The organism is Mucilaginibacter rigui, from assembly GCF_014773275.1.
GTDB classification, from domain to species: domain Bacteria; phylum Bacteroidota; class Bacteroidia; order Sphingobacteriales; family Sphingobacteriaceae; genus Mucilaginibacter; species Mucilaginibacter rigui_A.
Genome location: NZ_JACWMW010000001.1, coordinates 518,437 through 576,107, shown reverse-complemented (window position 1 = coordinate 576,107; position 57,671 = coordinate 518,437). Strand labels below are relative to the sequence as shown.

The following is a 57,671-nucleotide window of genomic DNA, read 5'->3' as shown; positions in this document are numbered from 1 at the left end:
CATCCTGAAAACGAATAGCCTCGTAAGCAGCTAATGTTGTGTACCCATATATTCGGCTTGCTACAGGCGGGCTAAATACATCATAAATAATAACCTGTGTTAACTCATCTACATTATCATGTAGTACATCGGCATCGCTTTTTAATGCTATTTTTTGTTTTTGTTTACAGCTTATGGCTAATAAACAAAACGCAAAAGCTATCATTATTTTAAAGTTTCTCATTATAATCGGCTATATTAATTTAAAGGAATATTTCTGGTATTTCCGGTGTCATCTGTTATAACAACCGATGACATTGTAGCATCAATATTGAAAAACCTGCCCGACTGTGATAAGAAAGATCCGCCATTATAAAATTCCTGTTTTTCAATTTTCCCGTTTTTATACCGGATAGTGGCAAAAGCATCAAACGGTTTTATGGTAACCGTGCGTACGGTTTTTTTCAATTCAAATACCTTCATAGGATCTTTATATTGCGTAGCAGCTAATAAGTAGTTGCCTTTTGCACCGCGCAGTTTAACCAACGCCTTACCATTACCAGGTATATAAATACCGCTTTGCATAATAGTTAATGGTTTAAACCCACCTTTTCCATCGCCTTTTAAAACCAATCCGTTGAATGCATCATACCGGCCGGTAGTAACTTCGGTGCCATAATCGTTACCATTGAGTGCTACATCAAGGTTGCCGTCGCCATCAAAATCGTCAATAATTATACCTGCCAGTTGTGATATCTGTGCCTCTACAGGTAAGGGTATCAGGGTAAATTTACCATGCCCATCGTTACGCAAATAACAAGATTGCAATTCGTTAACTTTTAACCTTATGGCTCCTTTACGCATGGCTGGCGTTACCACACTATCCATCGTAGCAATTGCATACGATTTGTAGTTTTGAAACTTTACACGCATGCTGATAATTTGTTTAACCATATCGTCGCGCGTATGTGCCGGAAACTCTTTCATAACGCCATCCCTATCCTTTAAGAACAATGATGGGATTGCATCATAACTATCGTTATCGTCAAAATCTTTAGCAGTTATGTATACCGGGTACTGGTCGGTTGCTTTATAAAATGTATTTAGCCCGGTGTTCCCTACAATGTAGTCAATATCCCCATCTTTGTCAAAATCACCGCCCGCTATGGTGTTCCACCAGCCCAGCTTATTGGCTATGCCGCTATTTGCGGTTGTGTTTTTAAACACACCGTGATCATTCTTCATGAAGGTTAACGGCATCCACTCACCGGTTATTACCAGGTCGGGCCAGCCATCGTTATCATAATCTGTAAAAGATGCATCGCACACCAAACCTAAATTATTGAGGCCTTTAGCTACTGTTTGTGTTACATCTGTAAATTTAATAGCTCCCTTTTTACTATCGTTACGTAAAATCAAACTCGATACCGGTTTAGGGTAGTTCCACGGGTTAACCCTGCCTGATACAAACAGATCCAGCGACCCATCCTTATTATAATCTACCGCCTTTACACATAGTTTGCTGGTAAAATTGGCCGGTAATGCATTTGCTTGCAAGGTAAAGTTGCCTTTGCCATCGTTTGTATATATCCTGTCCTGGTATGATTTTGCACCAGGCTCGTCCTCATAACCACCACTGGCAGCGTATAGGTCAAGGTCGCCATCGCCATCGGCATCAAACAAAAGTAAACCCTCGTCTTTATATTTGTCAGTTAGGTTTGTTGCTGCAGGTAACAGGTTTCGCTGTATAAATTTACCATTAGCCTGCTGTAAGAGCAGCTGTGCCGGATATTTTGATGTACCGCCAACAACCATATCATCAAAACCGTTGCCATCAATATCGCCAACCGCAACGGCCGGCGAGTATTCTGATAATTTATGCGGTAATAATTTCTGCACGTTAAAGTCGGCAAAGTCAACATCGTTATGTTTATAATTGATGCCTACAGATTTTGTCACCTCGGTAAACAACGATTGGGTGTTTACCAACGGTTGGTTGAAATTATACCCGGTTTTGGCATTATTTATATCAACCTTTAGTACCTGGTCGGTTTTCACATTGCTTAACACCTGCTTTCTACCATTCTGCCATTTTATCACAACCGAATCTATACTGGTAATTTTACCAAGGCCAAAATGTGCAATATTTTGTATGGTTGACAGGTATCCGCGAAAGGGAGTATTTTCATATACCTGTTGCTTGCCATGATCATAGTAAATATTAGCCCAGGCACCTATACCATCCATATTTTGCGGATTACCTTTAAATTGTATTTGCAGATAATGGTTATTACTTTTGTCTTTTTGTCGTGAGGTATTTTTATATATAAAGGCTTCATCATCAATATTATTAATGACCATATCCATTGCACCATCATTATCAAGGTCGGCATAGGCAGCACCGTTAGAGAACGATGCTATATCCATCCCCCAATTTTTAGTTACATCCTCAAACTGTAGTTTGCCGTTATTCCTAAAGGCGTAATTTGATATTTTGACAATCGGTATTTGTTTAAGTACCTGGCTTTTTGTTGCAATAGCATACGATTCGTTCCTGAATGCAATAAAATCATGGTCGGTAACATCGCGGGGGTAACCATTGGTTACTACAATATCCCTAAAGCCATCGTTATCAAAATCTGTTATCATAGGCCCCCAGCTCCAGTCTGTTTGCGCTACGCCGCTTAAAAAAGCAATTTCGCTAAATGCCGGCGCACCTATTGAATCATTCTGGCCAAGGCGTGGGCCCTGGTTTAATTGTAATGTATTATGATTGTATTGGTATTGATACCCGTACTGGTCAAAATTTTGGTATAATTGGTACATTGTACCCGGCATAAACATTTTTTTACGGTAGTTATCTTCCGGATCCATATCCAGTTCAAAAACATCAGCAAGGCCGTCGTTATTAATATCCTGCACATCCTGGCCCATGGCGCTGGTAGCAGTATGTTTAAAGTATTCTCTTGAACGATCGGTAAATGTACCGTCGTGGTTGTTAATGTATAGTATATTGCTTGGTAAAAAATCGTTTGTTACGTAGATATCTTTCCAGCCATCCTGGTTAAAATCGGCAATACTTGCTGCGTGGCCGTATCCTTCAATTAGTATACCTGCCTCTTTTGATACATCTTTATAAACACCATGTTTTAAAATAGGATCATAATCGTTACGATATAACCTGCCTGTGTTACGGCTTGTGCCATCTGTAATAATTGGCCTGAAAGAGCTTGTATTATCTGTTGATTGTGCTTCGTTAACAGTAAGGTACATATCCAGGTCGCCATCGTTATCGTAATCAAAAAAAGATGCCATGGTTGAGTGTACGTTTATATTAAGCCCGTACTCTTTTGATGATTCTTTAAAAACAGGCACACCATCTTTGTCTGGCCCCGTATTTATATATAGCAGGTTCAACCTTTTAACCGGGTCATTTAAAAGCGTATTACATACATAAATATCTTTTAAGCCGTCGTTGTTAATATCTACCACTGCCACACCACGGCCCCAACCCCCTTTGCCGCCTACGCCGGCTTTTTCGGTAACGTCTTCAAATTTAAAATCGCCTTTATTGATATACAATCGGTTTGATACGGCATTGCCTATAAAATAAATATCCTGCAGCCCATCATTATTAAAATCTCCTATCCCAACACCGCCGCCATTATAGATATTTAATTTATCGAGCGGGTTAATACTATCATTCTCTACTATCTCATTATTAAACTTTATCCCTGAATGTGAGGAGGAGATTCTTTCAAACATCGCCGCTTTTTTACACGAGAATAAGGAACATAAAAGAATGATGATCAGCAGATATTTAAGGGGTTTCATACAACGATATTAAGAAAATATATTCAAAAAAAAAGAGGGAGAGATTATTATCTCCCCCTCTTTTTAAGTTACTGACTACTAATAACCTTTATTCTGTTTCAGTGTACCTTTAGAGATATCAATCTGGAACTGAGGGATTGGATAAAGTTCGTTTTTGTTAGAAGTGAACTTAGCAACCTTCATTACCGCAGAGGTGAATTTATCACCAAAGTCGCGGGTGTTTTTCAGGAATTTTTCAATTTCTGTTGACATAATAGTACCTCCAGGGCCACCATTCACAGCATCCCAACGAGACAAGTCAAAGAAACGATGACCTTCCATACCTAACTCAAGTTTGCGTTCAAAGTAAACTGCTTTGCGGGCATAAGCCTGGCCGTTTGTAGCAAACTGGCCGGTATATAAACCAACTTTGTAGTTAGCAGCAAATTGAGTATTATCAACTTCTGGTTTAGTAGCATCACCGCCTGTGTAGCCTGTTAATTTACCTTTAACCCAACCGCTTTGGTCAGCAGCACGGGCTCTAACCTGGTTAACATAACCTTCTGCAACAGAAAGTTCATTAGCCTCAACAGCGCATTCAGCAGCCCACAAAAGTACATCGGCAAACCTTATAGCATTGTAGCTATTTGAAGTTGACTGATTTGCTGCCCAACCACCGTAAGAATCTGAAGTTGTTGATTGTGCTGCTTTATAATAAACGTTTTTAATTGGCAGGTAAGGGCCACCATTGGGCTGGTCACGTGCCCATGCAGCGCCCGGGCAAATCCCCCAGTCAAGGTAAGGAATACCACGACGGCCTACTGACCAGTCTAACCTTGCATCAAGCAATTCGTCACCTGGTGTAAATACAGTACCGGCGGGCACGCCTTGGTCATTTTTAATGTAATCATTCTGGTAAGTATCAATCAATGGCAAACCATTGGCATCAACTTTAAATGAGTTTACAAAATCAAAAGTCGGCTGGAAGAAACCGCAACATCCTGCAGGGCCTGCAGAAGGGAAATTCAATACAGAACCAGCGTTACCGTTTAAGCCGTTTGCTCCATCGTGTACGGATGTTTGTACAACAAAAACACCTTCTGGGCCATTTTTGGTTGATGGGTTAAAGTTGTTAGCATAAAGGCCAAGCGCATATTTAGCTCCTGAGCTGGTTTTACCATTAGTAATTACATCCTTCAAAATGGTATACGCATCAGCATATTTGTGATCGTACATCAGGGTCTTGGCCTGGAAAGCTAAAGCTGCCCATTTGTTTGCACGCCCTATCTGCGGCTGAGTAGCAGGGAGATCTGCCGCTGCTGCTGCAAAATCTGCCTCTATTTTATCCCAAATTACTTTGTCATTTGGTACGTTATAGTTATTTGCAGTATAGGTTATTGATTCATCAATATACGGAACGAACTTCCAAAGTTTAGCAGCTTCCAGATGATAAAAGCCACGCAGGAAACGAGCTTCGGCAACGTATTGCTTTATTTGATCAGGAGTTATAGAACCGTCTTTAACCTGAGGTATCAGCCTTAGTACGTCGTTAGCACGTTGTACACCTGCATAGCATACGCGCCATTTATGATCTAAATAATCATTGGCACCAGTTGCGCTGAAAGCTTCAAGGTTTGCAGCGGCCGGTTGGTCACCAGGGTTTGAGCCTTTAAAGGCATCACCTGCAACCACACTACCATATACCCAGTTATCTGTACCGGTTTCCCAGGGGCTACCTGTTTGGCCGTCAAAAACACCGTCTACAACAGAGTAAGCGCCAATCAACACACCATCAACACCGGTACGTGTTGCAAGTACCTCAGGGATCAATGAGCCGATAGGCGCCTGATCAAGATACTTCTTACATGAATAAGATCCACCAAGCAAAACGAGTGCTGCCGGGATTAGGACTTTTAATTTAAAACTTTTTTTCATAACTATTCTCTTTATATATTATGGTTAGTTATTATTAGAAACTAAGGTTTACGCCGAATATGAATCTGCGTTCGTTATTAGGATAGTTACCTCTATCTATTCCCTGGCTGTTACGGTTGTCATATGCTTGTATTTCCGGATCAAGGCCACTGTATTTTGTAATAGTGAAGAGGTTAGTACCTTGTACGTAAGCACGTAATTTATCAATACCAATTGCTTTTAGCATGCTTGGTGCAAAAGTATAACCAACTTGTAACGACCTTAATTTTAGGAATGAGCCATTCTCTACATAGTATGAGTTGATAACATCAGAAGTACTAAAAGTAGTTGTTTTTTCAGCTATAGGTGCTTTTGCGTTGGCATTTTGAGCTGCCGTTTTTGCAGGGTCCCATGCATTGTTCAACAGATCTAAACTTTTATTACCGGTTTGAGTACCGTAGAAATTAGTCCAGTATTTAATAGTGTTGTACACATCATTACCTTGTGAACCGTATAATACTGCGCTAAAATCAAACCCTTTGTAACCTAAATTTAAGTTAACACCGTAGGTAAAATCGGGAGTTGGTTTACCAATTTGGGTACGGTCAGCATCGGTAATACGGCCATCACCGTTTACGTCAGCATAACGGAAACGACCCGGGGCTGCATCTGTTTGATAAACAGGTACTGAACCAAACAAATCTGGCTTTTGTTTTGCGTTAAGTGCATTAATCTCAGCCTGAGTATTCCAGTAACCTTCTACTTTGTAACCGTAGAAAGCACCAATAGGGCCACCTACCTGATTGTAAACTACGTTACCATTACGAACATCTGATGTGAAGAACGGAGCTCCAAGTTGTGTGATCTCGTTTTTCAAAGTAGTAATGTTAGCACCAATTGAGTATGTGAAACCACCAGAAGAACCGTGGTATGTAGCGCTGATATCTAAACCTTTGTTTACCACTGTACCATTGTTAACAGTAGGCCATGCACCTTCTAATCCACCGGCAGTTGCAGGTATAGGTACAATTACAAGCAGGTCTGATATTGTTTTTTTATAATACTCAAGAGTAACATCAAAGTGGTTAAACAATGACGCATCAAAACCTACGTTAAAGGTTTTATCTGTTTCCCAAGTTGCATTAGGGTTACCTAAAGAGTTTTGCAAATAACCAGGAATTACTGAGCTTGATGAACCATCAATAGGGTAAGATGATGAACCAGGGCCGCCACCGTAAGCTGCGTAAGCACTATTAACACCAACGTTACCGTTAAAACCTGATGTACCGTAACTACCGCGGATCTTTAAGTCGTTTAACCAGGTAGAACCTTTAGCAAATTCTTCCTGAGTTACGCGCCATGCAGCGGATACAGCAGGGAAAGTACCCCATTTATTACCGGGAGAAAAACGTGAGCTACCGTCACGACGTATGGTTGCGCCGATAATGTACCTGTCATTATAGGTATAATCTAAACGGGCAAAGAGTGACATGATAGTATTACGATCCCTGTATTTACTGTCTGCAGTTGTTTGACCAGCCTGGCCGTTTGCAATGTTAGCGAAGAATGGATCAAGCGAGAAAAGGTTTTTTGCACTCGCGTTAATTTCGCGACCGGTATACCCTCTTTGCTCAAAACCACCTAACAGGTTAATACTATGTTTGCCAAATACTTGTTTGTAGTTTAAAGTGTTGCTCCAGTTAAAGTTGCTGTCATATGAAGAGCCTTCGCTGTAACTATTATTACCACCGTGCGCCTCACCGCTATCATACTGGCGGTAGCCAATATTGTAATAGTAGCGGTTGTAAATATCAGCACTGTAAGCAGTACGTGCTACAAAGTGTTTTAAGAAGTCGGCTTCCGCAAACACAGTACCTTGCATACCGTACTCATTGGTATGATTAGTTGCCTGGCGTTCTTGCATACCAACAGGGTTGAGTGCATTACCTAAAGCTGCAGGGCCTGCATAAGTACCACCTAAATTGCCTCCAATATCGCGTACCGGGATGATAGGAAGCGTACGGTAAGTTTCAGAAATTGGGTTACCCTCATTTTGGTTACCACCGCCTGCTAAGCCACCACCACCATTTGGCGAGTTGATATAATAATAGCTAAAGTTTTCACCTAACCTGATGTGATCTTTCACACTAAAGGTTGTGTTAACGCGTGCCTGATATCTTTTAAAGTAAGTATTGATAAGCGTACCTTGTTGATTAGTGTAACCTAATGATAAAAAGTAATTGCTTTTATCACTTGCACCGCTTGCGCTTAAAGAGTGTTGTTGTATTGGGGCACTTTTGAAAATTTCGTGGAACCAATCTGTACCTGCGCCTTTAACAAATTTCTGGATCAGATAATCACGTGACGGATCATTGTCCAGGTGGTAATTTGGAAGAAAAGTGTTTGCCTGGTTTTCGTTGAATACACCTTTAGAACCAGAACCTGACTGGTAACCATAATCATAGAATTTCTTTCCGTTAGGGTTTCCTTTCATCAAATCGTTATCTGGGTCAACCTTGGCAACCAATTGCTCAAACTCATTAGCATTAAGCAAATTAAATACGTTACCACTTAGCGGCTGTGTAGTACCATAAAATGCATCGTATGAAATTGTTGCTTTACCTTGTTTACCTTTTTTAGTAGTAACAACGATAACACCGTTACCACCACTAACGCCGTAGATAGCCGCCGCACCCGCATCTTTCAATACTGAGATCGACTCGATATCGTTAGGGTTGATGTTTGAAATGCTGCTTGTTTGTAATCCATCAACAACATACAGTGGCGATGAATTATTAAAATTACTTAAACCACGGATGGTAACCTGCGCACCGGCACCTGGGGCACCTTGTGTTACAACGTTAACACCGGCTGCCTGGCCTTGTAGCATAGTTTCAGCACTTACAGATGGAACCGACTTTGCATTGTTCATATTTACTGTAGTAACCGAACCGGAAATGTCTTTTTTACGTTGCGTGGTGTAGCCGGTTACTACAACTTCGTTCAACGTGTTGCTGCCGGCCTGTAAAACAATGTTGATTGTTTCAGAGGCGCCTACAGTAACATCTTGCGATTGATATCCCAGGTATGAGATGGTCAATACGTCACCCGGATTCAGACTCAGACTGAATTGTCCGTTAACGTCTGTCTGTGTACCGATGGTAGTACCCTTAACGCGCACAGTGGCACCAACTACAGGCAGCTTGTCGTCGCTACCGGTAACTTTACCAGTGTGTTTTGTTTGAGCCGTAACTACCAATGAAGAAACCATGCAGCATAATAGCAGGCATAGCGCTCTTCCCTTAAGGAGTAAACTTTTAAACATGAGATTGAGATTTAGTTGATTAATATATTTGATTTAAGATTGTATGAAGAGAATGGACGGATGCAGGTGAGATACACACGCGACCACCTCAAAATATTTTTGACTATGGTGCCCCGCGGGCCGGGCTGGAAATATCGATAATAGAAAATTGTAAAAGTTTTATCATATAGTTACACTATCCTGTTTAAAATTTTTATTCCGTTTAGCACCCAACGAGCGATATATACAGCCCGTCGATATGTTTATCCGTTAAGTTTTGTTTCGTTTTCTTTAAAAAGAAAAGTTTATAATTGGTAATGCTCTAATATAAACAGAGTGTACAGGTTACACAAGTTAATTTATAAGAATTATTAATTATTTATTTTGCCACCTTATAACGATATAAATATTTCAATTTAATATCTATTTGTTAAACTCTTGTTAACAAATAGGCGCATTAAATAATAATATTACAATGTAATTTTCTTGTTATAAAGCAATTTTATCATAAAATTCCATATGGGGTATAATCAAAAGCCCCCAACCTTTAGGTTTTTATAAAAAATTAAAAAACTTCTATCATTTTTTTAAAAAGTATGACACATAAAATCAGCCAGGTGTTAAACTTATGTTAAAATTACATTATCAATAGCAAATACAATATCAATAAATACGCGGCAAATACACCAAGTATTTTATTTATGTATTATGGATATTTATATAAAAAAAATATGCCTTGCTGACATTAGCAAGGCATATTCATTAAATTTTGTATAAAAAATTCGAAGCGATTTCTTTAAATAAAACTACAACTTTAGCTATTTAACCCACTGCACTCTGGCTGTTTTGGTATCGGCCGAATTTGTACCTACCTGTATAATAAATTCACCTGGCTCCCAGTCGTATTTTAACTCGCTGTTGTAAAATTTGAGTTGTTTAGGGGTTATATTAAAGGTAACATCCATCTTCTCGCCTATCTGCAAGTTCACCTTTTTAAAATCTTTAAGTTCTTTAACTGGGCGGCTTATACTTGCTGCCGGGTCTCCTATATAAAGTTGCACAACCTCTTCGCCGGTATAAGGCCCGTTATTAGTTACGGTAACCGTAGCAGTCAAAGTTTCGTTACCCTTTAATTTGGTTTTGCTCAGCTTTAGGTTACTATAGCTAAAGCTGCTATAGCTTAAACCGTAACCAAACGGATATAGCGGGTCATTACTAATATCAAGATAATTTGATTTGAATTTAGTTGGGCCCGATGAATAAGGGCGGCCTGTATTCAAATGGTTATAATATAAAGGTATTTGGCCAACACTACGCGGGAATGTTGTAGTTAATTTACCTGATGGGTTATAGTTACCAAACAATACTTCGGCAATGGCATTACCGGCTTCGGTACCAGGGGCCCATACATCTAATATAGCGGCGGCGTTGTCATTTTCCCAGGTTAGGGTAAGCGGCCTTCCGTTAAATAATACAATTACAATAGGCTTGCCTAATTTAGCAAGGGCTTTTAGCATTAGCTGCTGGCTTTCAGGAATGCTGATATCAGACCGGCTTGACGATTCGCCGCTCATGCTTTGCGACTCGCCAACAACGGCAACAATAATATCCGATTTTTTAGCCGCTTTTACTGCATCTTCAATCATATCCGCCGGCGATTGTTTATCAAGCGATACCATGCCCGGGCCAAAGTTAAGGCGTTTCATAAAGGCTGTATCATCCGTAATATTACTTCCTTTTGCATAGTTGATCTTTACATTATCGCCAACTATGTGTTTAATACCTTCTATTACGCTTACTGATTTTTCCCACTCGCCGCCAATTACCCAGGTACCCAACATATCCCTTTTATTATCAGCCAGCGGGCCAACAAGTGCTATACTGCCGCCCGATTTTTTTAATGGCAATATTTGGTTGGCATTTTTTAGTAGTACAAAAGAGTGTTCGGCAGTAACCCGTGCCGATTTGCGGTTGGCATCGGTCATTATTTCGGATTTCTCTTTTTGCGGGTCTAATGATTTGTAAGGGTTATCAAATAAGCCCAATTTATATTTTGCTTCAAGCACACGGCGACAGGCCAGATCAATGTCGGCCTGTGTTACTTTACCTTGTTGCAATGATGTTTTGAGTGTTTTTAAAAAGCCTTCGCCTACCATATCCATATCCAGCCCGGCTTTTAACGCCAATGCTGATACAGTTTGCAGGTTACCCATGCCATGATCAACAGTTTCGTTTAATGAGGTGTAGTCTGATACTACAAACCCTTTAAAGCCCCATTGTTTACGCAACAGATCCGTTAACAGCCATTTGTTAGTAGTTGCCGGCACGCCATCAACTACGTTAAATGAGCTCATGAAACTGCCCGCCCCTGCATCAAGCGCGGCTTTATATGGTGGCAGGTAATAATTGTACATGGCTACCTTGCTCATATCAACCGTATTGTACTCGCGGCCTGCTTCGGCAGCACCATAAAGTGCAAAGTGTTTTACGCAGGCCATCACCGCGTCGGCATTTTTAAGGCTGGTGCCCTGGTACCCCCTTACCATGGCTGCGGCTACTTTACCACCCAGGTACGGGTCTTCGCCGCTACCTTCAGATATGCGGCCCCAGCGCGCATCACGGGCTATATCAACCATTGGAGAAAACACCCAGTTTAAGCCTTCGGCAGTAGCCTCTTTGGCAGCAATATGTGCTGCGTGCTCAATAATACCAAGATCCCAGGTAGCTGACATACCCAACGGAATAGGAAATATTGTACGGTGCCCGTGTATAACATCAAGCCCAAATATTAAAGGGATATGCAAACGCGAGCCTTTAACAGCGGCTTCCTGCATTTTACGAACACTCTCGGTTCCGTACAAACCAAAAATACCGCCTATACTGCCTTTTTTAACACCATCGCCAATACCATTGTTGGTTACCGAACCCGTTATGGCCATGCCCCCTGTTACCAGGTTTAGCTGCCCTATCTTTTCATCAACGGTCATTTTTTTCATTAAGCCATTAACAAAAGCATTCATTTTAGCAGTTTCGGTTTTATCCTGCGCTACACTTTTACTAAGTGGGAAACAAAATAATATAGCCGCACTTATGTAAACAATGGGCTTATGAGTGAAATATTTTTTCATTAATAACAGTTTGGGTGTGTTTAATATATCGTTATAGCTATTAAATTTCCGTAATATTAAATTACTGTAAAACTTATTAGTTATAATTGGTTTTTAATGTTGCCTAATGCATGGTGTAATTGGTACACAATTGTAAATATTAAATTTAAACAATCAAAGTTATTTTTATCAATACCGTAAATGTTAACAAAACAGGAACTGGAAGAATTTTGGGCAGAAGCCAGTGAGATATATCTTAACCATGTATCTATAGACTGTGTTGTATTTGGCTTTCACGAAGGGCAGATGAAGGTTTTGATGCTTAAGAGTAATAATGAAGAGGCCTGGTACCTGCCCGGCGGCTTTGTATTAAAAAAAGAACCCATTGAGAAAGCGGCCGACCGGATACTAAAGGTACGTACAGGTATAGATAAGATATTTTTGCAGCAGTTTCGTGTATTTGGAGACCCCGATCGTTCCAAGATCCATAACGATATGTATAGGGATATGCTGCCAAAAGAACAAAACTTTTTTGACCAGCGTTTTATATCCATAGGTTATTATGCGTTGGTTGATTTTTTTAACGTTACCCCCACTCCCGATGATTTTTCGGAATTATGCACCTGGCGCGACCTTAACGACCTACCTAAATTTCAGCTCGACCATAGATTGATATTTGAGACTGCATTAGACACACTGCGCCTGCAATTAAATTATCAGCCTATCGGGTATAACCTGATGCCTAAAGAGTTTACTATGCCCGAACTACAGAAACTATATGAAACCATACTTGATAAGAAGCTGGACCGCCGTAACTTCCAGCGCCGTATTTTGGGCTTTGGCATATTAAATAAGCTGGAGCAGACCCGTAAAGGTGGCGCCCACAAAGCACCTTATCTCTACTCCTTCAACCTTGAAAATTATCAGGCTGCATTAAAGGAGGGTTTAAAAAGCGGCTGGTAATAAAGCAAATGCCCGTAAGAGAGGCGAAGTATCAAGTATCTATACTACCTTCCCAACGTCAATTTCTGCGCTGCAACACTCAATTTCCGCATTTTTTGCTATATTAAGCCCTATCTACTATTTTTACCGAATACTTATGAAATTCAAAAACGTACTTGTTGATTTTACTTTACTTGTGTTTGGCATTTTATCTGCAGGTATGGGGCTTAAAGGTTTTTTGCTGTCCAGTCATTTTATTGATGGTGGTGTAACCGGGATCTCTATGCTGGTGGCCGATGCTACCAAAACCCCTCTTTCTGTACTCATATTTGTAATTAACGTACCGTTCCTTTTTTTAGGTTACCGTAAACTGGGCTTACAATTTGCCATAAAAAGTGCATTGGCTATAGCCGGCCTATCACTTTGCCTGGCTTTTGTACATTTCCCCGATGTTACGCACGACAAGCTGCTCACCGCCGTATTTGGTGGTGTATTTATTGGTGCAGGTATTGGTATGGCTATCCGTGGCGGCGCTGTGCTTGATGGCACAGAGATAGCAGCCCTGCTGGTAAGCAAAAAAACACAGGTGGTACGCGTAAGCGATGTAATACTGATACTAAATGTGGTGATATTTATTGCAGCGGTTTTCCTTCTTGGTGTCGAATCGGGCCTGTACTCTATTTTAACTTACTTGGCGGCATCAAAAATGATTGACTTTATATTGAATGGTTTAGAACAATATACCGGCATGACCATTATATCCGCCAAAGGCGAAGAGATCCGCCTGGCTATTACCCAATCGCTGGGCCGTGGTGTTACAGTTTACCAGGGTAAAAGTGGTTATGGAAAAGATGGCCACATTAATACCCCGCGCGAAATTATATTCACAGTAGCTACCAGGCTCGAGGTTCCGTTAATAAAACGCGAGATTCTTAAAATTGACCCGGCAGCCTTTATTGTACAGCAAAGTGTTGATGATACTACAGGTGGGTTATTGAAGAAAAAGAAAGGGCATTAACTGGGAAAACGGTTACTTTTTATGTGGCTATGCACCCAGGCAGGTACACTATTCACAGCCTTTTTTGTATAACAGCTATATACTCATAGGGTTCCCTGTCTTTTTCAAGCGTTACATAAACGTCAACGTTTTTCTGATAGTCGTAATCGTTGAAAGAATAATAACATATCTGTGTTTTAATCTGCAGCTTTAAATATCTATTCATCTGTATGCATTTGATAACGGTATAGTTTAAATTACGTAAGCATCACAAAATCAATTCATTTCGTTAAGTGTAATTATGAGGGGCGATAACAAGGCGTATCATGTCCCCGCTCTCCGCACATTTTACCCACCTTGGCTCAATCTTTGCAGCCACACTGTAAAACCAATTATTATGCCTGAGGGGCCAAGCATACTCATATTAAAGGAAAAAGTACAGCAGTTTAAAGGCGACAAAGTAATTGCCGCCAGTTGCAACAACGGCACGTTAGATACTGATATGCTTACCGACCAAACCATCACCGATTTTAAAAGCTGGGGCAAGCACTTTTTGATCTGCTTCCCCAAGTTTACTATCCGCATCCACATGATGATGTTTGGCACTTACCGGATAAACCAGCACACCGAAAAGCCTCCCCGCCTGCACCTGCAATTTGAAGATGGCGAACTTAACTTTTACGCCTGCCTGCTGCAATTGATAGAGCAACCTTTAGACGAGGTTTACGATTGGCAGGCAGATATTATGAGCGAGGAATGGGATACCAAAAAGGCTATCAAAAAGATGAAGACAAAGCCCAAACTATTAGCTTGCGATGCTTTGATGGATCAGCAGATATTTTCTGGCGTGGGCAATATCATCAAAAATGAGGTATTGTTTCGCACGCGTATCCATCCCGAAAGTTTAATTTCGGCTATGCCACTAAAAAAGGTTAATGAGATGATAAATGAGGCTATTAAGTACAGCTTTGAGTTTTTGGAACAGAAAAAGGCGGGCACTTTAAAAAAGCACTGGCAAGCTTATCATAAAAAGGAATGCCCCCGTAACCATATTCCTATTATCGAAAATGATACAGGCCGCTCGCACCGGGCAAGTTTCTATTGCGAGAAATGCCAGGTGATGTATAAATAATTTTGCAATCGTATTGTAAGAAGTGTTCACGTTCACAACCATGAACACTCGTGAACATTAACAATGGTCTGATAATAAGCTATTTAAAAAAGCATCCGGTGACAAAACGTGCCACCATATTATCATAACATCATACTATAGCTTGAGCTTCCGGAATAAGAAACTAATTCCATTTAACTTTGTTAATTATTGATAAACCGATACAATTATGAAAACTATAAAAATTGATGGCAACCCAACCGACCTTACCGCTGTTATGGTTCCTCGTGAAGACGAATATCATGACCACGAAACCGTAAGGTTAGAATCATCTATAGATGGCAAATCTGTAGAGAAAACTATCTTCCGCGTTGTTGATGGCGGCGAAGATAAATGGGAGTTGCAATTCGAATAATATTCACATGTCATGGTGAGCTTGTCGAACCAATAGCGAACTAAGTCTTCGACAAGCTCAGACTGACATACTTTACTGCTTCACAAACACAAACTCTCCCCCACCCTGCTTAAGCGTAAACTCGCCTTTATCAGGGCGAAACTCCATTACAATACCAGCAGCCTCAAATTCAAACTTATCGGCAGTTGTAGTGGCATCAAGCGGGAATGCCGATTGGCCTGTAGCCTGTGCCGATAACACGTTGCCTTCTTTTGTAATGGTAATTTTTATAGGGATTTTTTGACTGGCATAAACACCAACATATTTATCAAGGCCTTTAACTTCAACAAAGCTTGGTATAGTATAAGGTTCATTAAAGCAAATGCTAAATACGCCCTGCATAATTTTCGACGGATCATAACTACCACCGTTAGCGGTGTAGCTTATAGCCAACTTTTGATCGGGGAAATAGGCTAATTCTGAACGATAAGCATCTATTGCACCACCATGTCCGTAACTGTTTTTACCCTTAAACGATGATAAAAACATAGCCAGGCCAAAATTATCCTTCATAGTTTTCATGAGTTCTAAGCTGGCAGGTTTAACAAGTTTGCCTGCAAAAAGGGCCTCAATAAATCTATCCAGATCGGCCGGGGTTGATACCATAGAACCCGCACCGGTAGGGATACTCATATCGGTTTCCACAAACTTTTTCCATTTGCCATCATAGGTATAAGAGTAAGCCTCGTTATTGGCTGTATTGGTTTTAACACCGTAGTAAGTATCCTTTAAACCAATTTTGTTAATAACTCGCTGCTTAACCAGTTCAGGGTATGTTTTCCTGGTCACTTTTTCAATAATATAGCTTAAAAGCACAAAGTTGGTATTGCTGTACTGGCCTTTGCTGCCCGGCTCAAAGTCGGGCTTCATGGCTGCAATCCTTGTCAGCATTTGCTCGTGTGTTTGCGGGCTTAACATGTATTGCATGTACGCCGGGTCGTTGGTAAAATTATGCAGGCCGCTGTGATGGCTCAGCATCATACCGATGGTTATCTTAGCTGCGTTTTGTACTTCGGGGTAAAACTTATCGAGCGTAGTTTCTAACCTTAGCTTGCCTTCATCAACCAGTTGCATTACCATTACGCCGGTAAACATTTTACTGATATACCCTATGCGGTATTTTGTTTTAGCCGATGCCGGGATGGTAGCGGGGCTATCAATTACCGCATTACCAATACTTTTTTGGTAAACTATGGTGCCGTTTTGCGATATGGCCATGCTGCCCATGCTTTTATTGTTGGCGGCAAGTATATTCAGCAGGCTATCTAACCGGGGTTTGTTAATGCTTTGGGCGTAGATACCTGTAGTTAAACCTGTTGCAAGAAATGCTAAGGCGAGGACTCTTTTTATCATTGTGATGGATGGTTTGGATTTTAGATTGCAATATAGGCAGTCTATTACTCCTATTTAGAATTATTTAATCACCGTTTTTTTAAACCACGGAGTTCACAGAGATAAACAGAGGCCTCAATAATATAACAAGCAATACTCAGTATACTCTGTACTAATAAACAAGCAATACTCAGTATACTCTGTGGTTAAAATTAATTGCAAAGCAATCCAAGAATCTAACTTTCCAGTATTTCCGCTATCTCGTCAAAACCTTTTTCGCGGGCAAGGTCTGCGGGGAGTTTGCCGCCTTCCATACGAATATCAACCCTGGCGCCTTTCTCCAGCAATAATATCAACAATTCAAGATTGCCATTTTGCGCCGCCGAATGTAAAGGTGTGGTTCCCGCCTGTTGCCTTACGTTTACATCGGCACCGTTCTCTATCAACATGGTAGCGGTGCTGGTAAAATTACCGGCAGCAGCCGAGTGGAGCGGGTAAACGTTAAAGCCATTATCGCTTGGGCGGTTAACATCGGCACCTTTTAGCACCAGGTAACGGGCAATATCAAAACGGCCAAAATAGCTGGACAGGCCTAACGCGGTAAAGCCGTCCTCGGCATAAAAATCAATTTTTTCAGGATGGGTGGCAATAATATAAGCAACATCATCAAACCTATCGGCAGCGGCGGCCTCAAACAGGCTCAGATCAGTAGTATATTTCAATAAAACGCTGGTTACCGCCGGCTTATGATAATAACAGGAGAGCATCAACGGCGATACATTAAGGCTTGTTTTTGCTTTGGCGAGTTCCGGGTTACGGGCAAGCAAAGTCTCTAACGCTTCTATATCGGCATTGGCAATAAACTCCTCCAGGTTTTCGATGCTCATTGAATGTAATAATACTAAAAATAAATAATGTTGTGTTATTGCTGATTTAATATTTTAATAATAGAATATTATACCGTTGCAGGGTAACTCCCGGGCTACTACCTGTTAAATAAAGTTAAAAGGGTTAAAAAAAGTTAAACGGACCGCAACCTGCACAATTTTTTAGGCCGGTATCGTTTCAGCTACATCAAACAAATAACTCAGTATTATGAATACAAAAACAAAACTCTTAGCGGTAGCTTTAACCGCATTCGCCTTATTTATGGCTGTACAGTCTAACGCGCAATCCGTTCAAAAAGGTAAACTCCGTTTCGGGATCGGGGCCGATGGTTTATTACCTGTAGGTAACTTCAGTAAAAGCGCCAATTTTGGCCTTGGTATAACGCCACGCTTACAGTATGGAATAGCAAACAACGTTGCACTTACATTCACAACCGGCTTTTATCACTTTTTCCCTAAGGACCAGCTTTATACCGATGGCACAACATCGTATAAATACAAGTGGGATATGGACCTGATACCGGTAAAAGCGGGTATTAAAGCGTTTGTAACATCAAATATTTATGTAAGTGCCGAAGCGGGGATAGGTTTCCAGGTTGATAACGGCGGTGGCGATTCAAAATTCATGGCATCGGGCGGTGCCGGCTACGCCACAAAACATTGGGATTTTGGTGTGCGGTATGAAAACTTTGCCGGTAACGGTTACCGCAACGAGCTGATAGGCCTGCGTGTGGCTTATGGCTTTGGGTTGTAATCATATATAAATCAATAAAAACCCTCACCTGATAGTGCGGATTTTTTTATTTAAAAATACTGAAATATCCTAACTACCTGGTTGATCCCGGCATACGATATTTCCAAAAAATTAAAAAATAACTGTTTAATCTAATAACTTTATATTTGCAATTAAACGTGTAAAATACAGGATGCCGATTAAAGGAAACCAGTTCAGATCAAATAGTTTTAAGGAAGATAACCAACCAAACAGCCAGGCTTCAAAAGGCCCTTTTGGTGGCAAAAAGCAACAAAGGGAGCGGCCTGTTAAGCAGTTGGCCGAGCGCTTACCACTGTTTGACCTGCGCGATGGCCGTGCTATCAAAATACTGGGCCTGTTTTTCCTGGTATTGTCGGTATTTTTCCTTATTGCGTTTACTTCCTACCTGTTTACGTGGCAGCAGGACCAAAGCTATGTTTCAAAAGCTAACGGCGGCTGGGGCAATCTTTTTAAAACCACCAAAGAGTTATTAGAGAATGGCGTTAACAACCCTATGGTTGATAACTGGCTGGGCAAATTCGGCGCGTTGTTATCAAACCAGTTCATCTTTGAATGGTTCGGTATTGCATCCTTTCTGTTTGTGTTTGTATTTTTCACAATTGGTTATCGCCTGCTGTTCAAGATCCGTTTGTTCTCGGTTAGCAAAATGCTGGCCTATACCTTTTTCGGGATCGTATTTATATCGGTAACTATAGGCTTTTTCCACGCTTTTATTATTGATTACCCACACTTTTTAGAGGGCAACTTTGGTTTCTGGACAAACCGCCTATTGGCCGCACAGGTTGGGCAATCGGGCACCGGGTTTATCCTCCTGTTTTTGGCGCTTACGGTATTAATTATTGCCTATAACATCGATTTTAAACTACCCGCCCGCAAAGAAAAACTGGCGCCAATGGCCGGTGTAGATGAAGTGGCGCCCGAGCCGGTTGAACTGGTGGAAGAAGAACCATCATTACCGGTAGAGTGGCCGCGCAACGGCAACCGTGTAAAAGATATCCTTGCGGCGCAGGAGGTGGTTACACCTGTTGAACCTTTAAAACAACAACCGCTTACGCAAAATCCTATTTTTCATGAGCCTGTTGTTTTAAAACCCGATGTAACACACGAGCCCGAAGAAGAAACCGAAATTCCGCTTACCATTGATGTTGAGCGCCCCAACCCTATCATGAACATCGAAAAAAGCGATGATGATAAGGCCAAAAGCCTGGTAGAGCAATTCGGCACATACGACCATAAACTGGAACTTTCCGGCTATAAATTACCGCCATTAAACCTTTTAGAGGAATATGGCACCGGTAAAATAGCCGTTAACAGCGAAGAACTGGAAGCCAACAAAAACAAAATTGTTGAAACGCTGAACCACTACAATATCGAGATAGATAAGATAAAAGCCACAATAGGGCCAACGGTTACTTTATACGAAATAATCCCTGCGCCGGGTGTGCGGATCTCCAAGATCAAGAACCTGGAGGACGATATAGCGCTGAGCTTAGCGGCTTTGGGTATCCGTATCATCGCCCCTATGCCGGGCAAGGGTACCATCGGTATTGAGGTACCAAACCAAAACCCCGAAATGGTTTCTATGCGTTCGGTGCTGGCTACTGAGAAGTGGCAGAACAACACCATGGACCTGCCCATTGCCCTTGGTAAAACCATCTCTAACGAGGTATTCATTGCAGATCTGGCCAAGATGCCCCACCTACTGGTTGCGGGTGCTACAGGCCAGGGTAAATCGGTTGGTATTAACGCCATATTGGTATCCCTGCTTTATAAAAAACACCCTGCCGAACTTAAATTTGTACTGGTTGACCCTAAAAAGGTAGAACTTACACTTTTCCGTAAGATAGAAAGGCACTTTTTAGCCAAACTGCCTGATGAAGCCGATGCTATTATCACCGATACCAAAAAGGTGGTAAATACGCTTAACTCGCTTTGTATTGAAATGGACCAGCGGTACGACCTGCTGAAAGATGCCCAGGTACGTAACTTAAAGGAATACAACTCAAAATTTGTAAACCGCAAAATTAGCGACCCCGAGAAACACCGCTATCTGCCGTTCATCGTACTGGTAATTGACGAGTTTGCCGACCTGATGATGACTGCCGGTAAAGAGGTAGAACAGCCCATAGCACGTATAGCGCAGCTTGCCCGTGCCGTTGGTATACACCTGGTTATTGCTACGCAAAGGCCATCGGTTAATGTTATTACGGGTACTATTAAAGCCAACTTCCCGGCGCGTTTAGCGTTCAGGGTACTTTCAAAAATAGATTCGCGTACCATATTGGATGCCGGTGGCGCCGACCAGCTGATAGGCCGAGGGGATATGCTGCTCTCTACAGGCAGCGACCTGATTCGCCTGCAGTGTGCGTTTGTGGATACGCCAGAGGTGGAGAAAATATCAGACTTTATAGGCGAGCAACGTGGCTACCCTACCGCCATGTTCCTGCCTGAATATGTGGGCGAAGGCGAAGCAGGCAGCAGCCCTAAAGATTTTGACCCGGATGACCGCGACCCTATGTTTGAGGATGCTGCACGCTTAATTGTGTTGCACCAACAGGGCTCCACATCGCTTATCCAGCGTAAAATGAAACTGGGCTACAACCGCGCAGGGCGTATTATTGACCAGTTGGAAGCCGCCGGTATTGTTGGCCCGTTTGAGGGCAGCAAGGCCCGTGACGTGCTTTATCCTGACGAATACAGCCTGGAACGCCACCTGGAAACCCTGCAAAAACCTCGCGATTAAACTAATTAAAGTTAAATCACTCTAAACTATTGCAGGCCGCAATGGTTATTTGTGAGCTTTAAGATTTAACACAACATGAAAAAATTATTCATCTTCCTCATATTATCTACACTGTCTGTTACTGCTGCGTTCGCGCAAAAAGATGCGGATGCGAAGGTTATACTAAACAAGCTAAGCAAACAATACCGCAGCTACGATGCTGTGAAAACGGATTTTACACTGCTTATTGATAACCCGCAGGCCAATATCAAGCAAACCCAAACAGGTACGCTTATATCACGCTCAAAAACCAATAAGTACAAGGTTACCCTGTATGCAGCTGGTACAAAATCGGTTACGCAGGATATCATCAGTGATGGCAAAAAACAGTGGACTTACCTGAAAGATGCCAACGAGGTGCAATTAAGCGCCGCTGATAACAGCGAAGAAGGCTTTAACCCCGCCAAGATCTTCACCATGTACGAAACCGGTTACAAATACATTTACACCGGCCAGCAAAAAATAGGCGCAAAGGTTTACCAGGTTATTGACCTTACTCCCGAGGATAGCAAAAAAACCTTTTTCAAAGTAAGATTGATGATAGATAAGATGAAGAACCAGCTTTACAGCGCACAGATCTTTGACAAAAATGGCAGCAAATACACCTACTCGCTACGTACTTTTACGCCGAATTACAAAGTAGCAGAAACCGTATTTACCTTTGATAAAAAGGCTTACCCGGGTGTTGAAGTAGTAGATTTAAGGTAATGGTTATAGAATAATAAGAAAGGCGATGATTACACATCGCCTTTCTTATTATTCCACCTTCCCTAACTTCACTCTCCGCTCCATTACTTCGCGCCAGGTAGTTAAAATAAATCCTTTCTGCTTTAGGAAAGCACACAGGCGCGGGTCGGTCATGGCCAGGAGGTCGCCTTTACGTTTTTTACCTTCGTTGGTAATATATTGGAAGGTATCACCCGGATTGGTACAATGCATAATAACCATTGTTAAACCCGGTGACAGGCGACCAATACTTTCAATATAATGATTAGTATACCATTGCCGGATCTGCTGATCGGTTTTGTGGGCAATATCCGGCATATTCCAATCATAACTGCTATTATGCAGATCATCCAACACAGGCAGCCCTGCAGCCCAGATCTTCTCCCCTATGGCTTTAACACCAGCCAATTCTGCCGGGTCAGGAATAGCCATACCAGGAGTATACTTATTTTCTTTTTTTAGTTTAGCTATAGTAGCGGCCTTAGCTTCCGCACGATAAAAAAGGTCATCTCCACCGGGAAACATTACGGGCACCTGTTTTTCAATCCCAAGCTGAATATACTTTTCCATAAAGGCGGGTTTAGCAAACAGCGTCCCCATGTGCGAGTCGAGGTGAGTGGGTTTAAAACCCATGGTAATCGCCCTGTCGTACTGCGCGCGGATCTCTTTATCCACCTCATCGGGCTTAGCGTTAAAATAAACAGATATAACCGAAGGCCACATAGCGCCTTGTTTATCAACCAGTCTCGGTACTTCTGCCTTACCGGCAAGGGGCCCCCAACGGTAGTTATCCCACTCCGAGGTTAATGTAAGGTGCAGTCCTGCATCCAGTGTTGGGTGTTTATCAAGGTAAGCCTTAAACTCGGGAACCCAGGGGCAGGGCATCATCACACTGGTTGAATTGGCTACACCCAGGCTGGTGGCTTTTATAACCCCGTCGTTTGAATCGTGCGACATGCCCGCATCATCTACATGCAGAATAATAACCCGCGCACCTTTCGGATAGCCAAGCTTTTCGGCATAGGTTTGTGCTTGGGCAAAACAAAGCGTTGTATAAATAGTAAACAGAAGTGCAACAGAAATTTTTTTCATACCAATACAGTTTAGTTTGTGGAATACCGGTTACCAAAAAAGGCCGGTTATGATACCGACCTTTGAATTACTTATTGAGAAATTTACACCCTTATGTATATCTTATTCTTATCCAATATTTTACCAACGCTCCAGCAAACCAGCATATAGCTTATTGCAAACAGTAGCGAACCTATAGCCCCCGGCGCTATTTTTTGGTAGAATACATCGTTTATCCAGCCGTAAAAGTTTTTGTTGCCGATGTTGATCATCCAAAAGGCGATAACCAATATCTCCGAGAGGATATAAATGGCCAGCGGGTTTTTGCCCACGGTGGTGAAGAAGGAGGTCCAGTTATATTTGTTCCAGGCGCGTACCTCCACCACGTAGATGAGAGCGGATATCATCACCATATCAATACCGGTTGTCAGTAAGGTAAAAGGGCTTGTCCACAATTTTTTCCCAATCGGGAAACTCATATTCCACGTTAGAGCGATAAAAATAAACACGCAGCCCATCAGCGCTAAACGGCCAATAGTTTCGTAGCCTTTGCCTTTTTCCTGTATAAATTTACCGGCGTAATAACCCACAATAACATTTACAATGGCAGGCAGTGTGCTCAGTATCCCTTCCGGGTCAAATGCTACGCCTTCGCCGTGGTACAGGTGGCTATCCCCTAAAAGGTACTTATCAAGGTAAGTGCCCGCATTGGTAAGCATGGCGTAGGGGGCTTCGTGATCGCCAAACACCAGCAATAGAACCTGGTAACCAACTAAAAGCAGTGCGCTGATAACAACTACAGCGGTTTTATTTTTCACAAAATAGATGATAAGCGAAGCGAAAATATAGCAAAGCCCGATGCGTTGCAATACGCCCATGATACGCGTACCACTTATTGGCCTCAATACCCATCCGGCGCTGGTATGATCAACAAACGGGAACCAATACATCAGGTAGCCTATAAGAAATATAAGCAGGCCACGTTTTAAAATGCGGTATAATACGGTGCCAGTACTAAGGGTATCAAACTTTTTCATGGTAAAGCTCATGGCGTTACCTACTGCAAAAAGAAAAGAGGGAAACACCAGATCAGTTGGGGTAAAGCCAAACCATGCGGCGTGCTCAAGCGGTGCAAATGCAGTGGCCCCGCTGCCGGGTGTGTTTACAATGATCATAAAGCAAATGGTTAGACCGCGGAAAACATCCAGCGACAAAAACCGTTCGGATTTTTGGTTCATAATGGGTGCAAATGGTTAAATTATTTCAGGAGATTTAGTTGCACCAATATAGTAATTAATTAAAGTGAAATACAATAGATGATACAACTTTATAAAATATTTTAAAAAGTTGCAATTATTTGCTTTCACATCTATTTACAACATTTTACCGTGGTAATGCTAAATGTTGCTATTTTTGAAAACATGCTTACCATTACCAATCATACCCTCGAAAAACTGGAAATGCTGCTTAAAACAGCAGGTTACCGTGTAAGGTATGAGAAAGGTAATTTTAAAACCGGCGCTTGTATGTTACTGAGCAGCCGTGTAATAGTGGTAAATAAATTTGCCAACCTGGAGAGCAAAATAGCAGCGGTTTCCGAACTGGCACGCACCCTTGAAATAGATTACAACTTACTTGACGATAAACAGGCTGCGTTTTTGCACCAGTTAAAACAAACAACCCTGCAACTGTGACCATTACTTTTTTAGGAACCGGAACTTCGCAGGGTGTACCTGTTATTGCCTGCACCTGCCCCGTGTGCATGTCTGCCGATAAACACGACAAGCGGCTGCGTACCTCCATCCTAATTGAGGGTGATGGTAAGGTGATCTGTATAGATTCGGGCCCCGATTTTAGATACCAGATGCTGCGCGAAAAGGTGATGCACCTGGATGCAATAGTTTTTACCCATGAGCATAAGGACCATGTAGCAGGTATGGACGATATACGCGCATTTAACTATAAACAGCAAGGCCCGGTAGATATTTATGCCGACGAACGCGTGCAGATAGCCCTTCGCCGCGAGTTCCCTTATATTTTTGATGACAGAGGTTATCCCGGTATCCCGCAGATAGACTTACATACTATAGCATTAGCGCCTTTTAATGTTGGCGATGTGCGCTTTACCCCCATCGAAGTGATGCACTACAAATTACCTGTTAAAGGTTACCGGGTAAAGGATTTTACCTATATCACCGATGCCAAAACAGTATCGGATGTAGAGAAAGAAAAGATCCGCGGGTCAAAAATACTGGTGATAAATGCCTTGCAAAAAGAAAAGCATATTTCACACTTTACGCTTGGTGAGGCTATTGCATTTGCACAGGATATAGGTGCCGAAAAAACCTATTTCACCCACATCAGCCATCGCTTGGGCAAACACGCCGATGTTTCTGCCGAACTGCCTGCCGGTATTGAACTGGCTTACGACGGTTTAAAACTCGAGATTTGATCTCCCATTAAAACAACAGGTTTAGGATTATTATTTGCTAATTACTGATCGAGCTTTAGGTAGCTTACTTCGTTAATAGTAGCGCAGTACTCTTTTTTATATCCTTTATTCTGCATCTCTACCCGCCCCCTAATGGTCATTAATTTATTATTTATATTGCTATAAGTTCCGTCTTCAGCTGCAAAGAGGCCGGTGTTTTTTCCTTTTAAATACAAAGGGCATTCCTGTGTAAAATTCACCCAAAACGATTGGCTGTTGCCATGATTTGTAAAAGTGCTGTCGTTAACTAAAGCAGAAACGTTTTTACCCTCTACATATTTACCATATACTTCTACATACTGCTTATCATAATATTTTATACTATCTACCAGGTGCGTCAGGCTTATTTTTTTGAACTTAATACCGGGAGCACATTCGCTGATATAGATCTTTTGTTTATGAGTATTGCAGGCCGGCAGGGTTAATGCCAGTATAAACATCAAATATACCCTGCTTTGTAACATGTATAAATATAAGCGTTTTAACACTTATGCGGCCAACACCACAATAATTTTACTTATTTAGTACACGCAGCCACTGGCGGATGTATGCCCCGGCGGGCGTAAGCTGTTCGGCCGTCCACCCCCCATTGGCGGGTGCGCCGGGTTGCAAAATAGCCGTAGTTTCTTTTTTATCGGTTATGTTCCAGTTTACCCAGCTTAACCGGTTCTTCTCAACCCAATCCATCCATTTTTTATTCATGGCTATATCAAACCTGCCATTGCCATTTGCCTCACCCACGCCCCATTCGGTTACAATTAGTGGCAGGCCCATTTTAATGGCCTTATCTGCCTTGGCGCGCAACCCATCCCGGTGGCTTGGTTCGGTAGCATAATAATGGAACGAATAAGCAATATTTTGATACCCTTTAACAGGGTTAGCGGCTGCTATATCCACATCCTGATCCCAAGACGGGCTGCCCACTACGATCAGGTTATCCTTATCATACTTACGTATCTCAGGTATTATCTGCAATGCGTAGCTTTTCACGGTATCCCAACTGATGCGTTCAGGCTCGTTCCATATCTCATAAATTACGTTAGGCACACCGCTGTACTTCTGTGCCATCTCTGCAAAAAATGCTTTCGACTGCGGGATATGAAGGTGCCCGTTATGGTCATGCCAGTCTATCAGTACATAAACGCCTTGTTTTATGGCTTCATCCACAACATCAAATATCATTTTCTTTTGTCTTTCAGGCTCCTGAAGGTAACCATGGTCAGGTTGTACCCCCATGGATGCACGTAGTATCGAGATCTTAAAATCCTTCTTTAACCAATCTACCACGGCAGGGTTGTAATACTTTTCACCTGCCCATACACTCCATGATAAGCTGATACCCCTTAACTGCGGCGGCACACCGTTTTTATTGACTATTTTATTCCCTTTTATAGTTAGCGCGCCATTTACAGCTACAGGCGTTTGCGCAAACGATGTTATACCTGTAACCAGGCCTATCCATAATAAAACAGCTTTCATTTTCATACCAAACAAGTTTAACCAATTAGCAAGCCGGATGTAGGGTTTTGCAAAAAATGGATAAGAGTATGTTAAAAATGAATATGTTGGGGTATATAGTTGCGTGTTTAAGTCTTCAACATGCCGTGTTGCCAATACTGCAACATTAACGTTAACATACTATTATGTTAACCTTTAATACCTATTTTTACCCCTCATACTTTTCGATGAAAAAATATAGTCTTGCCCTGCTCCTGCTGCTAACCGTTAGCATAAACGCCTTCAGCCAATCACCGGTAGATATCACCCAAAAAATAGTCGCAAACCGAAAGAACAGCACCGAACAACAGCATAAGCCTTACGTTATTTTGATATCTGCTGATGGTTTCAGGTATGATTTTGCAAAAAAATATAACGCCCAAAATTTGTTACGCCTCGGTAACGAAGGTGTAAGCGCATCATCCATGATCCCGTCATACCCCTCTGTTACGTTCCCTAACCATTACGCCATCATTAGCGGATTGTATCCATCTCATTCGGGTTTGGTAAACAATACTTTTTATGACCGCGCCCGTAACGACAAGTACGCTATGGGTAATAAAACCAAGGTTACCGATGGTAGCTGGTATGGCGGTGCGCCACTTTGGGTGCTGGCCGAGCAACAAAAAATGCTTTCGGCAAGCTTTTACTGGGTGGCGTCTGAAGCCAAGATAAAAGGTGTGCGACCTACTTATTATTACAATTACAACGAGCAGATCAATATCCACGATAGGATACAGGCCGTTGTAGACTGGCTTAAACTGCCACCCGCCGAGCGCCCGCACCTTATCACCTTTTACTTTCCGCAGGTTGACCACGCCGCGCATCTAAACGGCCCGGAATCTCCCGAAGTTGAGAAAGAAGTGCTTTTTGTAGACTCTGCCGTAAATGAATTGCAGAAAGCAGTTAAAACCACCGGGTTAAAAGATGTCAATTTCATCTTCGTATCAGATCACGGCATGACCAGGGTTGACAACCAAAACCCCATCGGTATCCCGGCGGCTATTGATACGGCAAAATTTGTAGTATCAGGCGATGGTATTTTGGTGGAGCTTTACGCAAAGGATAAAAAGTACATACAGGAAACCTACAACGCACTAAAAAAGGAAGCGAAGGATTACGATGTATATTTAAAAACAAACGTTCCCGCGCATTTACACTATGGCACAAAAGATGACTGGCATAACCGCATAGGTGATATTTTATTAATACCTTACGCACCAAAAGTTTTTAACCTGTATAACAAAAAAAGCATAAACCCGGGCTGGCATGGGTATGATCCAAGTGTTGTTAAAGATATGCACGCCAGTTTTTATGCATGGGGCCCGGTATTTAAAAAACACCTGCATATCCCCGCTTTTGAAAACGTATCGGTATTTAACTTGGTAAGCCGTATATTGGGCATAACCCATACCGTAAAAATTGATGGCACCAACCAGCTTGCCGATAAAATATTACTTAAACAACCTTAAAAAAGAAATGAAATTAGCCCTTAAGATCGCCCTTTTACTTATCCTTCCGGCAACTATTTTTGCGCAGGACCCCACTGTGGTTAAACGCCAGGCCGATGTTGTTGCCAAAGCATTGCTTAACAGCGATTTTAAGACCGTTATTGCACATACTTACCCCAAAGCTGTAAACATTGGTGGTGGTAAAGAAAAAATGCTTCAGGCAATGAGCAGCGGTATCAATCAAATGAAAGCGCAAGGTTTTGCTTTTGAGAAAGTAACCATAGGCCAGCCGGGTAAATTCTATAAAGCCGGCACCGAGATCCATTGCCTTGTTCCGGAGCAAATTATTATGAAAACCGCCAGGGGGCGCATGGCTGCCAGCAGTAATTTGCTTGCGATAAGTAATGATGGCGGCAAAAACTGGAGCTTTCTGGATATGAACCAGGGCACCATTAATTCTGTTAAACAGTTGTTCCCTAATTTTAACAGCAACCTTATTATTCCAAAACCGGCACCACCTGTAATGTTATAACACTTAATTTACGAATGTCCGTTCTAAAGAAATTTAAATACCTTCTGCTGTTTATAGCCATCCCCTACACAACTTTTGCGCAGGATACCACTGCATTAAAAAAGCTTGCCAATCGCTTTGCAAACGCTACATTTAACAGCGATCATAAACTGGTTATCGACCTTACTTACCCAAAACTGGTAGAACTATCGGGCGGGCGGGATTCTATGCAAAAGCTGATAGTAGAACGGATAGAATCATTACAAAAGCAAGGGGTTATGAAGTTCGAGGGTTCGGTTGGCTCACCAGGCCCATTTATAAAGGCAGGCAATCAGATCCATTGTTTGCTCCCCGAAACACTTTTCCTTAAAATGTTTACCGGCCGTTATGTTACCCGATCATATTTGCTGGCCATTAGTAACGACAAGGGCAAAAGCTGGACATTTATGGATGTTGGTAAAATGCCTGCTGAGGTTTTACACAAACTGCTGCCTAATTATAATGATGAACTGGTAATCCCTACACCGGGCAAACCCATGTTCTTTCCTGATCAACACTAAACACGCTGATTATTTTATAAATTGGTATAAAATTCAAATCAGCCCAATATGCAACGTAGAAACTTCTTAAAAACAGGTTCATTAGCCGGTTTAAGCTTAACCACATTGGTAACAGCATCATGCAAGCAGTCATCTGCCGATACCAAAACCGCAGGTAACAACAGTTTTACGGATGATTTTGAACTGAACGAAGCTACCATTGCCGACTTACAAAAGAAAATGGAAGCAGGCACACACACCTCCCGCTCTATTACAGAATTGTATTTAAAACGGATTGAAGCTATTGATAAAAACGGCCCAAAACTAAGCGCAGTTATTGAATTAAATAAAAACGCACTGGATATGGCCGACAATATGGATAAGGAACGCAAAGCGAAAAGATTGCGCGGCCCGTTGCATGGCATCCCAGTGTTAATAAAAGATAATATTGATACCGGCGATAATATGCATACCACAGCGGGCTCGCTGGCTTTGAGCGATAATTTTGCCAAGCAAGATGCCTTTATTGTGCACAAGCTACGCCAGGCAGGTGCCGTAATTTTAGGCAAAACCAACTTAAGCGAGTGGGCAAACTTCCGTTCTGAACATTCAACAAGCGGGTGGAGCAGCCGTGGGCTGCAAACCAAATGCCCCTATGTGCTGGACAGGAACCCAAGTGGATCGAGCGCGGGATCGGGTGCAGCCGCTGCAGCTAATTTATGCGCTATAGCCATTGGCACCGAAACCAATGGCTCTATTGTTTCGCCGGCATCTGTAAATGGCCTGGTGGGTATTAAACCAACCGTAGGGCTATGGAGCCGCAGCGGCATTATCCCCATATCAAAAACACAGGATACCGCCGGGCCAATGGCACGCACCGTTAAAGATGCCGCTATATTACTTGGCGCATTAGCTGGCACAGATACGGCCGACGATGCAACGCTTAAAAGCAAACCCGAAAAAGATTATACCAAATACCTAAACGTTGACGGACTAAAAGGCAAACGGCTTGGTTTAGAAAAATTAGACAATCTACCCTCCGCCACCAAAAAGTTATTGGATAATGCCATTGCTATACTCAAAAAGCAAGGCGCTGAGATTGTTGAAGTTGACCTGGATACCCGCTTAAATCCAATAGGTAATGCAGAATTTAAAGTGCTGCTATATGAGTTTAAAGATGGCCTTAACCGCTACTTAAGTAAGGCCAACTCAAAAGTTAAAACACTGGCAGATGTTATTGCCTTTAATAAACAGCATGAGGAAAAAGCTATGCCATTTTTTAAACAGGATACATTAGAACTCGCACAAACCAAGGGTGACCTGAACAGTAAGGAGTATGTAGAGGCTTTGGCCAAAATAACTACACTTAGCAGGCAGGGAATTGATGGCTTACTCAAAGAAAACAAACTTGACGCCTTAATTGCACCTACCAACGGTTTCGCGGTTTGTATAGATCTGATCAATGGCGACTATGACAATGGCTTTTCTTTTTCCGGGCCGGCAGCCATGGCCGGATACCCGCATATTACGGTACCGATGGGCTCCTGGCATGACCTGCCTATGGGCATTTCCTTTGTAGGAACCGCCTGGGAAGAAGGCAAACTGATAAGTTTGGCCTATGCTTATGAACAGGCTTCAAAGAAAAGGGTTGCGCCAAATTTTAAGGCTAATTTATTTGCGTAGTTATGTTAAATCAAACCTTATTCATACCAAAAACAATTCAAATTCAGCTTAGAGATAAGGAAAACCGACCGATTGAGCATGAAAATATAATGGTAGGAATAAAAACTCGTGCCAACCAAAAGAACAATATTAATATTTACCCATTCCTTAGTGATAAAATGGGTTATATTAAAATATCTGAAGAGGATATTCGCGAAATACTGATAAGTATATTTCATATGGCTTAATGGATTATATGCTAATAGAAACTGCAAAGCCTTTAATTGATATATATTATTGGGGGAGCATGACTATTGAACATCATTTGCAGTATTACAATGATCGCTTGGTTAACCAAAAGATAAATTCTGGTCCGGGTGGATTATTTGCCAACTTACCTGATAACCTAATTAAAGAAATAAAAGAAGGTTCAAACCGGGAACGCGAGGAATACAACATCTTTAATGAATGTTACAACCGAAAATTGGCAATTAAAAATGATATGCTTTTGATCCGTGATAAGTGGGATAAAGAAAATGAGTACTTAGAATATAATGTTACACTATCTTTGTAATAGCAATGCCAACCCCCATACCCAAAAAAATATTTACCCGCAGGCACGAGATCTTTGCCAATTTCATGAAAGAAGTTGATAAACACCTGGATGATGTGATGCAGGAGCGCGTTACCGAAATGTTCGAGATCCGCGATATTGCAGGCATTTTGCACATCCATCCTACCCATTTAACCAATACCATTAAGCAAACCACGGGTAAATCGCCCTGTTTTTATTTCGAGGAGAAAATAATGCTACTGGCTAAAGACATGCTGCAGCAAAACATCCCCATAAAACAAGTGGCCTTTAAGCTTACGTTTGATGCATCCAACTTCACCAAGTTTTTTAAACGCTTTGAAGGGGTTACACCCAAGGAATATAAGGAACGGGTGTTTGAGGAAGCGTTGCATTAATAAATATTTTAACCACAGGGTTAGCAGAGGTTTGCACAGAGACCGCTGAGACAGACCTCTGTGAACTTTGTGCTTTTCTCTTTGTATTCTCTGTGGTAAAAAGCACCAGCCACATTAAAAATACTGTACTGTTCACCATTTAACCTGTAACTGTCACCATTTTTCAACAACGTTTTACGTGCAACTTTGTAATGTATTAAACACATAACAAAATGAGCACAAACAAAATAGCATTAATATCAGGCGGAAGCAGGGGTCTTGGTAAAAATACTGCTTTAAAACTGGCCAAAAATGGTAATGATGTGATCATCACCTACCGTAGTAAAAAAGAAGAAGCCGACGAGGTTGTAAAAGAAATTGAAGCGCAGGGATTAAAAGCTGCCGCCTTGCAATTAGATACTTCAAAAATAAAAACCTTTGATGTATTTAAAAAGGAGCTAACCACTACCCTGCAACAAAAATGGAATAGGGACACTTTCGATTTTCTGATAAACAATGCCGGTATTGATGCCGCATCGCCGTTTGCCAAAACCACCGAGGAGGATTTCGACAATCTGTTTAACGTTCACTTTAAAGGCGTTTACTTTTTAACCCAAACACTTTTAGATACCATTGCCGATGGTGGCCGTATCATTAACCTATCAACAGGGCTTACCCGCTTTGCTACACCGGGTTACGCAGCTTATGCATCCATGAAAGGCGCCATTGAGGTGTTTACCAAATACCTGGCTAAAGAGCTGGGTAGCCGTGGTATTGCTGCAAATTTGGTAGCTCCGGGCATTATCGAAACTGATTTTACTAAGCGGGCGTTTGAGAGTCACCCAAAAATGCACGAGTTTATTTCATCAATAACTGCGCTTGGCCGCCCCGGACAGCCGGATGATATTGGTGGTGTGATCGCATTTTTATGTACCGAAGACGCCCGGTGGATAAATGCGCAGCGCATTGAAGCATCAGGCGGGATGTTTTTATAATTGGAGGATAGTTGATTGGGTGAGTAGTGCATGCTTGCCTATCAATTCATCGCAAAAAAGGGAATAGCATTAATGCCATTCCCTTTTTTTGTTGGTGCAATCCCTGTATCTTCGGCATAAAGCAATACGATAACTATGGAATTTGGCCGCGTAACCGACGAGGAACTGCCCTTTGTAGATTTCACCCTGCCGCCCGACCCGGCATTTACTACTCAAACATTAGCTGCAGCCGATAAAAGCCAGCCGTTACAGGTACACGTAGGCTGCGCCAAATGGGGCCGTAAGGAATGGGTGGGCAAGATCTATCCACCAAAAACCAAGGACGCAAACTTTTTGGATGAGTACGTAAAGCATTTTAACTGCATCGAACTAAACGCCACCTTTTACCAGGTTTACGGCCCGGATACCATAAGCAAGTGGAAACAAAAGGCTGATACTAACCCGGCGTTCAAGTTTTGCCCGAAATTTTCGCAAAGTATTAGCCACATCCGCAGGCTAAAAAATGCAGAAGATGTGACCACCAGTTATTACGAAGGCATTATGGCCTTTGGCGATAAACTTGGCCCGCTGTTTTTGCAACTGAGCGATAACTTTACGCCCAAAAGTTTACCTGAACTTACCGCCTACCTGGAACAGTTACCTACCGATGTACCCGTATTTGTTGAGCTGCGCCACAAAGATTGGTTTGCCGTACCTGAAAACCGTAATGCTGTTTTCAACCTGTTTAAGCGATTAAATATCGGATCTATACTCACAGACGCCACCGGCCGCCGCGATTGCTTACACATGATGCTGCCTACCCCGCATGCCTTTATACGTTTTGTTGGCAACAGCCTGCACCCAACAGATTACGCCCGCTGCGATGAATGGGTTGACCGTATTGCCGATTGGAAGCAACAGGGACTACAATCCGTTTGGTTTTTTATGCACCAGCACGATGAGCGGTATTCGCCCGAGTTATGCGATTATGTGATTGAAAAGCTAAACGCTAAGTTGGATATTAATGTACATCGCCCACAGTTTATTGGTAAGGATAAAGGGCTGTTTGATTAAACACAAATTACTGGCGCAAGCTTTCAGTTTGTGCCTAGCATGAGGTCAGCTTTCAGCTGACGCAAGCTGAAAGCTTGCATCATGCTTTCACACAATTTATGCTGCGTTAAACTTGCGTGAGCGAGGTTCGCTAATAGATCCTTCGCTACGCTCAGGATGACAAGTGTGTAAAATATAAACAGGATTACATATCTAACGCACGGGTGCGTTTGCGCTTTACAAAATTGCGGATATCCAGCACTATGCCGGCAAAGAAGTAGAATATCAAAGGGAAACCAACCGCCAGGAATGACGAGTAGATGAAGAATAACCTGATCTTGGCGATAGAAATATTAAAACGTTCGCCCAGGTAAGTACATACCCCAAAGGAGTAGCGCTCAAAAAAGGTGATGATCCGTTGTAACATATCAGTTGGGTTTTAATATCTTAATACCAACGCCGCATTGCAGGCATTTCTTATAATCGCAATAATTATTTTTTAGCTCCAGCAAAGCTTGCGATTCAAAGGCAGTTTTAATATTCACTCCTAAGTTAGCAAAATCTGTGGTAATATTATTCTGTTCTGCCGGTATATTCTCCAGTAATTTTAATGCCCGGCTTACAAAATGCTGCAATTTCATATGCCTGCCATAGCTAAACAGAAACAACACCACCGTATTTAACAATATGGTATCTACAGAACCAGCACCCAAACTTTTACCTGCCGGGGCCGATTCCTTATCAAAGCGGTAGTGCGTTTCCCAGTACTCGTTCACTTTGATGTTGGCAAATAAGTCGCGCAGGCCCTTCACTTCACGAATCTCAAGCACTTTCGAGAACAGGTGATTTGATTGTACTACCAGCGCCGCAAACTGCGCCAGCCTGATGGTAGGGAAGTTTTGTGGCCGCATCCGCAGGAATTTCCACAGGTGGTTTTCTATCGGCTGCAAGCTGTATTTTTTAGCCAGGTAATCGTATTCTTTTTTCAGGCTGCGCGGATACTCGTCCTGCAGGTCATCGGTTAAAAAGCCTGCCTGACCGAAGATCAGGGCTTCTATCTGCATAGCATTATTCTTATTCTTGGCCAGGATGCTTTGTGGCAATGATTTTGCCATCAGCTCAAATGGCAGGGCGTTGGTTTTAAAGCCAAAGTTTGCCGCTAAAAATTGATAAAATGTTTCTTCCCAATCGCCCCGATTATTTTCTAAAGCTGCCACCACTGCCTCCGATCGTTTTTCCAGGCGCTCTACCAGTATCCTTGTCAGCCAGTTTTGCATGGTGAGGCCATCCACCGTGGCAATAGAACCTTCGCAAGGGATAATGGTTTGATTGCCGAATACCAGGTTATGGTAACGCTTGTATAAGTCGGGCGAGATGCGGTCTTTCAATTCAAGTGTGGGAACACGGCGGCCATCGGTACCGATCAATGGTTCATCATCGCGGTAAACCACGTGCAGTATCACATTATCATAAGCATTATCGGTGGTGTGCCCATGCCGTTGCCAGTCTGACGAGGAAAGGTGCAATTCGGCATTACCGGCCCAGGTGGTTTCGCCAATACGGATGCGTGCGTTCTGAAAATCGGGCCCGGCGTGGGTGTTGTGCAATCCCGATGAATAAACCTCCAGCTCTTCACCTTCGGTTGTGCGCAGGTTTATCCTGTTAAACAAGCGAAACTTCCAGATGTAGTGCAAAAAATCCTCGGTGAAAAGCATAAGGGAAGGTAAGAAATTTAGATTAAAATAACTTATTTCCGCCTGTTATCTTTCCTGTTGATCTTATGGAACGAATAACCTGAAATTACTTTATTACTACATAAGCCGTATAGGGTATTTCCTTTCCATAATAATTTCTCAGGTAATTTTAACTTCTCTGATTCTATTCCGTCAAAATTTAATTTTATAAAAAATGAGTTGGAACTTGCCTTAGGAATGAACGAATGTTTAACTATACCTATGTATTGAACTTCCAGTTTATCAACTTTAAAATAGCTGGTCTCAAATACGCCATCCTTATCTGTTATATATGTTTCAGGTTTGTTATTAAATACCAGCTTTACGCCGGGGATCGGTTCGTTATTCGTATCCTGAACAAGGATCTTAATTTTTGACGGATCCGAATTACTTTCATTAAATGTGGCTACGGGCTTACTTTCAATTTTTATCTTATCAGGGTTTTGGAAGAGCAGTATCGTATCTTTACTTATTTTCCACTTACCACAAATCTCATCTTTCCCAACAATATCAGACCATGAATTTAAACAAAAGGTGCTGTCTCTATTGAAAGAATAACCCAAGTAGTTAGGACTAAAGCCAGGCAGTATATAAACGCCGCTTAAGTTTCGGCTACAACTAACTGATAGCACTAGTATGCCTATAAATAACATTTTTAAATAATAAGATTCAGGCTTATCCATTATTACATTTAAGTAGGTAACAAGATAAGATTTTTGCATCAAACTACATAAATTCGGCTTGTTTGTCATTATCTTGCACCAAACCAGCCACCATGAACGCCAATACCATCTCCAACCCACAAACCACCCAAAGCCGTGTATGGTCAATAGTTGGCGGTTCGCTGGGTAATTTGGTTGAATGGTACGATTGGTATGTTTACTCGGCCTTCTCCCTTTATTTTGCAGGCTCATTTTTCCCGAAAGGAAACCTCACCGTACAATTGCTTAATACAGCAGGCATATTTGCCATTGGTTTTTTAATGCGCCCCATAGGCGGTTGGTTAATGGGCACATTTGCCGATAAACGCGGCCGTAAAACCGCGCTAACCTTTTCGGTATTACTAATGAGTGCCGGATCGTTAATTATAGCTATTACGCCCAATTATAAACAAATTGGTATTGCAGCCCCTATCCTACTGGTACTGGCCCGCATTATCCAGGGCCTTAGCGTTGGCGGCGAATATGGCACCAGCGCAACCTACCTCAGCGAAATGGCCACAAAAAAAGATCGTGGCTTTTATTCCAGCTTTCAATATGTAACCTTAATAATGGGACAACTGCTTGCCCTTGCCGTGCTGATATTATTGCAACGCGTTTTCCTGACCGAGGCGCAATTACACTCATGGGGATGGCGCATTCCGTTTGGCATTGGTGCTGCCCTGGCTATTATAGTAATGTACCTGCGCCGCAGCTTACAGGAATCGGTAACGCTTGATAAAAAAGAAGATAAACATAAAAACGCCCGCGGTTCGTTACGTGCGCTGGCCAACCACCCGCGCGCGGTGTTTACGGTTATTGGCCTTACCATTGGCGGCACAGTGGCTTTTTACACGTTCACCACCTACATGCAAAAGTTTTTGGTGAACACCAACGGTTTCAGCAAAAATGAAGCTACCCTGATATCGAGCCTTACACTAATTGTTTTTATGCTGATACAGCCCCTGTACGGCTACGTGTCCGACAGGATAGGCCGCAAGCCTATGCTGAAAACCTTTGGCATATTGGGCACACTTACCACTGTACCTATTTTTACCTACCTGAGCGTAACACACAACTTTTGGGTTGCTTTTGGGCTAATTATGCTGGCACTGCTTATTGTGAGCAACTATACGGCTATAAACGCTGTTGTTAAGGCCGAACTTTTCCCGGCGCATATTCGTGCTTTGGGTGTTGGTTTCCCTTATGCTATTGCGGTATCGGTTTTTGGCGGTTCGGCCGAATATATTGCACTATTGTTTAAAGAAGCCGGCCACGAGAACTGGTTTTTCTGGTATGTAACGGGCTGTATTATGATATCACTGGTGATCTACGTTACCATGAACGATACGCAGAAGCACTCAAAAATTGAGGAGGAATAAACGCTCGTGATTGCGAGTTAAGAAGACAACCGACCGTAGGTAGATCGGCTACGCATAGTCTTGAGATTGCTCCGTAGCTTACAGCAATAACGGTTTCGGGAAATAAGCAGCACTTATTTCGACACCAAACCTGATATCACATTGATACTCAATGCCACAATGGCTGTGTTAAACGCAAAGGCTATGAGCCCATGCATCCAGGCCAGCCGGCGGATACGCTTGGATGAGATCTCCACATCGGATACCTGGAATGTCATGCCGATAACAAAGGAGAAGTACACAAAATCCAAATAATCGGGTTCCTTTTCATTACCCGGAAACTCCAGCCCTCCCACCAATTTACGATTTTCATCAGTAGTATAAAACAGGTGTGCATAACGCATGGTAAACACGGTGTGTACCAACCACCAGGAGATAACTACCGCTGTCATCGCTAAAATAATATATCCTGCAACAGTACTCTCCGACTCCCCTTTTGATGATTTCAGCAGCAGGTACATCGCAACCAGGCTAACCAACGAGGCTATCATTACAAAAATAAAGATCATTACCCGGCTGCTATCCTCCAAACTGGCTATTTTTCGTATTTCCTTGGGGTGTGCCCATAAAATGATCACCCAGTCTAATACAATTATGGTTAATGCTATAGTTATCCAGATGATTAGGGTAACGGCCGGAATGGAAGGGTTATGCCGGGCAAGAAAAAAAGCGATCACGCCCGCTACCAGGGATAGCAATATGCGGTAATGTGCATCCAAGCGAAGCAGTATATTTTTGTTAGGTTCGGTTACACGCTTCATTAGCTTACGGTTATAGTTTTAATAATTATATGCCTCAAATATACATTTGGGCACGAACTATTAACTATCATCCATCAACTAAATTAGTCTTCTTCTACAATTTGTGCAACACGGCCTACCTGCCCGTCTTCCAGCCGTACTTTTATGCCACGGGAATGGTAAGACGCACTGGTTAGCAGATCTTTCACCACACCGCGCGTAAGCTTGCCGCTGCGCTGATCCTTCTTCAGGATAATATCTACTTCCAGTCCGGGGTATATGTCTGTTCTGTTACGTCCGTGCATACTGTTTATGATTTCCACTGATTCCTATTAATTACACCGATTTACTTCACCAACCAGCTAATCGCATCTTCAACCTTTTTAAAATCGAAACTGCCGATCACTTTATCCATGGCTTCGGTTATCTGCTGGTTTTGCAGGTTGCCAATGCTGCCCTCGTGGGTATGGCTAACTGTTTTATCGGGATTAAAATTACCCTGTTCAATATCCAAACCTATTTGTTTGTAAGCATCACGGAATGGTGTACCATTCAGCACCGATTTGTTAACTTCTTCTACACTGAACAGGTAGGTGTATTTAGGGTCGTCGAGTATATTTTTGTTAACGCTGATGTTTTGCAGCATAAAGGTGGCCATTTGCAGGCAGTCCATCAGGTCAGCAAAGGCCGGGAACAATAATTCTTTCAACAATTGCAGCTCGCGATGGTAGCCCGATGGCAGGTTAGTGGTCATCATGGCCACATCATTTGGCAGGGCTTGCAGGCGGTTGCATTTACCACGCATTATCTCCCAAACATCAGGGTTCTTTTTGTGTGGCATAATGCTGCTGCCGGTGGTGAGGTTTTCAGGGTAGCTTACAAAGGCGAAGTTCTGACTTAAGTACAGGCACTGGTCCATTGCCATTTTGGCTAATGTTGCCGCAATAGACGATAAAGCCTGGGCAATAACACGCTCGGTTTTACCACGGCCCATTTGCGCGTAAACCACGTTGTGGGCGAGGCTCTCAAAACCTAAAAGCCGGGTGGTCATCGTCCTGTTTAGCGGGAACGACGATCCATAACCCGCTGCCGAGCCCAGGGGGTTTTTATTGGTGATCTTCCAGGCGGCCAAAACCATTTCAAGGTCGTCAACCAATCCTTCGGCATAAGCGCCAAACCACAGGCCGAAAGACGATGGCATAGCTACCTGTAAGTGCGTATAGCCTGGCAACAGCACATCTTTATGTTGTTCGCTCAATTGTATTAACTGGCGAAAAAGGGTATCGGTTTCGGCAACCACCTGCTGTAACTGGTGGCGGAAAAAGAGTTTCAGATCAACCAATACCTGGTCGTTACGCGAGCGGCCGCTATGGATCTTTTTACCGGCTTCGCCAATGCGGCGAGTAAGCAGCATTTCTACCTGCGAGTGCACATCCTCTACGTCAGGCTCTATCTCAAAATTATCGTTCTCAATCTCGGTGTACAGGTTTTTTAGTTCCTGTTGTACCAGCATCAGGTCGGCGGCATCCATCAGGCCTATCGATTCCAGCATTTTGGTATGTGCAAGCGAGCCCAATACATCAAAAGCGGCCATTTGCCTGTCCAGCTCCCGGTCGCGGCCAACAGTAAAATTTTCTACCAGCTTATCAACGTTCGTGGTTTTTTGCCATAGCTTGCTCATGTTGCAAATATAGAATTAAATGCGTTTTACGGGAAACCGTAAAGCGAGTATATACTAACTCATAACATCCAATAGCCAATCCATAATATTATGTTGACTATTTGCTTCATTTAACTTAATAACAGAACGTTACTTTGGTGGCACCTATGAAAGCGTCAAAATATTACTCGTTTAATTTTAAGAAAAGGCCATTCCAGGTATTTGCTTTAGCTTCGATAATATTGTTTGTATTTTCATTCTTCTCAAATAAAAGTACGAGTATAAATATTAACAATACTTCTGTCGTAATATGGTCGGACGTTATTTATCGTGTGCTTTCGGGTTTTTTGTTATTAATATGGCTATTGTATATCTTCATCAAAAAACGCCTGCTATCTAAAAAACTGATATGGGCGCATGCGTTTGCAACCATATTACCTATACTGGCCGCTATTATCTATTTTAATATTAACCAGCAGTACAGGTTGCAAAGTTCAAAAAACAATTACTGGCTTTATTCTCTACTACTCTTTTTTGCGGTTAGCGCGCAATTTGTACTGATATTAAATATTGCCGGTGGAATAGTTAGGCGGTTAACCAGAAAACGGGGCCGGACCTTGATACATGATAACCCCTAAACAATCTTACTCAGCATCTGGATATACAGGTCTATCCCCTCACCTATTTCATCTACATAAATAAACTCATCGGCCATGTGTGAACGTGCCGAATCGCCGGGACCAATTTTGATGGATGAGATATCCAGCAGGGATTGATCAGACGTTGTTGGCGAACCGTATGTTTTGCGGCCAAGCGATACACCTGCCTGTACAAACGAATGATTCTTATCTATTGATGATGGTTTTAAACGGATACTACGTGGTTTCACCTCGCAGCTTACATGCTGGCGGATGATCTCCAGCACTTCTTCATTCTTGTAGGCATCGGTCACTCTTACATCAACCGTAAAGGTACAGGTAGCAGGTACCACGTTGTGCTGTGAACCGGCATTGATAATAGTTACCGACATTTTTATCGGCCCAAATACTTCCGATTCCTTAGGGAATTTAAAATTGCGGAACCACTCAATATCAGCCAGGGCTTTATAAATGGCGTTTTCGCCTTCCTCGCGGGCGGCGTGGCCGGCTTTGCCGTAAGCGGTGCAATCCAGCACCATCAGGCCGCGTTCGGCAATGGCGAGGTCCATCAGGGTAGGTTCGCCTACTATACCAAAACTCAATTCGCCAAGCTCGGGAATGATGAGTTCCAGGCCATTTACGCCCGATATCTCTTCTTCGGCGGTGGTAGCCAGGCAAAAGTTATATTTCAGGTTTTCCTGGTCATAGTAATACAAAAAAACCGCTATCAACGATACCAGGCAACCACCTGCATCATTGCTGCCCAGTCCGTATAATTTACCATCTTCTATTTTGGCGTCGTATGGGTCGCGGGTGTAGCCACTGTTAGGTTTTACGGTATCGTGATGCGAATTGAGCAGGATAGTTGGCTTTGATGCATCAAAATGCCTGTTCCATGCCCAGATGTTATTGAGCTTGCGATGGGTTTTAACACCGTGCTGCTGCAAAACCTGGTCTATCAGGTCGGCAGTGCGGTCTTCTTCTTTACTGAATGATTGTATGGATATTAATTGCTGCAGCAGCTGTAAAGCCAGTTGCGATAATGCTGATATATCGGCCATAGATTATCGGGATAGTTCCCGTAAATAGTGAACCGCAAAAGTAATGCTTTTGGTGTAAGGGAACAAAGGATGGATTAAATCCTTATATCATTATAAGTGATAAAATCCCGGCGGGATTATAAAGGAGAACGAGATAAATGAGGGCGTCACCCTGAGCTTGTCGAAGGGCGTGCGGAAAAGCCTTACCCACTATGGTTCGACAGGCTCACCATGACAACCCGCGTATGCGTCATGATAGTTTGTCGAAGACCTGTCAAAGCGGTTAAAAGCGTTCACGTTCACTGCTGTGAACGCACGAGAAGATTATAAAATATCTAATAATCAATCACTTATAAACTACTTTACTAACAAACTATCGCCACCATATTTAACATCTCAACTCTGCCGTCGGGTCAAGCATCCATGCTTGACAACGTATTTTGTAGCATCTTCGCTAATATAAATTTGTGAGCGTGGACGCTTGAATGGGCGATGTGTTATTCTAATAATAAAGGTTCGTCATCCTCATCGCCAAGGCTTAGCTGTATCACATCAGTACCGGCAATGCCTTCTATCGATCCTTTAATATGGGCCGCATTCAGTAATACTTTTTCCAGCTGTTTCTCGCGGGCCTTCCAAAGTTTTTCCATTGCATCGCGCTCTTTTTGGATAGATACCCGCATGCTCATATATCCCTCGCGGATGGCTTTCCATTGTTCAGAAAACTCGCTGCTGGTTAAATAATCATACAGCAGGTGCATTTTATCGCCCTTGTTATCCTGCGCTTTTGCCAGGTTAGCCAGTTTCATTACACCATCCCTCAGGATGTAGGATACCGCCTTTACCTCATCAAAACTACAGATCCATACGCCATCCTTCTCGCCAAAGCAGTCCATACCCTTTGGGTAGCACTGGGTTACTATAACGGCAACATCAATAGCCTGGGCACGCATGTCTTTTTTTAATTTGTCTATCCAATCGCCGCCAAACGCCGTGGTGCGCTTGCTTTCGTAGATGATCCGGCCGCACTCCTGCCCAAACTGGTTGCGTACAGTTTGTACACAATCCGCCCCCCGAACGCCCTTACCCACCTCGCTGATCAGATCAAACGGGAAATAACTGCGCAGTTGTTCCTCCAATATCAGCTCCTGCGCCTCACCCTGCAGCTGCATAGATCCCTGCTCGGCACGGCGCTTCATCTCGTCAACCAGTTTTTTCTGGTCTTCCAGTTGTTTCTCCATCTCCTTCACCTTTAGCTGATGTTCGGTATCCTTGATGCTATATTTTTCGGTTTCCTGCTTACGGATCTGCTCGCTTAGTTCGGCACGCTGCTCCTGTAGTTTGCGCTGCAGGGCAAGTTCCATCTCATCTTCCTTTTGCTTAAGGGATTGCTCGCGCTTTAAAAACTCCAGTTCCTTCTGGCGAGATTCCTTCAGCTTTTCGGCGCTGGCGTTTACAGAGTTTTGCAGCATCAGCAACTGGTTCTCAAAATCTGAAGCGATGGATTTGCGCAGGTTCTCCTCCAACGTTAATTGCAGGGCTTTCTTTTCGCCGGCAAGGCGCTCTTCAAAAGCTTCCTGTTGTTTTTTCTCGCGATTGGTAAAATCTGCTTCCTTTTTCTGAAACTCTTCTTCTTTCTGGCGGGTGTAATCCTGCATTTTCAGCCTTAGCTGCTGCTTATATTCCTCGGCCATAACTTCCTCAATAGGGAAACCATGTCCGCAGCTGGGGCACTTAACTTCTGTAGCCATAATTTAAAATAGAATATCAAAGATAACGGGAATTTTGTTGGTTTTAGGATGGATTGGATTTTTTACCACAGAGAGCACAGAGTAAAAAACACAAAGTTCACAGAGGTTTTTTGAGTTTCACGCAAAGACGCTAAGACACAATAATTTGATATGCTTTGCGTCTTTGCGTGAGTTATTAAATTATTCTCTTTGTGGCTCTCTGTGAAAACCTCCGTGACCTCTGTGGTTAAAAACGCGACCTGTGTGGTTAAAAGATCAACATTAAAAATCGTGATACAAGTTCCTGAAGCTGCTTCTTAAACCAAAGGAGATGATAGCGGCGTTTTTAGTGCCAATGCTGTTTGATTCTCTACGATAGATACCGCCCAGTTCAAAACGCAGGTTGTATTTAGGGTTCACCACGAAGGCTACCGTGCCCTCTGCATAATACAGGTTAGTATTGATGCCCTGCCCTACGCTGGTTGTAGTAAGCGTTGGCACCAACGGCTTGGTAACATCCTTGCCATTGTTTTCGCCGGTGGCATCCAGCCCGTATTTGGCATACATCACTTGCCCCTGGAAATCAAACCTGCCCGCCGAGTAGTTTATGATACCATTCAACTCCCTGAAGTTGGCGCCAAACGGATCGCCCAGGGGCTGACTGAAGTAGGTATAAGCGCTGATAGATTTTGTATCAGCATAAGTATATGGCTTAACAGTATTGTATTCAAGCAGGTAATTCAGATCTTTCACACCAAAAATATCAGCCCCGCGTACACCCACCTGGTAACCATTGGTGCTGCCTTTAAAGGCATCGGTAGCTTTAATGCGGTCTATAAGTAACTGGCCGTATAAAGCCGTTTTATCAAATATTTTGTATTTGCCTGTAAAACCTACCAGCGCATTGCCCGGTTGCGATGAAGGGCCTAAGCCGCTTGCAAAAACAAGGGGGTTAATAAAGTTAACATCGAAACCACGGCGGTTGCCCAGGTCGTCGGCCTCGGGTACTATATAGGCGTTAAAAAAACCTAACGACAGGCTGTTGGTAGCATTCCAATCTAAATAATGGAACAGGCCCCATTTGCGGCGGTTACTGCCAAAGCTATCAAATTTGGGTTCGTTTTTATCCTGCATGTAAGCCCACATCATCATGTACTGCACTTTGCCTACATTGGCGGTAAGGCGCAGCAAGGGGTAATTGGCAGCGTAATCTGATAGCAATAAGGAACGGTAACCATCGCCTATAAAGGTTTTATCCTGCCCCAAGGTAATGTTAAGCTGTTTAATGGGTGTGTAAGATATAATGGCCGTGGCGTATGAGTAATCGCGGTAGCTTTTGCCCGGAGAGCGGTCATACGCCTGGCCGGGTACAAAACCTATCGATTTTACGTAATCGGTATAATAATCAGGGAAGGATGCCTGGTTCTCGAACGCACTGGTATAAAAAGAGAATTTTGTGCCTACTGTACCGCCAAACTGAAAGCCACGTGTATTTAAACCTATCCTGGCATTTGGGCCAAAGCCAATTGGTTTAAAGTTTATAGCCTCGGTAGATTTATCCTTAAAATCTTTACCGAAGGTGTTATCTAATAATATATCGCCGTAAAAGGTGTAATCTTTAGCTTTAACATCTACTAAATGCTCATTAAATATTTTTCGCAGAAACCAGTTTTTACGGGTGCTGTCTACCCCAACGCCCATCAGCTGGTTATACCTGTTGGTGAGTGCGCTATCCATCAAAAAAGGGCGTAACGAAGTATGCAAACTGCTGCCTTTTGAATATACATCGGCATTAAACTTTTGATACAACTGGTACGATTGCGGTAAATAAACCGATTGCGCCTTACTTGCCGCCGCCGATAACATAATTACGCACAACAGTAAAATAATTTTACCTTCCAGCTTTGTATAGTTTTTTTGCATACTCAACAAAATAAGTGTTATTTATTTAAATTCTAAAATTCTAAACTCTAAAATTGAATCTAAGCTTTAGTAGACTAAAAGGGATACATGGTTAGTAGTTTGCTGATAAAATATCTATTCAATTGCACCAATAAACCTTACTAAACAGTTAAATTCTGTTAAATTTATTTACGTTGCGGTTTATTATATTACCATACCTATAAAAAATACTGATATTTGCCCCGCTTAATTTTACCTTTTCAGGAATGCAATACAATAAAATTAATAACCTTTTTGGCTGGCTTTGCTTTGTTATAGCTTCAGCAACCTACATCTTAACATTAGAACCATCAGTAAGTTTTTGGGATTGCGGCGAATTTATTTCGTGCGCATACAGGCTGCAGGTATCGCATCAGCCGGGTTACCCGTTGTTTGCCATGCTTGGTAAAGTTTTCTCGCTGCTATCGCTGGGCGATAATACCAAAGTACCTTATTTTACCAATATGGGTTCGGCTATTGCAAGTGGCGCTGCCATTATGTTCTTATTCTGGACGATAACCGCTATGGCCAAAAAGCTGCTGGCCAACCGCGAAAAAGATTTTGGCGATGCGACAACTACCGTTATTATGGGCGCAGGTTTAGTTGGCGCACTTGCCTTTACTTTTACCGATACGTTCTGGTTCTCGGCTGTCGAGACCATCGTTTTCGCCTTATCACAACTTTGCATCTCTATTGTGTTTTGGGCAATACTAAAATGGGATGCCCATGCCGACGAGCCCGGCGCCGACAAATGGATCGTATTTATTGCCTACGTTATGGGGCTTTCTATTGGCATCCACCTGTTAAACCTGTTAACTATACCGGCTATAGCGCTGGTGTATTATTTCCGCAGGTATAAAAACGTAACTGTAAAAAGTGCCTTTATAGCTTTCTTTATAAGTATTGCCATACTTGGCTTTGTACAATACGGCATCAGGGGTTATACTATTAAGTTCGCCGCTTTTTTTGATCTGTTCTTCGTAAACTCACTTGGGCTTGGCTTTGGCAGCGGCGCTTTCTTCTTTTTCATATTACTTATTGCCGGTATTGTTGCCGGTATTATATACAGCATCCGCAAAAACAAACCAAAGTTAAACCTGGCGTTTTTGTGTATCGCGTTCATCTATTTTGGGTACGGTTCGTTCGCTTATATCCCTATCAGGGCATCGGCAAACACCAACCTGAACAACTCGCATCCCGACAATGCTTTTACGCTTTATGGTTACTTAAACCGTATCCAGTATGGCGAAAACCCGCTATTAACCGGCCCGTACTTTGACGCGCAGGTAGTAGACCAAACCGAAGGCAGTACCATCTACCGTAAAGGGAAAGATAAATATGAGGTTGCAGGGAAACGTACGGACTATAAATACGACCATACTACCATTTTGCCACGTATGTATAGCACCGATGCCGGCGACGTAGGCTTTTACCGCGGCTGGCTGCAAATACCCGAAGGGCAGGCGCCAACTTTTGCAGATAACCTGAAATGGATGTTTAGCTGGCAGATCTACCAGATGTATTTCCGCTATTTTCTGTGGAATTATGTTGGCCGTTATAATGACCAGGATGGCCAGCAAAGCACTGAAAGTATTGACGGTAACTGGACCAGCGGCATATTTGACGGGGGCAGGCACCTGCCAAAGTCTGTTGTAGATAGCCCCACTTATACGCCACTTTACGCCCTGCCGTTTATTTTAGGTGTGATAGGGATGGTCTACCAGATCGAGCGTAAAAAGAAAGATGCGCTGATCATAGCCCTGCTTTGGTTTTTCACCGGGCTTGCGGTGGTGTTATACGTTAACCAGCCAAGCGTGCAGCCGCGCGAAAGGGATTACTCGTATGTAGGCTCGTTTTATGCCTTTGCTATTTGGATAGGCCTTTCGGTTATTGCCATTGCCGACGGTATCCGCCGCAAGGTGAACGCACGTACATCGGCATATATCGCTACAGGTATCTGTTTGCTGGTTGCCCCTGTGCTGATGGCCGTTAAGGAATGGCCGGGGCATGACCGCTCAACCAAAATGACACCGCACGATATGGCGTATAACTACCTTATATCATGCCCGCCAAACGCTATATTGTTTACTTATGGCGATAACGACACCTACTCGTTATGGTACGACCAGGAAGTAGAAGGCATCCGCCCGGATGTGCGTATTGTTAACCTGAGCCTGTTTAGCGGCGATTGGTATATACGCCAGATGCAGAAAAAGATGAACGCGTCTGAACCGCTGCCTATTACCATGCCTTATGATAAGTATAAAGATGGCGTAAGGGATGTTATATATTATAACGATGCCAAAATAGCCGGCCCTGTTGAACTGAAAGAGGTTTTTGATTTTATCACCTCGGATGACAAGAGCATGCAGGGGCAAAACCAGGGCGGCGAAAGCGTAAATTACCTGCCTACCAAAAACTTCAAGATCACCGTTAATGCAGATGATGTGATGAAGAACAAGGTTATTACGCAAGATCAGATAGACAAACTGGCCAGCAGCATTGAGTGGAAATACACCTCAAACTATGTAACTAAAGATCAGCTGGCGTTGATAGATATACTGGCGCATAATAACTGGAAAAGGCCTATTTGCTTTACCACCACCATTGGCAACAGCAACCTGATTGGCTTACAGCCTTACCTGTATAAGGAAGGTTTTACCTACCGCCTGTTACCTTTAAAGGCTGATACTGCGAACCACGATCAGCTAAGCAAAACCAACAGCCTGCTGATGTATGATAACATGATGAACAAGTTTAAATACGGCAAATTTAAAACTGCCAAATATTTGGACCATGAATCAACAAATATGTTTTACCCGGTATTACTGAGTACTTTTTTAGATTTGGCACATAACCTTGTAAATGAGGGCCACCCTGATATGGCGCTTAAAGTATTGCACAAATGCGATGATGAGTTGCCCGAGAACCTTTACCCGTATATTGATGTAGCAGCACGTAAAATGTTCCTGGCGCAGATTGCTTACCAGCTTAATGATACCGCGCTGGGCAATAAATTTGTGAACAACATTGATAAATTTTTGGTAGACCAGCTTGACTATAATGCTTACCTGCTTAAAGACGACATGAACCGTGTAAACCAACGCGACGTGCAAATAAGCATGCAGGTATTAAACGGCATGGCCGAATATGCCAAAACAGCAAAACAAACCGCCATAAGCAATAAACTGGAAGCACAACTAAAAGACTATGCAACCAAGTTTGCACCAATAATAGGGCAGCAATAATAAAGCGCCCTTATAAACAAAAAGCCCTGCAGAATATAACTGCAGGGCTTTTTGTTTATAAGATTATTTATTGTTTCGGGTGAACGTAAAGGATAGTATCGGCAAGGTCGCCGTTTATCACTTTAAGGCGCGTAGCAGACGATTCAAGTATAACGTCTTTACGTACGGTACCATCTTCTTTGGTAAATTCCATGGTTTTACCTTCACCTGTCAATGCCCATTTGCCGCCTTTGCTGCCTTGCGGGCTTACAGTTTCATAGGTATGGTCGGCTTTAATGTTTAACCTGATGCCCTGTACCATAGAAACGATCATGTCTTTCTGTGCTTCTATCTGGTCTTCGGCGCCGGGGTTAGCCTCAACGGCCTTGGCAATTACCTTTTTTACTGTTTTATCAATTGATGTGTCGTCAATTTTCCATGAGCCGATCACGTCTTTTTCAGAAGTAACAATGGTGAAGGCAGAAAGCAATACGGTTGCTGCTACTGCGGTAATGATTTTTAGTTTCATTTATTTTAGTTTGTTTGTTTTGGATGGCAACTGTGCTGCTTTGTTACACAAACATATCGATTAATTTCGTCTTAATTAACCTAAAAAGTCTTTCATCTGGTGCGGCAATGGGTAATTTCCGGTTATTCTTCGCATTAAAATAACCTCGCCAACATGGAAGGATAAGTGAACGGAAAGGTCTTGCACCAGCCTTAGTTTTTGTATAATACCGGCATCAGCCATATCAAACTTTTGGATTTCGACTTTCAGGTCGGCAAGTTGTTGGTCGAAAAAAACCGTCTTGTTATCCAACTCAACCTGGGTAGCTGCGTTGGTGTTATCTATCCAGGTAGCATCCTCGTCTATCTGCAAATTATAGCCGGCATTCCTCAATCGGGCAAGTTGATGGCCCTGCCATGCGGTAAGATGATTTATAATTTGCCAGATGGTTTTGGGCGAATGAGCGGGTGGGCTATCAACTTCGCTTATAGTGAGATTATCAAATACCTTAAAGGTATCAAACGATTCATCAAAGAGGGTTTCAAATTGGTTTGGCATAGATTTTAACTGATATGCTAAGCTAAAGCAAATCAGTTAAATATTCACATCGCCAAAACCTCATTCTCTTTTTTAATGCGCACGGTAAGCATCAAAGCATTCAATATAGTAAACACAATAGCCGTGTAATACAACCCAAACGCCAGCGGGATAATAGCAATTTCACATACCACAATAATATAATTGGGGTGCTTAATGTATTTATAAATACCGGTAGCAACAGGCCGGGTACCTGGCACTTTGTAAATTTTGGTATTCCAGTAATGGCCCAGGGTTGATATCACAATCACTTTTATAACAATTAACAAAAAGAAAAGAATAATAAGCGGGTAACTCACTACGGTACCGTCCCGCCAGAGGTATTCGGCAATAATAGAGATGATAAACAGTGTATGCATGGCTACCATATAAGGGTAATGTTCTTTGCCGTACTCCACAGCGCCGTTTCTGAGCAGCCATTTTTCGTTTTTGGATGACACATATAACTCGGCCAGGCGCTGAAATATCAGGAACAGTATAAATATGATGAATATCATGGGCTTAGTTTTTCATATCCAGTAAAACCATTTCGCTGCTAAATCCAGGGCCCATGGCCAGCATCAGTCCGTAGCCATCTGTAAAACCCGTTTCCAGGAATTTTTCCAGCACATATAATACGGTAACGCTGCTCATATTGCCGTAATTGTTCATTACCTCGCGGGTGTTCTTTAAAAAATCGCCTTCTATCTGCAAGGCGTCAACATAAGCATCCAATACCTTCTTCCCTCCGGGATGAAAGATAAAGTTTTTGACATCGCCCAGTTGCAAACTCTGCTTTGCTAAAAAAGCTTCAATATCGGCACTAATACTTTGATGAATAAACGTCGGGATATCTTTTGAGAAAACCACCTTAAAGCCGTCTTCCCTAAAATCCCACCCCATTACGTCTAACGAATCGTAGTATAACTTACTGCAGGCTGCTTTAATCTGCACTTGCTGTTTTGCCAACGGGTGGTTATCTCCTTTTATAATACAAGCCACTACCCCATCCGAAAATAAGCTTGACCCAATAAAATTACTTTTACTGTAATCACTTTTTATTAATGTAAGCGAGCAAAGCTCAACTGCTACCAATAGCACTACCGCAGCGGGGTTTGCCTTTGCCGCTGTATTGGCTTTTGCCATTCCCGATACACCACCTGCGCAACCCAACCCCCAAACCGGTGTACGGTTTATGTTTTGGTTAAGCTGCATTTGATTAATGATGAGTGCATCCATACTGGGCGTTGCCAGCCCGGTGGTAGATACGAAGATGATATCGGTAATATCATTTTTGTTAATCCCGGCCTTGGTAATAACCGCTTCAATAGCTTCAACCGAGTATTGCAGCGAAAGCTTAATATACTCATCGTTACGTTGCTTAAATGTGGTGGTTTCGGCGTAATAGCTTAATGGCTTTACAAAATTACGGGTAACAATGCCTGTATTATCAAACGCAGGCATTAACCTTGCAGCCTGCGGAAAATATACGGAGAACATGGCCTGCGCCTGCTCTTTCACGGCTTGCTGGTCGGTTTTATCGGGGAGGTCAATTTTTGCTACTGCTGCTATATGTGGCATGGAACGTTTATTAAATAAGCCTTTACAACAGATACGTTATAAAAGTTACTTTGGTTGACAACTTTTAATATGCGCTATTGTTTTATTTGCCACTAAGCTTTTACATTAGTACAAAAAACAGCCACATCATGCCCGAACTACCCGACCTGCAAGTATTTAGCCACAACCTTGATAAAAAACTAAATGGTAAAACCATCAAAGAAGTTACCGTGCATAAAGCGCCCAAACTTAATGTAACCCACAAAGAACTGCAAGATACCCTGCGCGGCCAAAAACTAAGCTTGGTTTACCGCGATGGCAAGGAGCTATTCTTTAAGTTCAGCAAGGGTGATGTGCTTGGCCTGCACCTGATGCTGCACGGCAAGCTGTTTATGTTTGAAGGCAAAAGCGACAACAAGTATCCTATCATCGAGCTATTGTTTACCGATGATACCGGCTTGGTGCTGACGGATTTTCAGGGCATTGCGGCTCCTACGTTAAATCAGGAGCCAAAGGATGCACCGGACGCTTTGGCTGACGATGCCGGGGTTGATTACCTGAAAGCGATCCTTGCCAAAAAGAAAACCAATGTTAAAACCGTACTGCTCGATCAAAAGATCATTCGTGGTATTGGTAACGCCTATGCTGATGAGATCCTTTGGGATGCCCGTATCTCGCCATTTTCGGTAAGTAACAAGATACCGGATAATAAGGTGAAAGACCTTGTAAAATCCATTCACGATGTTTTAAAGGATGCCGAAAAACAGATAATCAAAAGCAACCCGGATATTATTGCCGGCGAGGTTCGCGATTTTATGCTAATCCATAATTCAAAAAAGAAACATAGCCCCAAAGGTGCGCCGATACTGATAGATGAGGCATCGCGGAAAACGTATTATACAGAGGAGCAGGAGTTGTATAAGTAGGATAATGAAACGTGTCATTGCGAGAAGCGTAGCGACGCGGCAATCTCAGCATATCCGCCTGTCCTATCAGATTGCCACACTATCGCTCGCAATGACATGGTGGATTTTGCGCCGCTCCAAATTTTCTATAAACTTAAAACATTTAACTTCTACGACGTGTTCACCCTGTACAAACATATACTACTATGGGAACATTACAACATATACAACATCAGATCTCGGCATTGAACGATCTGATCAAGATAAATAACGACCGTATAGCTGGCTACCAAAAAGCCATTGAGGGCACAGATGATGCGTCACTAAAAGGCGTTTTTGAAGGTTATGCCGACCAAAGTAAAGGCTACGTTAATCAACTAAATGATTATATACACTTGCTTGGCGGCCAACCAACAGATGGCACCACCCTATCCGGTAAATTTTACCATGCCTGGATGGATGTAAAGTCGACTTTTACTAAAAAGGACAACCATTCCATATTGTCAGACTGTGAATATGGCGAGGATATTGCCAAAAGCGAATACCGTAAAGCGCTCGACGATAAAGAGTTGATATGGGAAGATGAAAAGGTTGTTGCCTTACTTAACACCCACATGAACGGCTTAAAATTAGCGCACGATGCCATTAAAGCGCTGCGCGATTCATTTAAACAAGTAGCTTAATATGGACAGCCCCGATCAGGATTTTTTAAAAGATTACAAGCCCCTGCACGTACCGCATAAGTACGATGCAGCGGCTTCGTTACAGGATAACGTAGTGTATGCTTTAGCACAATTGGAGTATGCTACAGCGCCGCAGGTTGCTGCCAAAATGGATGAATTTGAACCTAAAACAGATAAACCTACGCACCTTCAGCAAACCCGCGAAATATTGGAGGGCCTGTTTAATAAAGGCCTGATAAAAGGCGACGATGAACCGGAAAGGCAGTACAATTTGAGTAAGATATTGGTACCAAATTCAGGCAAGGCCGACCCGTTGTTTTAGTTATACAAAGGTCATATAACGGCGTTTAAAAACCACGCGTCATTGCGAGCGATAGCGTGGCTAAAATTTACGGCGCCGTGGGCGATACCGGTGTAACCGACATCACACTATCAACCACAAAATTACTTACACCGCGCCATGGCAGCGTATGGATATATTCTTTATAATGCAGCTCCAGCATAGCACCTGCGCTGTGGTTTAATTTATCAGCCACCTTTTCATCAGTAACAGAAAACATAAATTCGTTTGATGAGATATTGCCCTGCGTTTGGCTGCGGATACCACTTTGGATCAATCTGCCTTCGTAAGTCTTAAACATGTAACCCTTTTTAACAAAGTAGTTCATGGTACCGGCTTTAGTGCCTTCGCCAAAAACAAAATAGTAACGATAGTAAACCACCCCGATAATTACTACCGCCAATACCAGGAATATAATTGTTAAAACCCTGCCTCTCATGTTTTTTTATTTATATGTAAAGCTAACATTAAAGAAGCTTATAAGTTTACAAAATAATTCACCAGCGAATTAAAATCGTCAAATTTCAGGTCATAGTCATCCGTTTGGCCAAAGCCATAACTTACAAATACAAACGGGATCCCCGCCATGCGGCTTTGCTGCCCATCACCTTCTGTATCGCCCACATAAACAGGGGTTTTTAGCCCATGTTTATCCATTAACAACTTAATGTTATGGTTTTTGGGCATAAAGTTAACGCCGTGTGCCAGTTCGTCTTTTATCAGGTCGTCTATATCTGCCCAGTCAATAAACTGGCGAATAATGCCTTTGGCGCAATTGCTTAGTATAAACAGCGGGTATTTTTCGGCAAGTTGCTTCAATCCGTCTTTTACACCATCGTATAAAATGCCACCCTTTTCGCTGATCAGGTTGTGGCGGCGGCCGTTTACCAGGCCATAGATCTCCACGCGTTTATCATGGTCAAATTCGGGCATTAAAATCTCTATCACCTTTTTACCTTCCATACCAACCATGCCGGCCAAAACATCACGGGTAATAGTTTTATCTATCCCCAGTTCACTAAAAACAACGTTCCAGGAGTGCGCATAGGTGTCAACGGCATCCCAAAGGGTGCCGTCCATATCAAAAATAAGGCTATCGGGTTTTTGCATGGGGTGAAATTAACTTTTAGTTTTTTAACTGCAAAGTTTGTTTAACCACAATGTAGCAACCGGCAAGTAACCCCAAAAAACATAAAGTTTTCACAGAGGCCACAGAGGCTTTTAGTTGATTATTTCTAATACCATTTAATAACAGAGCTTTCCTTTGTGTTCTCTGTGTTTTTTCACTCCGTACATTTGCGATTTAAAAAAATGATTACAATCAGTAAAAAATACCATAACAACCACATTCCGCACCATTGGGGTTGGTAATTGTTGGGTATCTTTGTGGTATGAAAAAGGCATTCCCGGTTTATGATATATGCTCATTGGCTGACCATCAGCACAACGAGCTGCTTATCAGCCGCTTTGCGCCTTATTTGCAAAAACATCAAAACCTTAGCCTGCCGCATAAACACACTTTTTACCATGTGGTATTATTTACAGATGGCAGCGGTAACCATTCTATTGATTTTACAAGCTTCCCGGTAAAACCATATCAAATTTACTTTATGGCACCGGGGCAGGTACACCGCTGGAACTTTGAAGGCCCGGTTGATGGTTACATCATCAATTTTTCTGCCGAGTTTTTCCAGTCGTTTTTATTACGGCCCGATTACCTGGAAAGCCTGCCTTTTTTTACCGGTAATGTGGATGATGAGGTAATAAACCTAAAACCCGACATACATCAGCAGGTAGTTGCTTTGTTTGAGCAACTAATAGCGGAGGGCCAGCAAACCGGCCGTATGGGTATGGACCTGATCCGCACGCTGATGCTGCAACTGTTTATACTGGTAGCCCGGCAAAGCGAGCAGGGACAGCAAACCACCGCACCAACGTATAATTACACCCTGTTGCAAAGCTTTAAAAAGCTTACCGATAAAAATTTTGCCACCCTGCGGTTACCAAAAGATTATGCCGCCCTGCTATACATTACCCCTAACCATTTAAATGCCTTATGTAATGATATGCTGGGGGTACCTGCCGGAGAGGTGATCCGCAACCGGGTAATACTGGAGGCCAAGCGCCTGCTGGTAAACCTTGACATGAACATCAACGAGATTGCAGGCAAGCTAAACTTTGCCGATAACTCTTACTTTACCAAATTTTTTAAAAAATACACCGGATTAACCCCTGAGGAATTCCGCAAAAACCCAATAGCCCAATGACACCAACTAACATAAAACCCGCCAAACAAGTACCCGTTTTAGAAGGCTTTATAAAAGCTAAATGCCCGCGTTGCCGCAGGGGCGATATTTACAGCACGCCTACCTACAGTTTTGGCGGACAAAAAATGCACGAACGCTGCTCGCACTGCGGCCTGCACTATGAGCGCGAACCGGGATACTGGTACGTGGCCATGTTTGTAAGCTATGCCTTTAACGTTGCCGAAATGGTAACCTTTGCAGTAGGCCTGCATATTTTAACGGGTTCAAATTCACCATGGGTTTATGTGGCGGTATTGATGGGCGTAATATTTCTGTTGTCGCCGTTTAACTACCGGTACTCGAGGGTTGCCTTGTTGTACTGGCTAACACCCGGTTTAAATTACGAACCATGGAGAGCAGAGGATAGCGCGAAGGTTGAGCAACCTGCACCAGTAAAAGACTAGCTTACGGGTTTACTCCCCCGGTCATCGCTTCGCTCGACCACCCTCTCTTCGCTACGCGGAAAGAGGGTTTTGTTTTTACCCTCTTCGCGAAGCAGAGAGGGTCGACCAGCGTAGCGTAGTCGGGGTGAGTTAACCACTACGGATGCTGAGTATACCTATCGCGTTAGCTTCTCAATCTTCGCCAGCAGGTCATTCATTTCAAATGGTTTGGCCAAAAAATCATCGGCACCGGCATCTATGGCCGATTGCTCGATATCCCTGCTGGCCGATATCATAATCACGGGGATATTTTTGGTTACCGGGGTTGCTTTTAACTGGCGGCAAATATCGCGGCCGTCTTCGCCGCTCATCCATATATCAAGTAAAAGCAGGTCGGGCAGCTCCTCCTTCATATCAAGCACGGTAGAGCCATCAACGGTTGTGGTTACACTGTAGCCCTCAAATTCGAGCAGCATTTCTACAGCGTCCACTATTCCGGGGTCGTCGTCAGCTATCATTATTTTTTTCGGTATGAGGCTCATTTTACTATATGGTTTTGAATACAAAACCGTGTACAGGTTTAGCTAATTATAAACTATTATTTTGGCTTGTTTGCTTTGCTATCGGCAACCGGTAACGAGAAGCAAAAAGTAGACCCTTTTCCTTCTGTGCTGTTTACCCACATTCTGCCGCCTTCCCGGCGAATGATCTCGTTTGATATGTATAACCCTAACCCCAAACCGGGGAAGGTATGCTGCTTACTGCCGCTTACACGGTAAAACTGTTCAAACACCTTGTCCTTTTTATCCTCGGGTATGCCAATGCCAAAATCTTCCACGCAAACGGTAACCATATTTCCTTCCCGTTCGGTACTGATAATGATACGGTTGGAGTGCGGTGAATATTTAACGGCGTTACTGATCAGGTTGGTCATTACCTGCCCTATCCGCTCTTTGTCTGAATATACTTTACCGGTTTCTTTAAAATCCATTACCAGTATGTGCTTATTGGTGGTGTGCTGCAAATCCTGCACGCACTCCTCAACAGCCTGGTTAAAATCAAACCAAACCTTGTTAAACAATATGCGGCCCGAGTTTATTTTGGTTACATCAAGCAAATCACCTATCAAATTGGTAAGGCGGTTTAACTGCGCATCCATCTTCATTACCATTTGCGCCTTTTTCTCTTCCCCTTCGTTACTCAGCATGGCGCCAAGTACCTGGGCGTAGGCTTTTATACTGGTTACCGGGGTTTTTAACTCA

The 57,671-nt window shown here is 42.7% G+C and carries 55 protein-coding genes (2 of these 55 only partly in view); 26 read left to right on the top strand and 29 right to left on the bottom strand.

Annotation, left to right across the window (positions count from 1 at the left end; all coding sequences use genetic code 11):
* From IDJ75_RS02690 to bglX, 5 genes are all read right to left on the bottom strand, one after another.
* A protein-coding gene (locus IDJ75_RS02690) for a vanadium-dependent haloperoxidase (RefSeq protein ID WP_224746459.1) crosses the window boundary here: on the bottom strand, window positions 1-223 show its 5' portion. Its footprint begins 1,097 nt before the window's first position; only the first 223 of its 1,320 coding nucleotides appear in the window; it begins with the start codon at window positions 221-223; its stop codon lies beyond the left edge, outside the window.
* Between the two features lie 14 nt (window positions 224-237).
* Complete coding sequence (locus IDJ75_RS02685) at window positions 238-3,813, bottom strand: VCBS repeat-containing protein (RefSeq protein ID WP_191174067.1); 3,576 nt, start codon at window positions 3,811-3,813, stop codon at window positions 238-240.
* 78 nt (window positions 3,814-3,891) lie between these two features.
* Complete coding sequence (locus IDJ75_RS02680) at window positions 3,892-5,727, bottom strand: RagB/SusD family nutrient uptake outer membrane protein (protein ID WP_191174066.1); 1,836 nt, start codon at window positions 5,725-5,727, stop codon at window positions 3,892-3,894.
* A 34-nt stretch (window positions 5,728-5,761) separates the two neighbouring features.
* Window positions 5,762-8,977, bottom strand: coding sequence for a SusC/RagA family TonB-linked outer membrane protein (locus IDJ75_RS02675; RefSeq protein WP_224746458.1), 3,216 nt, complete (start codon window positions 8,975-8,977; stop codon window positions 5,762-5,764).
* Between the two features lie 851 nt (window positions 8,978-9,828).
* Window positions 9,829-12,138, bottom strand: a complete 2,310-nt coding sequence (gene bglX / locus IDJ75_RS02670) for a beta-glucosidase BglX (RefSeq protein ID WP_191174064.1) — start codon at window positions 12,136-12,138, stop codon at window positions 9,829-9,831.
* 180 nt (window positions 12,139-12,318) lie between these two features.
* Here bglX and IDJ75_RS02665 point away from each other — a divergent pair, with 180 nt between their 5' ends.
* Both IDJ75_RS02665 and IDJ75_RS02660 read left to right on the top strand, forming a co-directional pair.
* The gene (locus IDJ75_RS02665; RefSeq protein WP_191174063.1) at window positions 12,319-13,080 is read left to right on the top strand and encodes an NUDIX hydrolase; all 762 of its coding nucleotides are present in this window, start codon (window positions 12,319-12,321) and stop codon (window positions 13,078-13,080) included.
* 136 nt (window positions 13,081-13,216) lie between these two features.
* Window positions 13,217-14,077 (top strand): YitT family protein, encoded by an 861-nt coding sequence (locus tag IDJ75_RS02660; RefSeq protein WP_191174062.1) that lies wholly within the window; start codon window positions 13,217-13,219, stop codon window positions 14,075-14,077.
* 52 nt (window positions 14,078-14,129) lie between these two features.
* Here IDJ75_RS02660 and IDJ75_RS02655 read toward each other — a convergent pair whose 3' ends face one another.
* Window positions 14,130-14,282 (bottom strand): hypothetical protein, encoded by a 153-nt coding sequence (locus IDJ75_RS02655; protein WP_191174061.1) that lies wholly within the window; start codon window positions 14,280-14,282, stop codon window positions 14,130-14,132.
* 171 nt (window positions 14,283-14,453) lie between these two features.
* Between IDJ75_RS02655 and IDJ75_RS02650 the strand changes: the two genes are divergently transcribed.
* Together IDJ75_RS02650 and IDJ75_RS02645 are read left to right on the top strand one after the other, a co-directional pair.
* Window positions 14,454-15,188, top strand: a complete 735-nt coding sequence (locus IDJ75_RS02650; protein WP_191174060.1) for a DNA-formamidopyrimidine glycosylase family protein — start codon at window positions 14,454-14,456, stop codon at window positions 15,186-15,188.
* 208 nt (window positions 15,189-15,396) lie between these two features.
* Window positions 15,397-15,582, top strand: coding sequence for a hypothetical protein (locus tag IDJ75_RS02645; protein WP_191174059.1), 186 nt, complete (start codon window positions 15,397-15,399; stop codon window positions 15,580-15,582).
* Window positions 15,583-15,654: 72 nt separating this feature from the next.
* Here the strand turns inward: IDJ75_RS02645 and IDJ75_RS02640 are convergent, their stop codons facing one another.
* Both IDJ75_RS02640 and IDJ75_RS02635 read right to left on the bottom strand, forming a co-directional pair.
* Window positions 15,655-16,974 carry a serine hydrolase domain-containing protein gene (locus tag IDJ75_RS02640; RefSeq protein ID WP_191174058.1) on the bottom strand — a complete coding sequence of 440 codons (1,320 nt, stop codon included), beginning with the start codon at window positions 16,972-16,974 and terminating at the stop codon, window positions 15,655-15,657.
* 215 nt (window positions 16,975-17,189) lie between these two features.
* A complete protein-coding gene (locus IDJ75_RS02635) occupies window positions 17,190-17,840 on the bottom strand; it encodes an ankyrin repeat domain-containing protein (RefSeq protein ID WP_191174057.1) in 651 nt (216 codons plus the stop codon).
* 208 nt (window positions 17,841-18,048) lie between these two features.
* On the opposite strand from IDJ75_RS02635, the gene IDJ75_RS02630 reads away from it, so the two are divergent.
* The 3 genes from IDJ75_RS02630 (at window position 18,049) to IDJ75_RS02620 (ending at window position 22,105) form a co-directional block, all read left to right on the top strand.
* The gene (locus IDJ75_RS02630) at window positions 18,049-18,594 is read left to right on the top strand and encodes a hypothetical protein (RefSeq protein WP_191174056.1); all 546 of its coding nucleotides are present in this window, start codon (window positions 18,049-18,051) and stop codon (window positions 18,592-18,594) included.
* A 172-nt stretch (window positions 18,595-18,766) separates the two neighbouring features.
* Window positions 18,767-21,358, top strand: a complete 2,592-nt coding sequence (locus tag IDJ75_RS02625; RefSeq protein WP_191174055.1) for an FtsK/SpoIIIE family DNA translocase — start codon at window positions 18,767-18,769, stop codon at window positions 21,356-21,358.
* 75 nt (window positions 21,359-21,433) lie between these two features.
* Window positions 21,434-22,105: a LolA family protein gene (locus IDJ75_RS02620; RefSeq protein WP_191174054.1), complete on the top strand. Its 672-nt coding sequence runs from the start codon at window positions 21,434-21,436 to the stop codon at window positions 22,103-22,105.
* Between the two features lie 48 nt (window positions 22,106-22,153).
* On the opposite strand, the gene IDJ75_RS02615 is transcribed toward IDJ75_RS02620, so the two are convergent.
* Together IDJ75_RS02615 and IDJ75_RS02610 are read right to left on the bottom strand one after the other, a co-directional pair.
* On the bottom strand, window positions 22,154-23,215 hold the full coding sequence (locus IDJ75_RS02615; RefSeq protein ID WP_191174053.1) for a polysaccharide deacetylase family protein: 1,062 nt from the start codon (window positions 23,213-23,215) through the stop codon (window positions 22,154-22,156).
* 83 nt (window positions 23,216-23,298) lie between these two features.
* On the bottom strand, window positions 23,299-24,432 hold the full coding sequence (locus IDJ75_RS02610) for an acyltransferase family protein (protein ID WP_191174052.1): 1,134 nt from the start codon (window positions 24,430-24,432) through the stop codon (window positions 23,299-23,301).
* Between the two features lie 156 nt (window positions 24,433-24,588).
* Between IDJ75_RS02610 and IDJ75_RS02605 the strand changes: the two genes are divergently transcribed.
* Window positions 24,589-24,888 (top strand): hypothetical protein, encoded by a 300-nt coding sequence (locus IDJ75_RS02605; protein WP_224746457.1) that lies wholly within the window; start codon window positions 24,589-24,591, stop codon window positions 24,886-24,888.
* Window positions 24,885-25,646 (top strand): MBL fold metallo-hydrolase, encoded by a 762-nt coding sequence (locus tag IDJ75_RS02600; RefSeq protein WP_191174051.1) that lies wholly within the window; start codon window positions 24,885-24,887, stop codon window positions 25,644-25,646. Before IDJ75_RS02605 ends, IDJ75_RS02600 begins: the two co-directional genes overlap by 4 nt.
* Before the next feature lie 41 nt (window positions 25,647-25,687).
* Here the strand turns inward: IDJ75_RS02600 and IDJ75_RS02595 are convergent, their stop codons facing one another.
* Together IDJ75_RS02595 and IDJ75_RS02590 are read right to left on the bottom strand one after the other, a co-directional pair.
* Window positions 25,688-26,149 carry a hypothetical protein gene (locus IDJ75_RS02595; RefSeq protein ID WP_191174050.1) on the bottom strand — a complete coding sequence of 154 codons (462 nt, stop codon included), beginning with the start codon at window positions 26,147-26,149 and terminating at the stop codon, window positions 25,688-25,690.
* 49 nt (window positions 26,150-26,198) lie between these two features.
* The gene (locus IDJ75_RS02590) at window positions 26,199-27,170 is read right to left on the bottom strand and encodes a glycoside hydrolase family 5 protein (RefSeq protein ID WP_224746456.1); all 972 of its coding nucleotides are present in this window, start codon (window positions 27,168-27,170) and stop codon (window positions 26,199-26,201) included.
* Window positions 27,171-27,370: 200 nt separating this feature from the next.
* Between IDJ75_RS02590 and IDJ75_RS02585 the strand changes: the two genes are divergently transcribed.
* The 9 genes from IDJ75_RS02585 to IDJ75_RS02545 all read left to right on the top strand — a co-directional run bounded on the left by IDJ75_RS02585 (window position 27,371) and on the right by IDJ75_RS02545 (window position 34,341).
* A complete protein-coding gene (locus tag IDJ75_RS02585) occupies window positions 27,371-28,654 on the top strand; it encodes an alkaline phosphatase family protein (RefSeq protein WP_191174049.1) in 1,284 nt (427 codons plus the stop codon).
* A 7-nt stretch (window positions 28,655-28,661) separates the two neighbouring features.
* On the top strand, window positions 28,662-29,165 hold the full coding sequence (locus tag IDJ75_RS02580; protein ID WP_191174048.1) for a hypothetical protein: 504 nt from the start codon (window positions 28,662-28,664) through the stop codon (window positions 29,163-29,165).
* A gap of 14 nt (window positions 29,166-29,179) precedes the next feature.
* Window positions 29,180-29,704, top strand: coding sequence for a hypothetical protein (locus tag IDJ75_RS02575; RefSeq protein ID WP_191174047.1), 525 nt, complete (start codon window positions 29,180-29,182; stop codon window positions 29,702-29,704).
* A gap of 48 nt (window positions 29,705-29,752) precedes the next feature.
* Complete coding sequence (locus IDJ75_RS02570; protein ID WP_191174046.1) at window positions 29,753-31,366, top strand: amidase; 1,614 nt, start codon at window positions 29,753-29,755, stop codon at window positions 31,364-31,366.
* Between the two features lie 2 nt (window positions 31,367-31,368).
* Complete coding sequence (locus tag IDJ75_RS02565; RefSeq protein ID WP_191174045.1) at window positions 31,369-31,593, top strand: hypothetical protein; 225 nt, start codon at window positions 31,369-31,371, stop codon at window positions 31,591-31,593.
* 8 nt (window positions 31,594-31,601) lie between these two features.
* Window positions 31,602-31,919 carry a hypothetical protein gene (locus IDJ75_RS02560; protein ID WP_191174044.1) on the top strand — a complete coding sequence of 106 codons (318 nt, stop codon included), beginning with the start codon at window positions 31,602-31,604 and terminating at the stop codon, window positions 31,917-31,919.
* 5 nt (window positions 31,920-31,924) lie between these two features.
* The gene (locus IDJ75_RS02555) at window positions 31,925-32,314 is read left to right on the top strand and encodes a helix-turn-helix domain-containing protein (protein ID WP_191174043.1); all 390 of its coding nucleotides are present in this window, start codon (window positions 31,925-31,927) and stop codon (window positions 32,312-32,314) included.
* 212 nt (window positions 32,315-32,526) lie between these two features.
* Window positions 32,527-33,288: an SDR family oxidoreductase gene (locus IDJ75_RS02550; protein WP_191174042.1), complete on the top strand. Its 762-nt coding sequence runs from the start codon at window positions 32,527-32,529 to the stop codon at window positions 33,286-33,288.
* A gap of 135 nt (window positions 33,289-33,423) precedes the next feature.
* On the top strand, window positions 33,424-34,341 hold the full coding sequence (locus IDJ75_RS02545) for a DUF72 domain-containing protein (RefSeq protein WP_191174041.1): 918 nt from the start codon (window positions 33,424-33,426) through the stop codon (window positions 34,339-34,341).
* Between the two features lie 184 nt (window positions 34,342-34,525).
* Here the strand turns inward: IDJ75_RS02545 and IDJ75_RS02540 are convergent, their stop codons facing one another.
* The 3 genes from IDJ75_RS02540 to IDJ75_RS02530 are packed head-to-tail and all read right to left on the bottom strand — an operon-like array spanning window position 34,526 to window position 36,736.
* Window positions 34,526-34,747: a PspC domain-containing protein gene (locus tag IDJ75_RS02540; protein ID WP_067063748.1), complete on the bottom strand. Its 222-nt coding sequence runs from the start codon at window positions 34,745-34,747 to the stop codon at window positions 34,526-34,528.
* A 1-nt stretch (window position 34,748) separates the two neighbouring features.
* A complete protein-coding gene (locus IDJ75_RS02535; RefSeq protein WP_191174040.1) occupies window positions 34,749-36,035 on the bottom strand; it encodes a DUF2851 family protein in 1,287 nt (428 codons plus the stop codon).
* Window positions 36,036-36,067: 32 nt separating this feature from the next.
* Complete coding sequence (locus IDJ75_RS02530; protein ID WP_191174039.1) at window positions 36,068-36,736, bottom strand: Ig-like domain-containing protein; 669 nt, start codon at window positions 36,734-36,736, stop codon at window positions 36,068-36,070.
* Window positions 36,737-36,798: 62 nt separating this feature from the next.
* On the opposite strand from IDJ75_RS02530, the gene IDJ75_RS02525 reads away from it, so the two are divergent.
* On the top strand, window positions 36,799-38,133 hold the full coding sequence (locus IDJ75_RS02525) for an MFS transporter (protein ID WP_317173728.1): 1,335 nt from the start codon (window positions 36,799-36,801) through the stop codon (window positions 38,131-38,133).
* A gap of 113 nt (window positions 38,134-38,246) precedes the next feature.
* Here IDJ75_RS02525 and IDJ75_RS02520 read toward each other — a convergent pair whose 3' ends face one another.
* The 3 genes from IDJ75_RS02520 to argH form a co-directional block, all read right to left on the bottom strand.
* The gene (locus IDJ75_RS02520; protein WP_191174038.1) at window positions 38,247-38,933 is read right to left on the bottom strand and encodes a DUF1345 domain-containing protein; all 687 of its coding nucleotides are present in this window, start codon (window positions 38,931-38,933) and stop codon (window positions 38,247-38,249) included.
* 83 nt (window positions 38,934-39,016) lie between these two features.
* The gene (locus IDJ75_RS02515) at window positions 39,017-39,217 is read right to left on the bottom strand and encodes a YwbE family protein (protein WP_191174037.1); all 201 of its coding nucleotides are present in this window, start codon (window positions 39,215-39,217) and stop codon (window positions 39,017-39,019) included.
* A 41-nt stretch (window positions 39,218-39,258) separates the two neighbouring features.
* Entirely contained in the window at window positions 39,259-40,593 is a 1,335-nt protein-coding gene (gene argH, locus IDJ75_RS02510) for an argininosuccinate lyase (RefSeq protein WP_191174036.1), read from the bottom strand.
* 146 nt (window positions 40,594-40,739) lie between these two features.
* On the opposite strand from argH, the gene IDJ75_RS02505 reads away from it, so the two are divergent.
* Window positions 40,740-41,210, top strand: coding sequence for a hypothetical protein (locus tag IDJ75_RS02505; protein ID WP_191174035.1), 471 nt, complete (start codon window positions 40,740-40,742; stop codon window positions 41,208-41,210).
* Here IDJ75_RS02505 and IDJ75_RS02500 read toward each other — a convergent pair.
* From IDJ75_RS02500 to IDJ75_RS02490, 3 genes are all read right to left on the bottom strand, one after another.
* A complete protein-coding gene (locus tag IDJ75_RS02500; RefSeq protein WP_191174034.1) occupies window positions 41,207-42,271 on the bottom strand; it encodes a M20 family metallo-hydrolase in 1,065 nt (354 codons plus the stop codon). The two genes, IDJ75_RS02505 and IDJ75_RS02500, sit on opposite strands and share 4 nt — an antisense overlap.
* Window positions 42,272-42,747: 476 nt before the next feature.
* Window positions 42,748-44,001: a DUF2130 domain-containing protein gene (locus IDJ75_RS02495; RefSeq protein ID WP_191174033.1), complete on the bottom strand. Its 1,254-nt coding sequence runs from the start codon at window positions 43,999-44,001 to the stop codon at window positions 42,748-42,750.
* Window positions 44,002-44,262: 261 nt separating this feature from the next.
* Window positions 44,263-45,903 carry a capsule assembly Wzi family protein gene (locus IDJ75_RS02490; protein WP_224746455.1) on the bottom strand — a complete coding sequence of 547 codons (1,641 nt, stop codon included), beginning with the start codon at window positions 45,901-45,903 and terminating at the stop codon, window positions 44,263-44,265.
* Between the two features lie 245 nt (window positions 45,904-46,148).
* Here IDJ75_RS02490 and IDJ75_RS02485 point away from each other — a divergent pair, with 245 nt between their 5' ends.
* Window positions 46,149-49,169, top strand: a complete 3,021-nt coding sequence (locus IDJ75_RS02485) for a glycosyltransferase family 117 protein (RefSeq protein ID WP_191174032.1) — start codon at window positions 46,149-46,151, stop codon at window positions 49,167-49,169.
* 67 nt (window positions 49,170-49,236) lie between these two features.
* Here IDJ75_RS02485 and IDJ75_RS02480 read toward each other — a convergent pair whose 3' ends face one another.
* The 4 genes from IDJ75_RS02480 to IDJ75_RS02465 all read right to left on the bottom strand — a co-directional run bounded on the left by IDJ75_RS02480 (window position 49,237) and on the right by IDJ75_RS02465 (window position 51,813).
* The gene (locus tag IDJ75_RS02480) at window positions 49,237-49,677 is read right to left on the bottom strand and encodes a hypothetical protein (RefSeq protein WP_191174031.1); all 441 of its coding nucleotides are present in this window, start codon (window positions 49,675-49,677) and stop codon (window positions 49,237-49,239) included.
* A gap of 75 nt (window positions 49,678-49,752) precedes the next feature.
* Window positions 49,753-50,214 (bottom strand): hypothetical protein, encoded by a 462-nt coding sequence (locus IDJ75_RS02475; protein WP_191174030.1) that lies wholly within the window; start codon window positions 50,212-50,214, stop codon window positions 49,753-49,755.
* A 44-nt stretch (window positions 50,215-50,258) separates the two neighbouring features.
* Entirely contained in the window at window positions 50,259-50,750 is a 492-nt protein-coding gene (locus IDJ75_RS02470; protein ID WP_191174029.1) for an isoprenylcysteine carboxyl methyltransferase family protein, read from the bottom strand.
* Window positions 50,751-50,754: 4 nt separating this feature from the next.
* Window positions 50,755-51,813, bottom strand: a complete 1,059-nt coding sequence (locus IDJ75_RS02465) for a type III polyketide synthase (RefSeq protein ID WP_191174028.1) — start codon at window positions 51,811-51,813, stop codon at window positions 50,755-50,757.
* 128 nt (window positions 51,814-51,941) lie between these two features.
* Here IDJ75_RS02465 and IDJ75_RS02460 point away from each other — a divergent pair, with 128 nt between their 5' ends.
* The 3 genes from IDJ75_RS02460 to IDJ75_RS02450 all read left to right on the top strand — a co-directional run bounded on the left by IDJ75_RS02460 (window position 51,942) and on the right by IDJ75_RS02450 (window position 53,702).
* Window positions 51,942-52,718, top strand: coding sequence for a DNA-formamidopyrimidine glycosylase family protein (locus tag IDJ75_RS02460; protein WP_191174027.1), 777 nt, complete (start codon window positions 51,942-51,944; stop codon window positions 52,716-52,718).
* A 185-nt stretch (window positions 52,719-52,903) separates the two neighbouring features.
* Window positions 52,904-53,380 (top strand): ferritin-like domain-containing protein, encoded by a 477-nt coding sequence (locus IDJ75_RS02455; RefSeq protein ID WP_191174026.1) that lies wholly within the window; start codon window positions 52,904-52,906, stop codon window positions 53,378-53,380.
* Window position 53,381: 1 nt separating this feature from the next.
* Complete coding sequence (locus IDJ75_RS02450; RefSeq protein WP_191174025.1) at window positions 53,382-53,702, top strand: hypothetical protein; 321 nt, start codon at window positions 53,382-53,384, stop codon at window positions 53,700-53,702.
* Between the two features lie 67 nt (window positions 53,703-53,769).
* Here IDJ75_RS02450 and IDJ75_RS02445 read toward each other — a convergent pair whose 3' ends face one another.
* Both IDJ75_RS02445 and IDJ75_RS02440 read right to left on the bottom strand, forming a co-directional pair.
* On the bottom strand, window positions 53,770-54,159 hold the full coding sequence (locus IDJ75_RS02445; RefSeq protein ID WP_191174024.1) for a hypothetical protein: 390 nt from the start codon (window positions 54,157-54,159) through the stop codon (window positions 53,770-53,772).
* 38 nt (window positions 54,160-54,197) lie between these two features.
* A complete protein-coding gene (locus tag IDJ75_RS02440) occupies window positions 54,198-54,830 on the bottom strand; it encodes an HAD family hydrolase (RefSeq protein ID WP_191174023.1) in 633 nt (210 codons plus the stop codon).
* Window positions 54,831-55,111: 281 nt separating this feature from the next.
* Here IDJ75_RS02440 and IDJ75_RS02435 point away from each other — a divergent pair, with 281 nt between their 5' ends.
* Complete coding sequence (locus IDJ75_RS02435; RefSeq protein WP_191174022.1) at window positions 55,112-55,987, top strand: AraC family transcriptional regulator; 876 nt, start codon at window positions 55,112-55,114, stop codon at window positions 55,985-55,987.
* The gene (locus IDJ75_RS02430) at window positions 55,984-56,430 is read left to right on the top strand and encodes a DUF983 domain-containing protein (protein WP_191174021.1); all 447 of its coding nucleotides are present in this window, start codon (window positions 55,984-55,986) and stop codon (window positions 56,428-56,430) included. Before IDJ75_RS02435 ends, IDJ75_RS02430 begins: the two co-directional genes overlap by 4 nt.
* Window positions 56,431-56,585: 155 nt before the next feature.
* On the opposite strand, the gene IDJ75_RS02425 is transcribed toward IDJ75_RS02430, so the two are convergent.
* Both IDJ75_RS02425 and IDJ75_RS02420 read right to left on the bottom strand, forming a co-directional pair.
* Window positions 56,586-56,951 carry a response regulator transcription factor gene (locus IDJ75_RS02425; RefSeq protein ID WP_191174020.1) on the bottom strand — a complete coding sequence of 122 codons (366 nt, stop codon included), beginning with the start codon at window positions 56,949-56,951 and terminating at the stop codon, window positions 56,586-56,588.
* 56 nt (window positions 56,952-57,007) lie between these two features.
* Window positions 57,008-57,671 carry the 3' end of a PAS domain-containing protein gene (locus tag IDJ75_RS02420; RefSeq protein WP_191174019.1) on the bottom strand. The gene runs 1,970 nt beyond the window's last position, so the window shows 664 of its 2,634 coding nt (coding positions 1,971-2,634); its start codon lies off the right edge, out of view; its stop codon occupies window positions 57,008-57,010.

Bases quoted from the DNA above. Each gene is read 5' to 3' on its own strand.
- IDJ75_RS02565 (WP_191174045.1), top strand. From the start codon at position 31,369: ATGTTAAATCAAACCTTATTCATACCAAAAACAATTCAAATTCAGCTT.
- IDJ75_RS02580 (WP_191174048.1), top strand. From the start codon at position 28,662: ATGAAATTAGCCCTTAAGATCGCCCTTTTACTTATCCTTCCGGCAACT.
- IDJ75_RS02545 (WP_191174041.1), top strand. From the start codon at position 33,424: ATGGAATTTGGCCGCGTAACCGACGAGGAACTGCCCTTTGTAGATTTC.
- IDJ75_RS02550 (WP_191174042.1), top strand. From the start codon at position 32,527: ATGAGCACAAACAAAATAGCATTAATATCAGGCGGAAGCAGGGGTCTT.
- IDJ75_RS02625 (WP_191174055.1), top strand. From the start codon at position 18,767: ATGCCGATTAAAGGAAACCAGTTCAGATCAAATAGTTTTAAGGAAGAT.
- IDJ75_RS02615 (WP_191174053.1), bottom strand. From the start codon at position 23,215: ATGAAAAAAATTTCTGTTGCACTTCTGTTTACTATTTATACAACGCTT.
- IDJ75_RS02515 (WP_191174037.1), bottom strand. From the start codon at position 39,217: ATGCACGGACGTAACAGAACAGACATATACCCCGGACTGGAAGTAGAT.
- IDJ75_RS02490 (WP_224746455.1), bottom strand. From the start codon at position 45,903: ATGCAAAAAAACTATACAAAGCTGGAAGGTAAAATTATTTTACTGTTG.
- IDJ75_RS02445 (WP_191174024.1), bottom strand. From the start codon at position 54,159: ATGAGAGGCAGGGTTTTAACAATTATATTCCTGGTATTGGCGGTAGTA.
- IDJ75_RS02505 (WP_191174035.1), top strand. From the start codon at position 40,740: ATGAAAGCGTCAAAATATTACTCGTTTAATTTTAAGAAAAGGCCATTC.
- IDJ75_RS02685 (WP_191174067.1), bottom strand. From the start codon at position 3,813: ATGAAACCCCTTAAATATCTGCTGATCATCATTCTTTTATGTTCCTTA.
- IDJ75_RS02450 (WP_191174025.1), top strand. From the start codon at position 53,382: ATGGACAGCCCCGATCAGGATTTTTTAAAAGATTACAAGCCCCTGCAC.
- IDJ75_RS02465 (WP_191174028.1), bottom strand. From the start codon at position 51,813: ATGCCACATATAGCAGCAGTAGCAAAAATTGACCTCCCCGATAAAACC.
- IDJ75_RS02640 (WP_191174058.1), bottom strand. From the start codon at position 16,974: ATGATAAAAAGAGTCCTCGCCTTAGCATTTCTTGCAACAGGTTTAACT.
- IDJ75_RS02440 (WP_191174023.1), bottom strand. From the start codon at position 54,830: ATGCAAAAACCCGATAGCCTTATTTTTGATATGGACGGCACCCTTTGG.
- IDJ75_RS02500 (WP_191174034.1), bottom strand. From the start codon at position 42,271: ATGGCCGATATATCAGCATTATCGCAACTGGCTTTACAGCTGCTGCAG.
- IDJ75_RS02660 (WP_191174062.1), top strand. From the start codon at position 13,217: ATGAAATTCAAAAACGTACTTGTTGATTTTACTTTACTTGTGTTTGGC.
- IDJ75_RS02455 (WP_191174026.1), top strand. From the start codon at position 52,904: ATGGGAACATTACAACATATACAACATCAGATCTCGGCATTGAACGAT.
- IDJ75_RS02560 (WP_191174044.1), top strand. From the start codon at position 31,602: ATGCTAATAGAAACTGCAAAGCCTTTAATTGATATATATTATTGGGGG.
- IDJ75_RS02530 (WP_191174039.1), bottom strand. From the start codon at position 36,736: ATGGATAAGCCTGAATCTTATTATTTAAAAATGTTATTTATAGGCATA.
- IDJ75_RS02480 (WP_191174031.1), bottom strand. From the start codon at position 49,677: ATGAAACTAAAAATCATTACCGCAGTAGCAGCAACCGTATTGCTTTCT.
- IDJ75_RS02620 (WP_191174054.1), top strand. From the start codon at position 21,434: ATGAAAAAATTATTCATCTTCCTCATATTATCTACACTGTCTGTTACT.
- IDJ75_RS02470 (WP_191174029.1), bottom strand. From the start codon at position 50,750: ATGATATTCATCATATTTATACTGTTCCTGATATTTCAGCGCCTGGCC.
- IDJ75_RS02575 (WP_191174047.1), top strand. From the start codon at position 29,180: ATGTCCGTTCTAAAGAAATTTAAATACCTTCTGCTGTTTATAGCCATC.
- IDJ75_RS02570 (WP_191174046.1), top strand. From the start codon at position 29,753: ATGCAACGTAGAAACTTCTTAAAAACAGGTTCATTAGCCGGTTTAAGC.
- IDJ75_RS02540 (WP_067063748.1), bottom strand. From the start codon at position 34,747: ATGTTACAACGGATCATCACCTTTTTTGAGCGCTACTCCTTTGGGGTA.
- IDJ75_RS02430 (WP_191174021.1), top strand. From the start codon at position 55,984: ATGACACCAACTAACATAAAACCCGCCAAACAAGTACCCGTTTTAGAA.
- bglX (WP_191174064.1), bottom strand. From the start codon at position 12,138: ATGAAAAAATATTTCACTCATAAGCCCATTGTTTACATAAGTGCGGCT.
- IDJ75_RS02605 (WP_224746457.1), top strand. From the start codon at position 24,589: ATGCTAAATGTTGCTATTTTTGAAAACATGCTTACCATTACCAATCAT.
- IDJ75_RS02435 (WP_191174022.1), top strand. From the start codon at position 55,112: ATGAAAAAGGCATTCCCGGTTTATGATATATGCTCATTGGCTGACCAT.
- IDJ75_RS02460 (WP_191174027.1), top strand. From the start codon at position 51,942: ATGCCCGAACTACCCGACCTGCAAGTATTTAGCCACAACCTTGATAAA.
- argH (WP_191174036.1), bottom strand. From the start codon at position 40,593: ATGAGCAAGCTATGGCAAAAAACCACGAACGTTGATAAGCTGGTAGAA.
- IDJ75_RS02610 (WP_191174052.1), bottom strand. From the start codon at position 24,432: ATGAACCAAAAATCCGAACGGTTTTTGTCGCTGGATGTTTTCCGCGGT.
- IDJ75_RS02485 (WP_191174032.1), top strand. From the start codon at position 46,149: ATGCAATACAATAAAATTAATAACCTTTTTGGCTGGCTTTGCTTTGTT.
- IDJ75_RS02655 (WP_191174061.1), bottom strand. From the start codon at position 14,282: ATGAATAGATATTTAAAGCTGCAGATTAAAACACAGATATGTTATTAT.
- IDJ75_RS02595 (WP_191174050.1), bottom strand. From the start codon at position 26,149: ATGTTACAAAGCAGGGTATATTTGATGTTTATACTGGCATTAACCCTG.
- IDJ75_RS02535 (WP_191174040.1), bottom strand. From the start codon at position 36,035: ATGCTTTTCACCGAGGATTTTTTGCACTACATCTGGAAGTTTCGCTTG.
- IDJ75_RS02650 (WP_191174060.1), top strand. From the start codon at position 14,454: ATGCCTGAGGGGCCAAGCATACTCATATTAAAGGAAAAAGTACAGCAG.
- IDJ75_RS02495 (WP_191174033.1), bottom strand. From the start codon at position 44,001: ATGGCTACAGAAGTTAAGTGCCCCAGCTGCGGACATGGTTTCCCTATT.
- IDJ75_RS02680 (WP_191174066.1), bottom strand. From the start codon at position 5,727: ATGAAAAAAAGTTTTAAATTAAAAGTCCTAATCCCGGCAGCACTCGTT.
- IDJ75_RS02645 (WP_191174059.1), top strand. From the start codon at position 15,397: ATGAAAACTATAAAAATTGATGGCAACCCAACCGACCTTACCGCTGTT.
- IDJ75_RS02630 (WP_191174056.1), top strand. From the start codon at position 18,049: ATGAATACAAAAACAAAACTCTTAGCGGTAGCTTTAACCGCATTCGCC.
- IDJ75_RS02425 (WP_191174020.1), bottom strand. From the start codon at position 56,951: ATGAGCCTCATACCGAAAAAAATAATGATAGCTGACGACGACCCCGGA.
- IDJ75_RS02555 (WP_191174043.1), top strand. From the start codon at position 31,925: ATGCCAACCCCCATACCCAAAAAAATATTTACCCGCAGGCACGAGATC.
- IDJ75_RS02665 (WP_191174063.1), top strand. From the start codon at position 12,319: ATGTTAACAAAACAGGAACTGGAAGAATTTTGGGCAGAAGCCAGTGAG.
- IDJ75_RS02675 (WP_224746458.1), bottom strand. From the start codon at position 8,977: ATGGTTTCTTCATTGGTAGTTACGGCTCAAACAAAACACACTGGTAAA.
- IDJ75_RS02590 (WP_224746456.1), bottom strand. From the start codon at position 27,170: ATGAAAATGAAAGCTGTTTTATTATGGATAGGCCTGGTTACAGGTATA.
- IDJ75_RS02635 (WP_191174057.1), bottom strand. From the start codon at position 17,840: ATGAGCATCGAAAACCTGGAGGAGTTTATTGCCAATGCCGATATAGAA.
- IDJ75_RS02475 (WP_191174030.1), bottom strand. From the start codon at position 50,214: ATGCCAAACCAATTTGAAACCCTCTTTGATGAATCGTTTGATACCTTT.
- IDJ75_RS02585 (WP_191174049.1), top strand. From the start codon at position 27,371: ATGAAAAAATATAGTCTTGCCCTGCTCCTGCTGCTAACCGTTAGCATA.
- IDJ75_RS02520 (WP_191174038.1), bottom strand. From the start codon at position 38,933: ATGAAGCGTGTAACCGAACCTAACAAAAATATACTGCTTCGCTTGGAT.